Source organism: Marinobacter salinus (assembly GCF_001854125.1).
Taxonomy (GTDB): domain Bacteria; phylum Pseudomonadota; class Gammaproteobacteria; order Pseudomonadales; family Oleiphilaceae; genus Marinobacter; species Marinobacter salinus.
In genome coordinates this window covers 1,839,834-1,897,504 of sequence record NZ_CP017715.1, presented here as the reverse complement: position 1 = coordinate 1,897,504, position 57,671 = coordinate 1,839,834, and the positions used below count along the sequence as shown (strand labels likewise).

Here is a 57,671-nt window from a genome sequence, read left to right as displayed (position 1 = left end):
GTGTGTAGAGCCGGTATTAACGATCTCCGAAGCGGCGGAGCATCCTCAGTTAAAGGCGCGGGATATGGTGATCGAGGTTGATCGGGGGGATGGCAAACTCCAGATGCAAATTGGAAGGCCTGTGAAATTTTCAGCCTGAGGTTTACTCGAGACATAAAGTACAGTCAAAAAAGAAAACCCAGCAAATGCTGGGTTTTCTTCGAGGGCATATTAAATATTAAGGGTTCTCAGGCGATGGAGCCTCGGCTTTCACAAAGTTAGCGTTGTTAAACTGGATCGAGGTCCCGTCATTCATGAAAAACGAGATAATGTTGGTCGCCATATCAGCAAATACAGCCTCCTGAGCTGCGGTTTCCGGTTTGATGATGGTGGTATGTGTACCAGCCTCAAATCGCACCGCGTTTACGTTAGCAGTGAGCCCGCCTGTCGCGGAAATCGTATCCGCTTCTAGATTCATGAACAGCGGTTCGGTGCCTGCCAATGGTGCTGGCAATGCATCTCCTAGAGGACGGGTGTATGTGCCTGCGTAAGCTACATCTGCGGCCACCGGAATCGTCTGATCTTGGGTGGATCGATCAGATCCGTCACCATAGATTTCATTCAAGTAGACTTTGCTTCCGCTATTTACGATTGACTCTCCGAAGTTATGAGGTTCGGCACTGTCTAAAGTGGCTTGAGCAACATTCAGGAAAAGCTCCAAATTGCTTGTGCCTTGGGTAAGTCCCGCTTGACCAAGCCCAGCAAGCACTGTTGCGCCGATCGAGGGCGAATTCTCAAGCAGTTTTGCAATGCCTGCACCAGGAGTAACCAGAGCTGCAGCGTTGAAGGGAACGATATTCTCGTTGCCAATCGTTGCTGCTTGGGCGGTGTCGTTCACTAAGGATACCAGCGATGTTCCAAGAATGCCGCCCAGTGAATGGCCAACGAAATAAACCTGCGAGCCGCCAGTGCCATCGGGCTGAACATTAACGTCTCTTTGAGCATCACCTCTTGTAGTCGGATCACCGTCGAGATCGGAATTGTCCAGGTCGATGTCATTGAGGTTGACAAGGCTGGCGTTCAGGTTCAACAGATCGACAACACCTTGTCGGTTGTTATCCCTTGCGGCTGGCAAATTGGATAAATTCAGGAAGAACTGGGCGGAATAACCCAGCGCTTCCTCTGGATCTGTGCTGTAAACCATCCGGGTTGGAGAGCCGCTCGCGTCCTGACCCCAGCCAAAGTGGCGCTCGTTCATCGGAAGTGGACTGTCGACGAACGAACCATCGACCAGTGTCTTGTCGACGCTTAGCGCTATGGAAGGGTCTGGGTCGCCAGTTGCAAGCGTGGGTGCGATACCATGAAGGGGCAGGTCGATTGCAACGGTTACGAAGCAAAAGTTACCCAACTGGTTGGCAAGAGCCAAGCTGTGTGAACGGTTACCAAAGATTCCGTGTTGGTAGACAACAACGTCCCAGGGCTTTGCCATTCCACAGGTTGCGCCACCGCCGCCTGGAATCACATTGCTGGGGTCCGGTACAGATACCAGCATCGGTACATTGACTGGGGTCGCGTTCTCGGTCGCAAACGGGAAACGGAAGGTAACCTTATCAGACGGGGGCGTTTCGCCACTTGGATCAATAGCGCCACCGACGATGGTCGAAGCGGACCAAGGTAGATTGAGATTGCTCGGATCAGTATCCGTCGGAGTTTTCAGATAATACGGAAGTTCCAGACTAGTCTGAAAAACAGATCCAGCCTCAGGGAGCCCGAGTCCAGCGGATGGTACACGGGTAGCTTCGATAAATTGGGTGCCAATTTCGCGTGGCTCAGGATTGCTGAAATCCGTTCCTGCCAAGGCCGTTTCAGTGCCCGCAGCACTAGCGCGCAGGTTCGCATCGCCAATACTTGCTACGGCGCCATCCGCTACCGCATCAAGCGTTCCCCACTGAGTACTCGGATCCAGCGTTTCAAAAGTGTCAGCGTTTGCCGCGAGGTATTCTGCAATTGCGTTCTGGCGAGTAGTTTTAATAGCACTCTTGTAAAAGAACTGTGCGGGGGAAGTAGCTGCTTCAAGTACGTCTGTTGTGCCTCCGGTTGTGAATGTCAGAGACAGTGCTACGTTTTCCGCGCTCAGGGGCGGCATTGAGGCGGCTTCCCGGCTCGTATTGGTAAGAGCACTGAAGTAACCCGCTGCCAATGCTTCCCAGCCTTGAATAGCGCCGCGAACTGGCTCCAGGGAGGAGGTGCCAAGGGGCTCGTCAGGGTTGCTGATATTTTGGTAAGAGGGTGAGCCTACCAAGCTCTGGCCGAGTGAATCTTTGACCTCATCTGTGACGACAACAAGGTACTTCTTTTTCGGGTCAAGCGGGCGCAGCGGCGTGATGCGCAGGACATTGTCCACTCCACCATCAAGTGAGACCACTTCGGCTCGAAATTCATTATTGAAATCAAATACAGCGGCGGCTGTGTCAGGACCAGGTGCAGCCTGCAAAGCAGCGAATGCGAGACCAAGATCAAAGGTAGGGGTTTCGCCCGGGAAGGATTCGCGATCGAGTACTTCTGTAATATCTCCGCTTTCGGCCAACTCAGCGATCAGGTCGGTGTAGTAGGAAGAGCTGTTGAGCAGTGCGTCACCGCCCGGAAAGTTTAGAGAGAGCAGGAAGACGTTTTGGTTCGGGTTCGGAGCCGGGGTTCCTGCACCTGCGTCAATTATAGGTTGCGCAACCACCGTTTCAGGATTGATAGAGCCAGACAACTTGATATCAAACTGAGCGGTCGTTGATGAACCGTCCATGTAGTCGAGTGCGTTGGTAATCGGGTTGTCTGTAGAGCCACTGAGTGTTCCGTCTGCGTTGGCACCTTGCTCGAATTGAAGGTCGCTAGGAACAGGCAGTTCACTGGTTACAGGATTGAAAATTGGCCAGGTTTTACCAGTGAAATCAGGGTTGGAAATCTTATAGTCCGGATTAGCATTCGCCCCCGTATCGCCACTGTCAAAGCAGCCTGTAAGTCCAAGGGAAGACGCCACGGCAAGACTTATTAGAGTTTTCTTGAACATGGGTGGAACCTTTTCCTGTTGTTGTGTCGTTATGTTCGGCAGCTGACGGGGCCGGTCTGATCCGGTAAGCCCGTTGTCAGTGGCCTGTTCTGCTTGAAACTGTTGTCTGAAATTGTAGCCAGCGCTGTGAGCCAATTTCTATATCTATGACTATAGCGACAGTATGGCACGTGTTGATCAGCCGAAAGTGTGATTCTGGTCCTTTGAATCCTCCCCGCACGGTTGGAGTTTGGCCTTTCTGAAAAATAGTTGGGACTTAACGGTTTGTCGAGGGCGCCGGCGGTCTTCGGCTGATCAGGCAGTGTATGGGTTCGCCATCTGTCGGGTCCCTTGCGTTCGCGTTTTTCTGGTAAACTCTTGCCTCCCGATTTTCCGATAACACGACACAACGATATCAAGCTGATGAGGCGCCTATGACCACCGTAATCCGCCAGGACGACCTGATTGAAAGCGTAGCGGACGCGCTGCAGTTTATTTCCTATTATCACCCGAAGGACTTTATCCAGGGCGTGTATGAGGCTTACCAGAAGGAAGAGTCCCAGGCGGCCAAGGATGCCATGGCCCAAATCCTGATTAATTCCCGCATGTGCGCGCAGGGCCACCGCCCACTGTGCCAGGATACGGGCATTGTGACCGTATTCGTTAATATCGGCATGAACGTTCAGTGGGATTGCGAGATGGCACTGGATGATGTGATCAACGAAGGTGTACGTCGCGCTTATACCCAGCCGGATAACGTGCTCCGCGCATCCATTCTGGCGGATCCGGACGGTAAGCGTCAGAACACCGGAGACAACACTCCAGCCATCATTCACTACAAAATGGTGCCGGGCGATACGGTTGAGATTCACGTAGCCGCCAAGGGTGGCGGTTCGGAAGCCAAATCCAAATTCGCCATGCTGAACCCGTCCGATTCCGTGGTGGACTGGGTATTGAAAATGGTTCCGCAGATGGGCGCCGGCTGGTGCCCGCCCGGCATGCTGGGTATCGGTATCGGCGGCACCGCCGAGAAAGCAATGGAAATGGCGAAAGAGTCATTGCTGGATCCGATCGATATCCACGATCTTCAAGCGCGCGGTGCCTCCAATCGTGCCGAGGAGTTGCGCCTTGAACTGTTCGATAAGGTGAACGATCTCGGCATCGGTGCCCAGGGCCTGGGTGGCCTAACGACGGTTCTGGATGTGAAGGTCAAGGATTACCCGACCCACGCCGCCAACAAGCCGGTTGCCATCATTCCGAACTGTGCCGCCACCCGTCACGCGCACTTTACTCTGGATGGCACTGGTCCCTCACTGCAAACCCCGCCGAGCCTGGACGACTGGCCGGAAATTACCTGGGAAGTGGGTGAGAATGTTCGCCGCGTGAACCTGGATACCATCACGCCGGAAGACGTGAAGGACTGGCAGCCGGGTGAGACGGTTCTGTTATCCGGCAAAATGCTGACTGGACGGGACGCCGCCCACAAGAAGATGGTCGACATGATCGACAAGGGCGAAGAGTTGCCGGTGGACCTGAAGGGCCGGTTTATTTACTACGTGGGGCCGGTGGATCCGGTGCGTGAGGAAGTGGTTGGCCCTGCAGGCCCGACGACAGCTACCCGCATGGACAAGTTTACCCACACCATGCTGGAGAAAACCGGTTTGACCGGCATGATCGGTAAAGCCGAGCGTGGCCAGGTCGCGATTGATGCCATCAAGGAGTTTGGCGCGGTTTACCTGATGGCAGTTGGCGGTTCCGCCTATCTGGTATCCAAGGCCATCAAACACGCCGAAGTGGTTGCGTTCCCGGAGCTTGGGATGGAAGCCATTTACGAGTTTGAGGTAGAAGATATGCCTGTGACGGTAGCGGTGGACTCACGTGGTTCTTCCGTGCACCAGACGGGGCCGGCCGAGTGGCACGATAAGATTATTGCTGCCAAGGCGGTCTGATTCGCTAGCCATAACGAAGATAAAAAAGGGTGAAGCCGAGGCTTCACCCTTTTTTATGCGTGCCCGGTCAGGAAGAACAACTGATGTTCAGGTGCTTGCCCCAGTCCGGGGGCAGCGCGGCGTATTGCTCGTGTTCGGGCTGTTCATCGAACGGTCTTTGCAGAACTTTCAGCAGGGCTTTCATTGGCTGGTAATCGCCGTTCTGGGCCTCCTGAATCACCTGTTGGGCCAGGTAGTTCCGCAGAATGTACTTGGGGTTTACCCCTCGCATGGCGTATTCCCGCTCATCATGAGCGCGCGTTTCCTTCTGCAAACGTTCTTCATACCGTTCCAGCCACTCATCCGCGACGCTGCGGTCTACGAACAGGTCTCTGACCGGAGCATGGCCATGGGCATAGAGGTTCGAGAGTGCCCGGAAGAAAGCGGTGTAGTCCACATGGTGTTCATGGAGCATGCTGAAGGTGTCCATGATCAGGCTGAGATCCGACTCTTCCTCCTGTAACAGGCCGAGTTTATCCCGCATGTTCTGAAGGAACCGCGCGTTGTAGGTAATCTCATATCGGCGCAGGCCCCGGCGCACAGAATCTTCTTCCACGATGGGCATCAGGGCATTGGCCAGATACTGGCAGTTCGTGAATCCTATATGTGGCTGCCGGTTGTAGGCATAACGGCCACCCTGATCCGTGTGGTTGCAGATATAGCCAGCGTCGAAATCGTCCAGGAACGCATAGGGGCCGTAGTCAAAGGTATCCCCGATGATGGACATGTTGTCACTGTTCATCACGCCGTGGCAGAAACCCACCGCCTGCCAGTCTGCGATCAGTCGGGCGGTTCGCTCCACCACTTCCTCAAACCAGCGGACATGGCGCTCGTCGTCCGGTAAGCCAATGAGGTGCGGGAAGTGGAGGGAAATGACATGCTCCAGCAGTGTCTTTACCGTTTCAGGCCCCTCATGGTGCGCGGCAAATTCGAAGTGACCAAAGCGTATATGGCTCTGAGCGACGCGTACCAGGGCGGCGGCCGTTTCGATAGATTCGCGGCGTATCGGGTCTTTGGCACTGACCATAAACAGTGCCCGGGTGGTTGGAATACCCAGGCCATTCATCGCTTCGCTGCAAAGGTATTCGCGAATGGTTGAGCGCAGAACCGCCCGGCCATCACCAAACCGGGAGTAAGGCGTCATACCCGCGCCCTTGAGGTGCCAGTCCCAGCGTCGGCCGTCCGGTGCAATGGTTTCCCAGAGTAGCAGGCCACGGCCATCTCCCAGTTCCGGGTTGTAGGCGCCAAACTGGTGGCCCGTGTACTTCATGGCCACGGGGTCCATTCCTTCCAGGAGCTCGGCGCCAGCACCCACTTGCGTCCAGTCGTCCTCTTTCTGGGTATGAAACCCCATCTGTTCCGCGAGCTCGTGGTTGAAACACACCATTCTGGCGCCTCTCAATGGCGTAGGCTGAACGCGGGTATAAAAGGAGTCCGGGAGTTCCAGGTAGCGATGCTCAACATGAAAACTCTTGCTACTCATAAAATGCCTATACTCCCATTTGGTACGAATACTGCTGTTATTAATCTACAACCACTTATACGAGCCGGAAAACCAACGTGTCAGACAGCGAGCTTAACAGAACCATCAAGGCCCTGATCGCGCAGGAAGGGCTCCCCGAAACGTACGCCCGCACGGTGGAACAGACCATTCTTCCGCTCGTGGACCATATTCTGGAACTTTATCAAAGGGAAGAGCGGCCTGTTGTCGTGGGTATTCACGGCGCTCAGGGCACTGGAAAATCGACGTTGACTCTGTTTCTTCGCGAGATTCTCGGGAAACACCGGAACTGTCCGGCTGCCAGCCTTTCCCTTGATGACATCTACCTTACCAGAGGGGAGCGCCGGGAACTTGCAGCCCGCGTCCACCCCCTGTTTGTGACCAGGGGTGTGCCTGGAACACACGACGTCGAACTGGGCTTGCAGATCATCAGGAAGCTCCAGGCAGCGCCGCCAGATGGATTTACGCCGATCCCTGCCTTTGACAAGTCCATTGATGACAGGGTTCCTGCCGATGCCTGGCCCGTGTTTAACGGTCGGGCAGAGGTGATTCTTTTTGAGGGCTGGTGCCTGGGTGCCCATCCAGAGCCTGATGCTGCGCTGGAACGTCCCATCAATCGACTTGAAGCAGAGGAAGATGCCTCTGGAACTTGGCGACACTATGTCAATGAGTGCCTTAAGGGCGATTACCATCGGCTATTCGACCAACTTGATAACCTGGTGATGCTCAAGGCACCTTCCATGGAGAGCGTTCTCGAATGGCGCACTCTTCAGGAGCATAAATTAGCGGCGAAGCTTTCTGGCGCACCAGATCAGGGCGTCACGAAAAGAGGCGCACAAAATCTGCGCATAATGGGCGATGACGAGGTCGCTCGCTTCATTATGCACTACGAACGCGTGACACGGTTTTGCCTGAAGGAAATGCCGCGCAGGGCAGATGTCCTCATTGAGGTAGGAGAGGATCACTCCCTTGGCAAGCCCAGATTCCGAGCCCATTGACGGAGACAACCCATGACAAAACCCCGGTTGCTGATCTTTTCTGACCTGGACGGTACCTTACTCAATCATGAAAACTATCGATGGGATGCCGCACGCCCTGCTTTGCAAAGGCTGGAGGCCGCCAGCATTCCACTGATTCTCAACTCCAGCAAAACGGCTCCAGAGGTCCGCAGTCTGCGTCGGGAGCTGGGAAATACCGACCCATTCATTGTTGAAAATGGTGCGGCTGTGGTGATTCCTGCAAAAACCTTTGGCAATGATGACGAACAGGTGGTGAATTTTGGGGCGCCCCGGGTTGAAGTATTGAAGGTTTTGGCGGTTCAGAGAGAAGCGGGTGCCCGGTTTCGGGGCTTTGAGGACATGTCAGTCCCAGAGTTGGCCGATGCCACGGGCCTGGATGCAGAGTCTGCCAAACGTGCGAAGGAGCGCCTTGGTACGGAACCGTTGATCTGGGAGGGTTCTGACGATGAACTGGCTGCGTTCAGGTCTGCGCTGGCAGCAGAAAACCTGCGCCTGGTCCAGGGAGGTAGATTCTTTCACGCCATGGGGATTTTTGATAAATCCGATGGGGCCCGCTTTTTGCTGGATAAATACCGGGAGCAGCACGGAGGGGAGGAGGTGATCGCCATCGCGCTTGGAGATAGCCCGAATGATCAGCAGATGCTCGAATCGGCGGACATCCCCGTTGTCATTCGTGGTGTTAACAGCGATGAGGTGCAGTTGCCATCGGCCAAACATGCTATGCGTTCCATCAAACCCGGCCCGGAGGGCTGGAATGAGTGTGTCCTTAACCTCCTGTTTGAGTACGGGTATTAGAGAGGAGAGCCGCCATGGGCGACTTTTACCAGAACGGAATTATCACAACCCTGCATAATCTGGTTCGCCGGCCGGTTGAAGATATAGAAGAAGAGCTGATGAGCTTTCGCAAGGCCCGGCCCATGTCCCTGGTTCTGCCTTCACTCTATTCCGAGCTGGAGGGGCCGGCTTTAAAGAATATCGTGCACGAACTGACCAAAGTGCCGTATCTGGAGCAGATTGTTATCGGTCTGGACAGGGCAGATGAAGCGCAATATCGCCACGCCCTTGAGTACTTTTCTGAGCTTCCCCAGAACTTCAAAGTTCTCTGGAACGATGGTCCACGACTTCGCGCGATTGATATGAAACTTCGGGAGCAGAATCTGGCTCCCACGGAAATGGGCAAGGGCCGGAATGTCTGGTACTGCTTCGGCTATGTGCTGGCCTCCGGAGTCAGTAAATCGGTGGCCCTGCACGATTGTGACATTCTCACGTATTCCAGGGATCTGGTCGCGCGCCTGATTTATCCGGTCGCCAATCCCGGATTTAACTACATGTTCTGCAAGGGCTACTACGCCCGAGTTGCGGATAATAAAATGAATGGCCGGGTCAGCCGACTGCTGGTGACTCCGCTCATCCGTGCGCTGAAGAAAGTATGCGGCCCCAACGATTTTCTGGATTACCTCGACAGTTACCGTTATCCGCTGGCGGGCGAGTTCTCTTTCCGTACAGACGTTATCAATGACCTGCGCATACCGAGTGACTGGGGACTGGAAATCGGCGTACTTTCCGAGATGAAGCGGAACTACGCCACTAACCGTCTGTGCCAGGTGGATATTGCTGACGTCTACGATCATAAACATCAGGAGTTATCACCGGAAGATGCCAGTCGTGGCCTGTCTAAAATGAGCATGGACATTTCCAAGGCTCTTTTCCGGAAGCTGGCCACCAATGGCGAAATCTTCTCCAGCGAGAAGTTCCGGACCATCAAGGCAACGTATTTCCGGATCGCCCTGGATTTTGTCGAAACCTACCAGAACGACGCCATTGTCAATGGCCTGACTTTCGATCGTCACAAGGAGGAGAAGGCGGTCGAGCTGTTCGCCCAGAATGTCATGGGAGCCGGGGCTTATTTCCTCGATAACCCGATGGACACGCCGTTTATCCCAAGCTGGAACCGGGTAACCAGTGCTCTTCCGGACATCAAGGAACAACTTCAGGAGGCTGTGGAGCTGGACAACGAGGAGTTCCGCCCATGACCCAGCCTTTGAAAGCCAAGCTGGTCTCGATGTTGGAGGTGGTTTATCCAGCACTGGACTGCGCATTTTTGGCTGATGAGCTCCTTGCCACCATAGGTGTGCCCCCCGATCACCCACCCCCACCGGCCCATCAGAACAACTGGGATGAGTCGGATGTGTTGCTGATTACCTATGCTGATACGGTTCGAAAGGCCGATCAAAAACCACTGGTGACGCTGCACAGGTTTCTGAAAGACTGTCTCTCTGACAGTCTTTCATCCGTCCATATCCTGCCGTTTTTTCCCTACAGTTCGGATGACGGCTTTTCGGTAATGGATTATCTTGCGGTCAACGAATCCCACGGTAGCTGGGAAGACATTGAAGCGATTTCGGGTGACTTCAAATTGATGTCCGACCTGGTGATCAACCATATGTCTGCCCGCAGCCGCTGGTTTGAAAATTTCCGGAAACGCGTGGATCCAGGTAAGGACTATTTTTTTGAGGGAAATCCGAAGGATGACCTCAGTGCCGTGGTTCGTCCCCGCACGTCTCCATTGTTGAATCCGGTCCAGACTGACGACGGTGAACGTTACGTGTGGTGCACCTTCAGCGAGGATCAGGTTGACCTGAACTTTGCCAATCCAAAGGTGTTGACCGAGTTTGTGGCCATCATTCGCCATTATCTTGAGCGCGGTGTCATCATTTTCCGGTTCGACGCAGTGGCGTTTCTCTGGAAGGAGCCGGGTACGCCCTGCATTCATCTGCAACAGACCCATGAGCTGATCAAGATCCTGAGGTTACTGATTGAACACCACAGTCCTTCGGCTGTAGTGATTACAGAGACCAATGTGCCCAATCGCGAGAACCTCACTTATTTTGGCAACGCCAACGAAGCCCATGTGATCTATAACTTCTCGCTGCCGCCTCTGTTGATCAATACATTGGTAACGGGTGACTGCAAGCACTTGAAAACCTGGCTAATGAGTATGCCGCCGGCTCAGATGGGCACTACCTACCTGAACTTTATTGCGTCGCATGATGGCATTGGCATGCGCCCAACTGACGGATTGCTGACAGATGATGAAAAGCAACGGCTGATCAATACCATGGACTCATTCGGAGGCAAGGTCTCCTATCGCCGCACGCCGGATGGCCGGGACCAGCCCTACGAAATCAATATCGCTCTTTATGACGCACTGAAAGGCACCGCAGAAGCCGGTGCGGACCATTGGCAGTTACAGCGGTTTATCTGTGCCCACACCGTGATGCTCGCTCTGGAAGGCATTCCCGCCTTTTACATACACAGCCTGCTGGCAACCGAGAACGACACTGAGCGAGTGGAACACACCGGGCGGCTGCGATCGATCAATCGCAGCCAGTGGCAGCTGGACGACCTGGAGGGTGAGCTCGCCAACCCTTTGAGTCATCACAGCAAGGCCTATAATGAACTCAAGCGCTTGATTGCCATTCGCCGGAAACAGCCGGCGTTTCACCCCAATGCCACTCAGTTCACATTGCACCTTGGCTTGCAGCTTTTCGCGTTCTGGCGCCAGAGTATGCGGCGGGACCAATCGGTGTTTTGTATCCACAATATCAGTGACGAAGTGCAGCAGGTCGCTCTCAGTGATATCAACCTGATTGGAACGGATCACTGGCTCGATTTGATCTCGGGTATGGAAATTGACGATCTTTCCGGCTGCATTACATTGAAACCCTATCAGAGTATCTGGTTGTCCAATCGGGAGTAGGGCAGAATGCGCCCATGTCCGAAAAGACCTCTTCAAGAAAGCCCCGGATCCTGCTGCTTTCCGCCTATGACGCCGGAAGCCACCGTCGTTGGCGTGAGCAGTTGGTGGCCAGTCAGCCCGGGTTTGAATGGCATGTGCTCAGCCTTCCGCCACGGTTTTTTCGCTGGCGGATTCGTGGCAATGCGTTGACCTGGCTGACAGAACCCCGCTTACAGGAAAGCTGGGATCTGTTGTTGGTAACTTCCATGGTGGACCTTGCGTCCATCCGGGGCTTCCATCCGCACCTGGCCAACACGCCATCGCTTCTGTACATGCATGAAAACCAGTTTGCCTACCCGGAATCTGAAGAGCAGCACGCCAGTATTGACCCACAGATTGTCAATCTCTACAGCGCCATCGCGGCCCACCAGGTGTTGTTTAACAGTGACTGGAATCGACGAAGCTTTCTGGAGGGCGTGGGGCAATTGTTCAGGAAACTGCCTGATGGCTTGCCGGGCGGCGTACTCGACGAGTTAACAGATAAGTCCCGGGTTTTGCCGGTTCCCATCGAGGACAGCCTGTTTGTGGAACGCATCAGGCCTTTGCAGCGGCAATGCCCGCACTTGTTGTGGAACCACCGGTGGGAATACGACAAAGGTCCGGACAGACTTGCCCTTTTTCTGGATGAGCTGGTGAACCGGGGCCAGGACTTCCGCTTGAGTGTTGTCGGTGAGCAGTTCCGGCATCGTCCGGGGGTGTTTGACACTATTCGCGAGCGCCACGGCAACCGGATTGTCAACTGGGGCTTTCTCGCCAGCCGTTCTGATTACGATCAGTTGCTGACGGAGGCCGATGTCGTCATCTCAACGGCTCTTCATGATTTTCAGGGCTTGTCCATGCTGGAGGCCATGGCATCTGGGTGCCTGGCTTTGGCGCCCGATCGCCTGGCCTATCCCGAGTATGTACCGTCGTCCCAGTTATACCGCAGCGACCCCGGCCATCCGGAGGCTGAGGCCAGAGCCGCAGCTGATTGTCTGATCAGGTTAATGCAGAATTCAGCGCGCTCTCAGGCCCCCTCCGGTTGGGGGTTGTCCAGGCTGTCAAACGCCTATGAAAGTATCATCATTACAACCCTGGAAAAACATGGGGTATCCTGAGTGGATATTTAAAATACCGGGATCTCAGACATGATGAAAGCCATTAAAGTCACTGGTGACTCCCTGAGCTGGGAGTCATGCGAGCCTTTCGAGGAACTGCCTGCAGACCACGTTGTAATCGATGTTGTCTGGACGGCTATCAACCGGGCGGATTTGATGCAGCGGGCGGGAGTCTATCCACCACCTCCCGGTGCCTCAGACACTCTGGGCCTTGAGGTGAGTGGTCGTATCTCTGCAACAGGTGAAGATGTGACTGGCTTTGAGCCGGGAGACGAGGTGTGCGCGCTTCTTACCGGCGGCGGCTATGCAACCAGGGTTATCGTCCCTGCGGTGCAGGTCTTGCCCATCCCGAAAGGTTATTCGCTTAAAAAAGCCGCGGCTATCCCGGAAGTGTTTGCCACCGCATGGTTAAATCTGTACCAGGAAGCAGGCTTGAAACCGGGAGAGCGCATGCTTCTTCATGCGGCCGCCAGTGGTTTGGGGACGGCCGTTATCCAGCTTGCGACGGCATTCGGCAATCCTGTTTTCGCTACGGCGGGGGATGAGAAAAAACTTGAGATCTGCCGCAATCTGGGCGCCAGTGGTGTCTGGAACCGGAAAGAAGGATCCTTTGTGGATGCCGTAAAGAGTTGGGGCGGTGTAGACATGGTGCTCGACCCTGTTGGCGGCGCTTACATCGCGGAGGACCAGAAAGTCCTGAATGTGGACGGCCGGATTGTTTTGATCGGCCTGATGGGTGGTCGTTCTGCGGAAGTGGATCTCGGGGTAATGTTGGTGAAGCGTCACAGGCTGATTGGCTCCACCCTTCGGTCCCGGACAGTGGAAGACAAGGGTCGCGTGATGCAGGCACTGCACCGGCATGTCTGGCCGCTGCTCAGTGCTGGCCAGATTGAACCCTTGATTGACAGCACATGGCCTATCGAGGAAGTCGAGGAGGCCATGGCTCACGTCGCGGAAAACAGAAATACCGGGAAGGTTCTGCTCAGAATTGCCGAGTAACCTTCCCGGTTTTCAATTGCCTGTGGCAGCAGTCAATCCGCGATATGGACAAGCTGCTTGCCAAAGTTCTTTCCTTTGAGCATACCCTTGAAAGCATCAATGGCGTTTTCAAGACCTTCCGCTACGGTCTCCCGGTACTTGATCTCACCGGAAGCAATGCGAGAGGTCAGGATGTCGGTAATCTCCTGATGCTTGTCCTGCCACTCGGTAACAAGGAAGAAACGGTGCTCCGGAACCGGATCCAGAGCCTTGAGCACATGGAACGGCGTTTCCACACTGGCCATATCCGTCGCGTTATAGGCAGACACATACCCGCAGATGGGCACCCGCGCTCCGTGGTTTAACAGAGGCGCGACAGCCCGGGTAACGGCACCGCCGACGTTCTCAAAGTAGATGTCAATTCCGTCCGGGCACGCTGCCTTGAGGTCTGCTTCCAGATTGCCGGCTTTGTAGTCCACGCAGGCGTCAAATCCCAGTTCATTAACGACAAAGTTGCATTTTTCCGGACCACCAGCGACGCCGACCACGCGGCAGCCTTCGATCTTGGCCGTCTGGCCGACGACCGTGCCCACCGGGCCCGATGCGGCAGAGACAACCACGGTTTCGCCAGCTTTTGGTTTACCGACATACATCAGGCCGCAATAGCCGGTGCGACCCGGCATACCGGCGACGCCGAGATATGTTTGCAGTGGTACGGAGTCTTTCTGATGAATCTTGTACACCATAGGAGCGTCACCGGGAAATGTGACGTATTCCTGCCAACCGGAATAGCAAGTAACGAGATCTCCTTCCTTCAGATTGTCAGACCTCGATTCAACGACTCGTGCCACGCTTTCACCAACAATCGGTTCATCAATGCCGATCGGATCCATATAACCTTTGGCATCGTTCATGCGCGGACGCATGTAAGGGTCCAGAGACAGCCAGAGTATCTGCGCGACGACCTCGCCCTCGTTGGGCGAGCGAACGGGGCGCTCCTCCATCACCAGGTCACCGTCCTGAATCTCCCCCTGCGGGCGTTGTTTGAGTACAACTGCACGATTTTTATATTCGGTCACAAACTCTCTCCGGTTGCGTAATGAAACCAGATTAGGGTGAAGGAGAAAGTTCTTGTGGTCAACCTCCCATTTGAAGCTGTCGCTGGATGCGTTGGGGTTACATCCAATGCAGTGCTCGTTATAATCGGTTTCGCTCAGGATGAGCCAGGACAACACTCACATCTTCAGGGACCGAAGACATGCCCCCAAGCAAGCGTACTGCAGTTCAACCCTATTTAGCCCCTGCTGGCCAGGAGCCGGGCACGATGAATAATCGCCTTTGCTCGCACCATGTATCGCTGGCCCGGTCGTATGCAAGCTCCGCAAACAGGCGCGGGATTTGATCGTGATCGATCATGGTCAGTGCCTGCGTGGATTCTTGCGGTTGCGGAGCTTCCGACTGGTGCCAGGGACCTACCCAGTGCGGCTTTTGCAATAGTACCCAGCTTGCAGTGTCGGCCTTAGTGACTTCGCTGGCGTATGCCCACCACCCGTAAAGGTGGTTTGAGGGTGCCGAGCCGGGGGCGGAGATTGGCTCATTTAGTGGGTAAAAGAGATATCCCGGCATGAACACTCGGGCTGTTATGGGACCGGCGATACCGTGTCTCTTAAGTAGTTCCAGGGTCTCCGGTTGGTGCGTCCGTCTGCTTTGATGGTTGATCAGCCTGTCGCTTTTCAGGTCCAGGCGGTCCCGGGCATTGGGTCCGTACCATAGAGCTTCATGGCTCCCGCGCGGGACACCGAGATAGTACTTAATGGCAATTTCGTGGTGCTCAATCCGGTCGTCTATCGGGTTATGGGCAATAAAATCCAGCTCTCCGAGCGTTCGTCCGTTTGATTGGATCTGTGCATTTTTGAGCAGGATATCCCAGCCAAGCAAATCTGAGAGGAGTACCTCGTAGAGCCTCTCGAAGTAAAATCCGAGTCTTCGCTGGGGGGGCTCCCTGAGCAGCCTTGGTGCGCTTTCTGGATTCCGGTCCCAGGCCTGGAGAGTGTCCAGGTAATCCGGGGGCAGGTAGCGACCGGGCTCGAACAGGCTTGAACTGCTAATAAGCTGGGGAGCCATGCACAGCCAGGCCAGATGCCTGACTGCCGGGCAGCTGAATGAGAGAATCTTTTTGGTTGGGGTGCTTGCATCCATTGGTGAAGAATACCGTAAACTATCGTTCAGGTAAGGGTGAGGAAGCACTCACAGGCAAACCACCAATTGATGAACAGGAGCCGTCATGCAATACCTCCACACGATGATTCGGGTCAGCAACCTGGACGAGACTCTGCACTTTTTCTGTGACTTGCTGGGGATGAAAGAGATAAGTCGTAAAAGCAGCGACAAGGGGCGGTTCACCCTGGTGTTTCTTGCAGCGGCTGAAGATGAAGACCGTGCCCGTCAGGACAAGGCCCCAATGATTGAGCTCACATACAACTGGGATCCTGAGGAGTACACGGGCGGGCGGAATTTTGGCCATCTGGCCTACCGTGTCGATGATATATACGGACTTTGTGACCACCTGAAGGCCAATGGTGTCACGATCAACCGTCCGCCGCGGGACGGCTACATGGCGTTTATCCGGACCCCGGATAATATCTCCATCGAGCTGTTGCAGAAAGGGGAGGCGCTACCACCCAAAGAGCCCTGGGCCAGCATGGAGAACACTGGCACCTGGTAAGTTCGGAGGCGTTGGGGCTTAGTCTCCCGCCGCTAAAACGGGATTGCGTCAGGAGGATGCGATCCGGAACTGAAAACAAGGAGAGTTGCATGGATGACTGGCAAGGATGCCTGGCCCCCGAGTGTCAGACTGCCCTGGTGCGGGCCGGGGAGAACGTTGATCGCCGTGGTGGAAGCGTTATTACCACTGAAGATTTCCTCCTTTCATTACTGGATACCTGCCCTTCGATTACCCGGTTTCTTCGCGTTCGGGGTGTCGATATGGATGAACTGGTCCGGACCATCCAATGTGAACAGCCAATCGTGACCGAGGTTGGAGGAGAAGGGCTGCTGTCTTCCCAACTGATTTACTGGCTCGCGGCCGCCCGTCAGGTCTGCGATGCACCCTGGCTGGACTGGCCAGTCTTGCTGGAGGTTTTGACTCACAAGGCTGAGCGCCTGCAGGGCAAGGCTTATGTTGCCGTGCTGGAGCTGGTCCCCGACTGGGCCGTGGGAGGCGATGAGGGCAATGGGGGCGAAGCGAAGAGCCATGCCCGCGCCCCGATTGTTATTACCGATGCGGATTGGCTTGAATTGGCTGAGGATGTCGCGGTTACAATGTCGGCTTTGGTGGATAGCTTTGTTTGGGTTCGCGGTGAACGTGGAATCGGGAAGTCTTCCTGGCTGCAATGTTTTCTGTCATCGCTGGATCTGGACGTTGTGGAACTGGATCTGCGTCGTGAGGCAGAGGTGATGACCAGCGAATGGCCTGCGGTCCCCTCTGATGAGGAACGCAGGCGATGGCCCGTTATGGTTCTGGATAACACATCACCGGCGGACCTTCTGGCTCTGATGCAAAGGCCAGGTAGTGTTTCAGCACAACTGGTCGGGGGGTGGGAAGGCGGCCTCCTCCTGCTCGGACCCGATAACAACACCGGTGAAGAACGCATCCTCGAACACTGGCTCGGCAGGTCGCTTGAAGTATTTGATATGCCAGGGTCAAGCCAGGTCCAGCGGAAGGCAATACTGGTCGCGCATCAGGCGGCCATTGAGAAGCAGTGGAATATCGAGTTGCCTCTGTCTGTCATTCATTACGCTGCGACTCGTCGGAGCCACTGCGTAAGCATGCCGGGTGGGATACTTCAGTGGGTTGAGAGGGCCGCGGCCAGGTTGGACTTGTTCGCCAGGTGCGGTTCCGCGGAGTCTCTTGCACTGGCAGGTCAGGCTGATACTGTTCGTCGGCAGAGCCTGGTTGCCATGGCGCGGAATGAGGATGTCGGCGCCCCAGGGAGCGGTCTGGACGACCTCCATTTACGGAAGGCCGCAGCGGAAGTGTTGTGGCATGAGCGAAAGTCGGCGGGTACATTGCGGCGCCTTTCGTCAGAGGATCTGCGATGGGAACTCGAACGTTGGGTTGCAGCGCGCCCCGGGCCAGTTCACTATGTGCTTCATTGTGATAATCAGGACGGAGATTCAGCGGGTGCAGGATCTGGAAATTTACATTCGTGACCTCCCGGCAGGCGCGGTTTCACGTTGGCTCGGGAGCCATCTGGACAATCTCGAGCTTGAGGACGGTGTGACATCGTCCTTCGTTAAGGGGGCTGGTGTTTATGAGGGTGAGCGGCTGAGAATATCCCTTTACCCAGGCGCTTTCGGAAAGCGCTTCACCTCAGTGGTTATTGAGGGGGCGAAATTACCCTGGAATACTGATCTGGACTGTGCTCGAAGTGCGTGGCGCTCGATGGATACGGAGATTCGCTGCAGCCCGGGCGACTGGAAGGAAGGGGAACCAGTGGAGGATGAGAAATGGTGGCGCCTTGACCACAGGGGCGAACAGCAGGTCGTATGGAATTGAAAAAGGCAGCCCGAGGGCTGCCTTTATGGTTATCTGCAGGTTTCAGTCGCTCAGGATAGACACGTTGTCTGCCTGCAGACCTTTATCCGCTTCAACAACATTGAAACGAACCAGCTGGCCCTGGCGCAGAACCCGACGACCGCGACCACGAATGGCGCGGAAATGAACAAAGACTTCATCACCGCTGTCGCGAACGATAAAGCCGAAGCCTTTCTTGACGTTAAACCACTTTACGGTGCCTTCTTCGTCACCTTCCGGGCTGTTCTCGTCATAGTCACCATCGTCATCATCCTGGTAGTTGTCGTCCTGAGCGCGGGCGGCACGGTTTGTTGTGCGCTTGGCCGCTTGCTGCTTGCCTGACAGGGCAACGGTCAGGAAGCCAACGAAACCGAAGATAATAAAGGCGATGATGTAAGCTGCAATGCCTCGATTGCTTCCGAGAGCCTCTACAAATTCACCTGATGCAATCAAACGAAGAGGTTCCGGGGTAAATGAGAGCAAAAGGGCCAGTACCAGTGGTGCGGGAATAGCGATCAGGATAGCAACAAGGATCGCTTTGGCTGGATTACGCATTGACTGAGATTTCTCCATTCTTTTAACGCTAACGATAAAAAACCGGATATCGGGTAAAATCGCACATCCGGTCGATGAAAACCGCGAGACTTCCTGAAAATGGAAGTGCCAGCGGGCAAAAGCGGCATGATACCAGATTATCCCGAGCGCTGACCAAATCAATGCAGTTGCGGAGTGCCGTCAGTCGCATTCTATAGCCACCCATGAACGGGAGTTTCTTTAGCCAAATGAGTCAGAAAGAGCTGGAAGCACGACTCGACGAACTGGAAACGCGTTTAGCGTTTCAGGATGACATCATAAATACCCTGAGCGAGCAGGTGGCGAAGCAGGAGCTTGAGCTTCGTGAACTTTGGGAGGCCAAGCAGCTCCTGCACAAGCAGCTGAAGGACGTGTCCCCTTCAAATATAAAGAGCGAGGAAGAGGAAACCCCTCCTCCCCACTATTGAAGTATGCTGGGTACTGAGGTCTAGGCGAGCAGTTCAACCAGGATCTGTTCGTAGATTTCGGAAAGCGTGTTCAGGTCCCCGGCTTTAACGCACTCATCCACTTTATGGATGGTGGCGTTAATCGGACCAAGCTCCAGAACCTGGGCGCCGGTCGGTGCAATGAAGCGTCCATCGGATGTGCCACCCGAGGTCGAAAGCTCTGTTTCCCTGCCAGTCACGGTGCGAATGGCATTCTGGCTGGCAGAAACCAGTGCGCCGCTGTCCGTCAGAAATGGCCGACCGCTGAGGTGCCATTGCAGATCGTATTTCAGATCGTGACGATCAAGAATGGCAACCACCCGCTCTTCAAGGCTTTCCGCAGTGTTTTCTGTGCAATAGCGGAAGTTGAAATGCACCAGGCATTCGCCGGGAATGATATTGCTCCCCGTACCCGCTTCCAGCTTGGTGATCTGGAACGTGGTCGGCGGAAAGAAGTCATTGCCGTTATCCCAGAACTCGTTGGCCAGGGAATCCAGAGCTGGCGCCACAGTATGAACCGGGTTCTCTGCCAGGTGCGGGTATGCCACGTGCCCCTGAACGCCATGTACAGTCAGGTAACCGTGGAGTGAACCACGGCGACCGTTCTTGATAACGTCGCCGACCTCGTGGGTGCTGGATGGCTCACCAATCAGGCACCAGTCGATCTTCTCATTTCTGGCTTCCAGCGTTTCAACAACCTTTACGGTACCGTGTTGGGCGGGACCTTCCTCATCGCTGGTGATAAGCAGGGCAATAGAGCCCCGGTGATCAGGGTACTTCGTGAGGAATCGTTCGCAGGCGGTCACAAAGGCGGCAAGGCTGCCTTTCATGTCGGCCGCACCGCGGCCGTAAAGATAGCCGTCCCTGATTACCGGCTCAAACGGCGGATGTGCCCAGTTTTTCTCCGGCCCGGTGGGTACAACGTCAGTGTGTCCGGCAAAGGCCAGAACCGGCCCCTCTGAACCCTTGCGGGCCCAGAGATTGTCAGTATCGCCAAAACGGAGACGTTCACCTGAAAAGCCGAGCGGAGTCAGTCGGGACATCATCAAGTCCTGACAGCCGGCATCGTCCGGCGTTACGGACTGCCGGCTGATCAGGTCAATAGCAAGTTCAAGTGTCTGGGAATCAGTTGTTTGCATGCAGCTCTTCGTTCAGCTCAATAGCGGACTTGTTGGTTTTGCACTCCACTGCGCCGGTCTGGCTGTTACGGCGGAACAGCAGGTCTGGCTGGTTGGCCAGGTCCCGGGCCTTGATGACTTCGACCAACTCATTGTTGTCATCCAGCAGGGCGACCTTGGTGCCGGCCGTAATGTATAGGCCCGCTTCCACTTTGCAGCGATCGCCCAGCGGAATGCCGATGCCAGCGTTGGCACCAATCAGGCAGTTTTCGCCAACGGCAATAATAATGTTGCCGCCTCCGGAAAGCGTGCCCATGGTGGAGCAGCCGCCACCCAGGTCGGAGCCCTTGCCAACCATAACGCCCGCTGAAATGCGGCCTTCGATCATGCTGGTGCCTTCGGTGCCGGCGTTGAAGTTGATAAAACCTTCATGCATTACCGTAGTGCCTTCGCCTACGTACGCGCCCAGGCGGACTCTCGCCGTATCCGCAATGCGAACGCCCTTGGGCACGACGTAGTCGGTCATCTGGGGGAATTTATCCACAGATTTCACTTCCAGGGTACGGCCTTCAATTCGGGCCTGAAGCTGTCGGTCCGACAGCTCGCCAAGATCGATAGCACCTTCGTTGGTCCAGGCGAGGTTTGGCAGCAGGCCAAAGATGCCATCCAGTTTCAAACCATGGGGTCTGGCCATGCGATGGGAAATCAGGTGCAGCTTCAGGTAAACCTCTGGCGTGCTGGAAGCGGTGTCGTCGGTTTCCAGAATCGTCACCACGACCGGACGAGCGCTTGTTGCCGCTTTCTCAGCGAGCACGGCCTGTTCCGTCTGGCCAACCTGGCGCAGAGCATTTGCAAGCTGGCTGAGTTGCTCGGCGGTGGCGCCCATGGCCTGGTTGCCGCCCTTGTAATCGAGAGCATTAAAAACCACTTCCATCAGGGCGTTATCGGGTGTCATGACCGGCTGCTGGTAAAACACTTCCAGCCATTCGCCCTGTTTGTTCTGGGTGCCGATACCGATACCGAATGCGAAACTCATCAGGTGTTTGCTCCTATAAATTCGTCAGATTCAAGCGTTGGAAAACTGTTTGGCCCATTCTTCGGCATTAAAGCCGACCGAGACGGAATCTTTATACTCAACGACCGGCCGTTTGATGATCGAAGGGTTCTCGATCATGATGTCATGGGCGGATTGGGCGCTAATGGTATCACGAACCTCGTCAGGAAGTTTGCGCCAGGTGGTGCCGCGGCGGTTGATCAGAGCCTCCCAGCCGACTGCCTTTTCCCAGCGATTCAGTAACGTGTCATCAAGACCCTCTTTCTTGAAGTCGTGAAACTCGTAGGAGATGCCTTGTTCGTCCAGCCACTTGCGGGCCTTTTTGACGGTGTCGCAGTTCTTGATGCCGTATATCTTCATGCTTTGCTTGCCTTTACAAACTCGACGATGCGCTTTGCTGCTTCGACACACTCCTCCAGAGGGGCGACCAGTGCCATGCGAACCCGGTTTTCTCCCGGGTTGTAGCCATCCACCGCTCGTGACAGGTAACGGCCGGGCAAGACGTGAACATTCTGTTGGGCAGACAACTCGCGCGCAAAGGTTTCATCATCCATGGGTGTCAAAGGCCAGAGGTAGAATCCCGCATCCGGGAAATCGACGTCCATGACTTCGCGAAGAATGGGGATCACTGCCTCGAATTTACTGCGATACGCCGCCCGGTTTTCCTTCACGTGGTCCTCATCCTGCCAGGCAGCGATGCTGGCCAGCTGATTATGGATGGGCATGGCGCAACCGTGATAGGTACGGTACTTCAGATAACCTTTGAGTATGCCGGAGTCGCCGGCCACAAAGCCCGAGCGCAATCCTGGCAGGTTGCTGCGCTTGGACAGGCTATGGAACACAATACAACGGCTGAAATCATGCCGGCCGATGGCCGCGCAGGCCTGCAACAGACCCTCGGGTGGATTGTTTTCGTCGGGGTATAGTTCCGAATAACATTCGTCCGAGGCGACGATGAAGTTGTGTTTGTCGGCCAGCGCAATGACCTTGACCAGAGTGTCGCGGGGGATCACTGAGCCGCTGGGGTTGCCGGGAGAGCACAGGAAAAGAATTTGGCAGTCCTTCCAGACGTTTTCCGGCACACGGTCAAAGTCCGGTATGAAGCTGTTTGATGCGTCGCAAGGCAGGTAAACCGGCGTGGCCCCCGCCAGCAGAGCGGCACCTTCGTAGACCTGATAGAAAGGATTCGGGCTGACGACAGTTGCGTTGTCGCTTGTAGCCACAACGGCCTGTACCAGCGAAAAAATGCCTTCCCGCGTCCCGTTAACAGGAACGATGTTGTCAGCAGGGCTCAGTGATCCCGGCTTGAGATGAAATCGCCGGGTCGCCCATTGGGCGATGACCTCGCGCAGCTCGTCGGTGCCTTTGGTGGTCGGGTAATTTGCAAGCTTGTCCAGATTGTCCGAGATAACCTGCTTCACAAACCCGGGTGACGGGTGCTTGGGTTCTCCGATGCCGAGGGAAATGGGCGTCAGATGCTCAGGTGTGGCAATGCCGGCTTTGAGTTTGGTCAGTTTCTCGAAAGGGTAGGGATGGAGCCTGTCCAGGTTCGGGTTCATTGAATATCGTCCAGCATTTTACAGAGGTCCCGCTGCAGTTCTTGGCACTGATTGGGGTCGCGAAGGGGCTCACCATGCTCGTCCGTGACAAAGAATACGTCCTCAACGCGTTCTCCCAGCGTGGCGATTTTTGCGTTGGCGAGGCGCACACGGTGCTCAAGAAGTACCTGGCCGATTCGTGCCAGAAGGCCGGCCCGGTCCGGCGTTATGACTTCCATGACCGTACGCTGGTTTACGGTGTCGTTAGAGAACGTTACCTCGGTTGGAAACGCGAAGTGCTTCAATTGTCGGGGCGTTCGACGATGAATGATGTCCGGATAGTCTTCAGGGTCATCCAGTTCCTCGATCAGGCGCTTGCGCACCCGTTCCTTGCGGGCCGGATCTGTACCCAGGGGCTGGCCCTGCTCGTCCAGAACCACGTAAGAGCTGATCGAGTAGGGGCCTGCGCTCGAGCTGATTCTCGCATCCACGATATTCAGGTTGAGCTGTTCCAGCACGGCGGTCGTGGCTGCGAACAGGGCTACCCGGTCTTTCATATAAATGATGATCTGAGAGTAGCCGTCAGTTGGCCCCCCACGGGTGTCGCGGATCAACACCAGTGGATCGGGATTGTCTCCATGGCGGATGATGGCTGCTGTTTGCCAGGCAATATCGACGGTCGAATCCTGCAGGAAATAGTCTTCATCCACCGTTTGCCAGATATTGTCGATCTGCTCATCGGTCATGTTCTGTGCGTGCAGGATCTCTCTTGCTTCTGACTGGGTTGCGCTCACCCATTCATGGCGGTTGACCGGTGTTTCGGTGCCGCGCCTGAGGGCTCGCTTGGCCTCAATGTAAAGTTGACGAAGCAGGGATGCTCGCCAGGTGTTCCAGAGCTTCGGATTGGTGGCGCTGATATCGCAAACCGTTAATACGTAGAGATAGTCTAGGTGTGCCTGGCTGGGAACGGCCTGGGCAAAGTCATGAATGATATCCGGATCTGAAATGTCTTTGCGCTGGGCGGTCATGGACATCAGCAGGTGATTCTCTACCAGCCATGAAATCAGTTTGGTGTCCCGCTCGCTGAGGTGGTGCCTCTCGCAGAAGGCTTCTGCATCGATAGCGCCCAGTTCGGAGTGATCGCCTCCACGCCCCTTGGCCACATCGTGATAGAGGCCGGCAATGAACAGGGTTTCGAGTTTTGGCAGCCGATGAATCAACCGCGACGCCAGGGGATATTCAGATCGCGCCTCAGCACCGGTAAGCCTGATCATGTTGCGGATAACCCGCATGGTGTGTGCGTCGACAGTATAAATATGGAAAAGATCGTGCTGCATCTGGCCGATGATCTGGCCGAATTCCGGCAGGTAGCGCCCCAGTACGTTGTACTTCTTCATGGCTGACAACGTCTGGTCCAGCGGATGGGGTGTCCGCAACAACTCCATGAAGAGAGTGGTTACTGCCAGATCGGAGCGGAACGCATCATCAATCAGGTGGCGATGTGCCCGCAGTGAACGGATGGTGGTCGCCCGGATCCCCTTGATTTCCGGATGTTGGGCCATCAACACAAAAATTTCCATGATGGCGTAGGGGGCGTAGGCGAAAACCTGGTTGTTGACGGCCTCTATGTAGAGGTTGCGCATCTGAAAGCGCTTGTTGAGTGGCTGTATGTCGTCTTTGGTTCCGGTGCCAAGAATCGCTTCGTCATAGTATTGGAGTATTACGTCCGTGAGCTCAGCCAGTGCGAGCACGGTTCGGTAATAGGACTGCATCATCAGCTCAACGCCGAGGCGCTTATCTTCATCCCGGTACCCGAGCATCTCGGCCAGTGCTCTCTGGTGATCGAACAAAAGCCTGTTTTCGTTGCGGTCTGCCAACAGCTGGAGACCATAGCGAAGCTGCCAGAGGAAGGTTTCGCCCTGGAACAGAATCTGGTGTTCTTCCTCCGTAAGAATGCTGAAGCTTGTCAGGTCGGCGATGTTCTGAAGACCGAAATGCCGCTTGGTAATCCAGCCGATAGTCTGGATATCCCTGAGGGCCCCCGGGGAACCTTTAACGTTGGGTTCGAGATTGTATTCGGTATCACCATATTTTTTATGGCGTTCTTTTTGCTCTTCCCGTTTAGCGATAAAATAGTCGCGGTCGCTGCTCACCGCATCAGAGTAGACCTGCTCGCTCAGTTCTTGCCTGAGTTCGTCCGGCCCCGCAATAGTGCGTGTCTCCAGCAGGTTGGTCAGGATGGTTATGTCTTCGCGTGCCGCTTTCTTGTTTTCATCAATGCTGCGTACGCTGTGGCCAATGTCGAGCCTCAGGTCCCAGAGAAGTGTCACGAAAGCACCGAGATCTTCCTGCCAGCTTTCCTTGATCCCATCTTTTGTCAGAATCAGGAGGTCTATGTCGGAGTGGGGGTGAAGTTCCCCCGACCGTAACCGCCGACCGCAATCAATGCGATGTCTGGCGAGCTGGAAAATGGATACCGGTTCCAGATCAGTCGCAGGACAGTATCAACGGTATCCGCTCTGGACTGGACCAGGGCACGAACATCGGCGCCCTGGCGAAAAGCTTCTGCGTCGGCATTGTACCTTTCCCTCAACAGCTCCCTGGCGGCAGAGACGGGAGAGGTGTCATTACTGATGCGGGATTCCAGCTCGCTGAGGTCCACTTATAAGGACTCTTCCGTTCGTTTAGTGAGGACCTCATGACCGTCAGCGGTCACCAGGATGGTGTGCTCCCACTGGGCGGACAGCTTGTGGTCCTTGGTAACCACGGTCCAGCCGTCCGGCAGTAGTTTGGTCTGGTACTTGCCCTGATTGATCATGGGCTCAATGGTAAAGGTCATACCTTCTTGCAGCTCGAGGCCGGTTCCGGGCTTGCCGTAGTGCATGACCTGGGGCTCTTCATGGAACACCTTGCCGATACCATGACCGCAATAATCCCGCACCACTGAGTAACGGTGTTTTTCGGCATGCTGTTGAATCACATGACCGATATCCCCCAGGCGCGTACCGGGTCTGACCAGTTCAATACCTTTATATAGGCATTCCTGGGTAATCTGGATGAGTCGTTCGGTTCCGGGTTTGGGTTTTCCGACGATCCACATTTTGCTGGTGTCGCCGTGGTATTCGTCTTTAATGACCGTCACATCAATATTGAGGATATCTCCGTCCTTCAGGATTTTCTTTTCTGACGGAATGCCATGGCAGATAACATGATTAACTGACGTGCAGACAGACTTCGGAAAGCCCTTGTAATTGAGGGGTGCCGGAATAGCCTTTTGTTCATTGACGATGTAATCGTGACAGATCCGGTCAATTTCTTCGGTGCTGACACCGGGTTTGATGTGCTCGCCAATCATTTCTAGGACTTCTGCGGCCAGACGGCCGGCTACGCGCATCTTTTCGATTTCTTCCGGAGTCTTGATCGATACCTGCATCGGGCTTCCCATTAATTTGTGTAGAACCGGCATTTTAAGGGGCTGAGTGACTTGGTACAAGGAAGGTCGCTCGCAAAATTAATGGCGTTTTCCGGCCGGTTTATGGTATAAACGCGCCCGCTGGAAACGAATCCAGCAAATTCACACACGTGTCGGCACGTTGTCCCAGGGTGCCTCCCTTCATGTAATCAGAGTGAGGGCAGGTTGGGTCAATCGGACGCGTGGAGGACTAACCCGAAGCTAAAAGGTAAATATCATGGCTCAGGTAAATATGCGTGACCTGCTAAAGGCAGGTGCTCACTTCGGTCACCAGACTCGCTACTGGAACCCGAAAATGTCGAAGTTCATCTTCGGCGCCCGTAACAAGATTCATATCATCAACCTTGAGCAGACTGTTCCTGCGATGAACAATGCGCTGAACTTCGTTCAGCAGCTGGCAGAGAGCAAGAACAAGATCCTGTTCGTTGGTACCAAGCGTGCCGCGGCCAAGATCGTCAAGGAAGAAGCAGAGCGCTCTGGCCAGCCGTTCGTTAACCATCGCTGGCTCGGTGGCATGCTTACCAACTACAAGACCATCCGTCAGTCTATCCGTCGCTACCGTGATCTGGATGCCCAGAGCAAAGACGGCACCTTCGACAAGCTGACCAAGAAAGAAGCTCTCGAGCGTACCCGTGAGATGGATAAGCTTGAGCGCTCCATTGGCGGTATCAAGGACATGGGTGGCTTGCCGGACGCGCTGTTCGTTATCGATGTTGATCACGAGCGTATCGCCATCAAGGAAGCCAACAAGCTGGGCATTCCTGTGATCGGTGTTGTTGATACCAACAGCGATCCTGACGGTGTTGACTACGTAATTCCGGGTAACGATGACGCCATTCGTGCGATTCAGATCTATGTGAAGGCAGTTGCCGACACCTGCATGGAAGCATCCCAGTCTGCGGGTTCAGGCGCTGACGAATTTGTTGAAGTCAGCGAAGGCGCTGAAGGTGCCGCTCCGGCCGCTGAGTAACTCTCAGCTTCACGTTTGAGATGTATGGTATGCCCCTTTTTTTGCGGGCATACCTTCCCACCGAATTCGGAACAGTTAAGAGGATTGAACATGGCTGCAATTACCGCTGCAATGGTCAAAGAACTGCGCGAGCGCACCGGCCTTGGCATGATGGAGTGCAAAAAAGCACTGGTTGAAGCCGAAGGCAGTGTTGACGCCGCAATTGAAGAGCTGCGCAAGTCTTCCGGCCTGAAAGCCGCCAAGAAGGCTGGCCGCACCGCCGCTGAAGGCGCGTCACTGATCAAGATTTCCGACGACAACACCGTTGCTTTCATTCTGGAGGTTAACTCCGAGACTGACTTCGTTGCCCGCGATGACAACTTCATGAACTTCGCCAACGATGTTCTGAACGTAGCCTTCGAGAAAGGTGAAACTGACGTTGCCAAGCTGATGGAAGGCGATCTGGAAGCCAAGCGCGAAGCGCTGGTTCAGAAGATCGGCGAGAACATCACAGTTCGTCGTGTCGTCAAGGTTGAAGGTCCGGTTGTTGGCGGTTATGTCCACAGCAACAACAAGATTGCTTCTGTTGTTGCCCTGACTGCCGGTGACCCGGAAGTTGCTCGCGATATCGCCATGCACGCCGCTGCCGTAAACCCGCGGGTTGGCAAGCCGGAAGACATGCCGGCTGAAGAACTCGAGAAAGAGAAAGAAGTCATCAAGGCCCAGCCGGATATGGAAGGCAAGCCTGCCGAAATCGTCGAGAAGATGATGGGCGGTCGGATCAAGAAGTTCCTCAAGGAAAACAGCCTTGTTGAACAGCCTTTCGTTAAGAACCCGGACCAGACCGTTGGTGAGCTGATCAAATCCGCCGGTGGCGAGCTGGTTGATTTCGTTCGCCTGGAAGTGGGTGAAGGCATCGAGAAAGAAGAAGTCGACTTTGCTGCTGAAGTTGCTGCTGCAGCTGGCACAGGCAAGGCCTGATCCTTCTTCGGTGCTGCAGGGTTGTATCTGCAGTACCACCTGAGTCTGCCACGTTAGCCGGGAACTCCCGGTTTTCGTGGCGGGCTTGTATCTGAGATACCCCTTTTTGAGGAGTATGTCAGATACAAGCCTGCGACGCGTATCACGCCGGATAGCAGCCAACAGACGAAAAGGGGATCACCATGCCGACATCATCGAAAACCCAGCCCAGATACAAGCGTGTTCTGCTCAAGCTCAGTGGCGAGGCCCTGATGGGGGAGCACGATTTCGGTATTGATCCCAAAGTTCTTGACCGCATGGCCCTGGAGATCGGAGCCCTGATCGGCATCGGTGTTCAGGTTGGCCTCGTTATTGGCGGCGGAAACCTGTTCCGTGGTGCTGCTCTGAATGCCGCCGGGATGGACCGGGTAACGGGTGATCACATGGGTATGCTGGCCACTGTCATGAACGGTCTGGCAATGCGGGACGCGCTGGAACGCTCGAACATCCGTACCAGGGTAATGTCCGCCATTCCCATGAGTGGTATTGTGGAACATTATGACCGCCGCCGTGCCGTCCGGGACCTGAAAGACGGTGACGTGGTGATTTTCTGCGCCGGAACCGGCAACCCCTTCTTTACGACTGATTCTGCAGCCTGTCTGCGCGGCATCGAGATTGAGGCTGACGCCGTCCTTAAGGCGACCAAGGTTGATGGCGTATACTCGGCTGATCCTTATCTGGATAGCACAGCTGAGAAATATGACCACCTGACTTACGATGAAGTGCTGGACAAGAAACTGGGCGTGATGGATCTGACGGCGATTTGCCTGGCCCGGGACCACGGCATGCCGCTGCGAGTCTTTGATATGAACCGTGCAGGCGCACTGACTCGCATCGTGACCGGTGAAAAAGAAGGTACACTGATCGAATAATGTAGTTTTCCAGCCGCTCTCCGAGGGGCCGGAACATGGAATGTACTGACGAACGAATTGAGGATGCTCAAGTGATTAACGACATCAAATCAGAAGCCGACAAGAAAATGCAAAAGAGCCTGGAGGCTCTGCACTCGGCCTTTAACAAAATTCGCACGGGTCGAGCTCACCCGTCCATTCTGGACAGCGTTACGGTCAATTACTATGGCCAGGAAACACCTCTCAAGCAGGTGGCCAGTGTGAACGTTGAGGATAACCGGACACTTGCGGTTTCTCCCTGGGAGAAAAACCTGGTTCCGACCATTGAGAAGGCCATCCTGGCCTCCGACCTGGGGCTGAACCCTGCAACCAGCGGCGACCTCATCCGTATACCTATGCCCATGCTGACTGAGGAAACCCGCAAAGAGATGGTCAAGCAGGCGAAGGCCGACGCTGAGCATGGCCGGGTTTCGATCCGTAATGCCCGTCGTGATGCCAACAGCATGATCAAGGAGCTGCTGAAGGATAAGGAAATCACCGAAGACGACGAGCGTAAAGGTGAGGAAGATATCCAGAAGCTGACAGACCATTACATTGCGGAAGTCGAAAAGATACTGAAAGCGAAAGAAGCGGATCTGATGGCGGTTTAATCGCCAGGATTCACTTGCATGCGAACGATACGGCCGGCCAAGAAGCGCGCCGGCCGGACAGGGGATTTCATGACGGGAACTGTATCCGCAGAGATTCCGGAGTCGGCTGATAACCGGCCCCGGCATGTGGCCATCATCATGGATGGTAACAACCGGTGGGCGAAGTCGCACCGGCTAACAGGAGTGGCGGGCCACAAGGCCGGAGTGGATGCGGTCAAGGCTGTGGTGGAAACATGCGCCCGGGAAGGCGTTGAGGTGCTGACTCTTTTCGCGTTTTCAAGCGAGAACTGGCGTCGCCCGAAGGACGAAGTGACGGCGCTGATGCGGCTGTTCTTGTTTGCGCTTGAGCGAGAAGTCCGCAAGCTGCACCGCAACGATATCCGGCTAAGGATCATCGGTGATCGCGCTGCCTTCAGTCCGGCGCTGCAGGAACATATGGAGCAGGCCGAAGAGCTCACTCGCCACAACACCCGTATGACATTGGTGATTGCCGCCAACTACGGCGGCCATTGGGATATCGCCCAGGCCACGCGCCAGGTAGCGGCGCAGGTTCGGGCTGGTCAGCTGGAGCCATCGGACATTACCGATGACCTTATCCAGCAGTACCTGAGCATTGGCGATCTTCCAATGCCTGACCTGATGATTCGTACTGCAGGGGAGCAACGCATCAGTAATTTCATGCTCTGGCACCTTGCTTACACTGAATTGTATTTCTCACCGGTTTTCTGGCCGGACTTCAAGGAAGATGAAATGCGCAAAGCACTTCAAGCTTATGCAGGGCGCCAGCGCCGTTTTGGCCAGACTGATGATCAGATTGCTGCCAAGGCCGCAAAACAATAATTAAACGATAGCGACGTTCATTGTGTTAAAAACCCGGATTATCACCGCGCTCATCCTGGCACCAATTGCCATTGGTGGGATTTTCTTTCTTCCGCCACTGGGTTTTGCCCTGTTTACCGCTGTAATAATTACACTGGGGGCATGGGAGTGGGCAAATATGTCCGGCATCCAAGGGCAAGGCGGCCGGGTGGCTTACGCCGCAATGACGGCCGCGATCCTGTTCGGGCTGCTCAACGTACCGGCTATGATTGTGCTGTGGCTGTCCCTGGTGTGGTGGGTTCTCTGCTTTCTCCTGGTTCGGGGATATCCGTCTGGCTCCTCCAGCTGGGGCAGCCTGCCAGTCCGGTCCGTCATGGGTTTGTTTGTTCTGGTGCCGGCCTGGGTGGGCTTGAATCATATGCGGGTGGGCGGCTTTCAGTTTGGTGACACCACTAATAACCTATGGGTCATCCTTTACGTCTTTTGTGTGGTGTGGGTTGCTGATATTGGTGCCTACTTCTCCGGCCGTGCCTTTGGTAAAGCCAAGCTGGCTCCCCGGGTAAGCCCGGGTAAGTCCTGGGCGGGCGTCTGGGGTGGCCTCGTTGCTGTCGGCGGTTTTGCCGTGATTGTCAGTGCCCTTGCCTCTGCCGGTGTGGTGGAAACCATACTCTTGGTGATTGCGAGCCTTATAACCGGCCTGGTATCTGTGTTGGGTGACCTTCTGGAAAGCATGCTCAAACGTTTCCGCGGTATCAAGGACAGTAGCCAGCTTTTGCCCGGCCATGGCGGGATTATGGATAGAATCGACAGCCTGACAGCTGCGATACCCGTTTTCGCACTGATTATCACCCAGCTTGGCTGGCTCACGACCGGGCACTGGTGACCATGGTAGCGCGACGCATAACGATTCTTGGCGCCACCGGGTCGATTGGCCTCAATACGCTTGATGTGATCCGGCGCCATCCGGATCGCTTTTCAGTTTACGCTTTGACTGCAGGGACCCGGGCGGAGGAGCTTGCGTCGCTGTGTCGGGAGTTCCGGCCTGACGTTGCCGTCATGGCCGATCCCGCTGCAGCGGAAAGACTTGCCGGATTGTTATCGGACCTTCCCGATATTCGCATTAAGAGTGGTCCTGAGGGGCTCTGTGAGGTTGCTTCTGCGTCAGACGCGGATACGGTGATGGCCTCCATTGTCGGAGCGGCCGGTTTACCCCCGACTTTGGCTGCTGTACGGGCTGGTAAGCGGGTTTTGCTGGCTAACAAAGAAGCTCTGGTGATGTCCGGAAAGTTGTTCATGGACGCAGTGGCGGCGTCCGGCGCCGAAGTGCTTCCCATCGATTCCGAGCACAACGCGATTTTCCAGTGCATGCCTGCCGACAAGATCCGGGATCCGGAAAGTGCGGGTATTACCCGTATTCTGTTGACCGCCTCGGGAGGTCCCTTTCGGGAGTCCAGTGCTGAGTCCTTGCGCTCGGTGTCTCCAGCACAGGCGTGTGCGCACCCCAACTGGTCCATGGGCCAGAAGATTTCTGTAGATTCCGCCACTTTAATGAACAAGGGGCTGGAACTGATCGAGGCCTGCTGGTTGTTTAATACGACGCCGGCGAGAGTGGAAGTGCATGTACACCCCGAGAGCATCATCCACTCCATGGTCGAATACGTGGATGGCTCCGTGTTGGCGCAGTTGGGTAGCCCTGACATGCGAACGCCCATTGCCAATGGCCTGGCGTGGCCCGAAAGAATTGATGCCGGTGTCGCGCCTCTGGACCTGTTTTCGATCGGGCGTTTTCACTTCGAGCCGCCCGACCTGGTGCGGTTCCCATGTCTCCGGCTGGCCGCGGAAGCATTTGAATCCGGAGGTACGGCGCCGGCCGTGCTGAATGCAGCCAATGAGGTGGCGGTAGCGGCCTTTCTCGCAGGTAACCTGTGTTTTTCGGACATCCCCGTTATCATAGAGCGGACACTGGCAGCTACTGCGGTGGTGTCTGCGGACAGTTTTGAGACGATTTTTGCCAAAGACACCGAAGCACGGGAACGTGCAATGGAACAGATCGCTCTGTTAACTGTCTGAAATTCGCAGCGATTTGCTGTCGTGCCCTAGCCAACAACCGGGAATGCTATGCAGATTATCGAATCCATTCTGGCGTTAGCGCTTACGCTGGGCATCCTTGTGACGCTTCATGAATACGGCCACTTCTGGGTCGCGCGCCGCTGTGGTGTAAAAGTCCTGCGGTTTTCAGTCGGCTTTGGCAAGCCTCTTTTTTCCTGGTATGACCGCCGTGGTACAGAATTCGCCGTTGCCGCCATCCCGCTGGGCGGGTATGTCAAAATGCTGGATGAGCGGGAGGGACCGGTTCCGGAGGAGCTCAAAGACCAGGCATTTACCTCCAAACCGCCATTGCAGCGAATCGCGATCGCGGCCGCCGGGCCGATTGCCAATTTTATCTTTGCGGTCTTTGCTTACTGGGTTCTGAGCGTTGTCGGTGTAACGTCGGTTGCGCCAATCGTCGGCGAGGTGTCGCCAGATACGGTTGCCGAACGGATGGGGTTGCGTGAGGGAATGGAGATCCACGCTGTAGACGGTCACCGGGTTACGTCCTGGCGAGACGTCAACATGCGGCTGCTGGAAAGGGCCGGTGAGCAGGGTGAAATCGCTATCGACGTCAGTGGAAATAGTGCCCGTGGCATCATCACTGGAGAGCTCGATGGCTGGCGTCTGAGTGACGACACCCCCAATCCGCTTAGTGAATTCGGAATAACTCCGTGGCGCCCGGAAGTGCCGGCCATTCTTGGTCAGATTTCCGATGCCGGGCGAGCTCAGCAGGCTGGGCTTGAAACCGGTGACCAGATACTGGCTGTTGACGGTGAACCGGTAGAAGGCTGGTTTGATCTTGTGGATCATATCCAGAGCGCGCCCGAACAGACTCTGGATATTGCGGTCAAGCGTGACGGTGTTGAACGGTCTGTCAAGGTTACGCCAGCGGCCAAGGCCCTTGAGGATGGCACGGTTATCGGCTTTGTGGGGGCGGGCGTTCAGTCTGTAGAGTGGCCGGATGACGTGCTCCGGGATATCAGTTACGGCCCGTTGGCCGCGATCCCGAATGCGCTTAGCGAAACCTGGTCAGATACCCGGCTGACGTTGGTTGCCATCAAGAAGATGGCAACCGGGCTACTCTCTCCGACGAATCTCAGCGGTCCGATTACGATTGCGCGCGTGGCTGAGGCCAGCGTGAGTTCCGGGTTCGAAGACTTTGTGCGCTTTCTGGCGTATCTCAGTATCAGTCTCGGCGTCCTCAACCTTCTGCCAGTCCCGGTTCTGGATGGCGGGCACATCGTTTACTATGCCATCGAGGCAATTCGGGGTAAGCCTCTTTCCGATGAGGCCCAGGCGCTCGGATTACGAATTGGTATGGCATTGATTCTCACATTAATGGTGTTTGCTCTTTACAACGACCTGATGCGGTTGTGAGAATTGCGAGCTCCTTACGCGCATTAACCAGGCGAAATATTTGAATGAGACGTTCTCTTCTAGGTGTAGCCGTTGGCCTCGCTGTTGCCGCAACCGGCATGAAGCCAGCTTTTGCGGATGAATTCACGGTTGCGGATATTGAGGTAGAAGGCCTGCAACGGGTATCTGCAGGCACCGTTTTTTCTGCCTTTCCCGTTAATATTGGCGAGCAGATTGACGAATCAGGGCTCGCTGATGCGATCAAGTCCCTGTTTCAGACTGGCCTCTTCACCGATATAGAAGCCAGTCGCGATGCCGGTGTTCTGATAGTGATGGTGCGCGAGCGCCCCTCAATCAGCTCTATCGAGATCGAGGGCAACAAAAACATTGAGACCGAGATGCTCATGGATGCGCTTGCGGGCGCCGGCCTTCAGGAAGGGCAGGTGTTCCGTCGGGCCACTTTGGAGCGTCTGGAGTTGGAGATTCTGCGGTCGTATATTGCCCAGGGGCGATACAACGCTCGGGTAAAGGCAACGGCCGACGAGCTGGCGCGAAACCGGGTTTCCATTCGCCTGGACATCAACGAAGGAACGGTTGCTGCCATCCAGCATATTAATATTGTAGGCAACGAGGATTTCGGTGACGAAGAGTTGCTGGATCTATTCGAATTGCGGACCAGCAGCTGGTGGAACTCCATCACCAACTCTGACAAGTATGCCCGTGAACGGCTGAGTGGCGATCTGGAGACCCTGCGTTCGTTTTATCTTGACCGTGGCTATCTGGATTTCAATGTGGAATCCAGTCAGGTATCCATCTCTCCGGACAAGCAACAGGTCTTTATTGCCATTGCCCTGAACGAAGGGCCCCAATATACGATCTCGGAGGTTAACCTTCGGGGTGAGCTGATTGTTGGCGAAGACGAGTTGCGTAAACTGATTCCCGTTGAAGAGGGAGATGTGTTCTCCCGTGCACGCATGACCGCGATTTCCGAGGCACTTTCATTCCGTCTGGGGCGGGAAGGTTATGCGTTTGCAAATGTTAATGCTGTCCCTGAACCGGGTGAAAACAACACGGCTGCCGTGACTTTCTTCGTGGAACCCGGCAAGCGAGCCTACGTCCGTCGAATCAATTTTGATGGCAACGTCTCTACCCGTGACGATGTGTTGCGCCAGGAAATGACCCAGATGGAAGGTGGCGTTGCCTCATCTGACCGTATCGAATTCTCCAAGACCCGTCTGGAGCGCCTCGGCTTCTTCAAGACGGTGAATGTGGATACGGTTCCGGTGCCGGGTACCGATGACCAGGTAGACGTAAATTACAGCGTGGAAGAGCAACCTACCGGCAGCCTCTCTGCGTCTGTGGGCTTCTCGCAGGATTCCGGGGTGATTCTCGGTGCCAATGTCTCGGAAAACAACTTCTTTGGCACAGGCAAACGGGTTTCGTTCGGTGTAAACGTGAGTGACTCGGTCAAAAGCGCTAATGTTTCCTATCTGAACCCGTATTACACGGTCGATGGCGTTAGCCGCGGGTTCAGTCTGTTTGCCCGGCAAACAGACTATGCAGAAGAAGATATCTCATCCTACCTGCTGGATGAGTATGGTGGACGTCTCACCTTCGGTTACCCGACCGATAATATTACCCGCCTGAATTTTGGTGTTGGCTATACCCTTTCGAACCTGAAGGAGGGCGTTTTTACCTCTCAGGAAGTTAGGGACTTTATCGATGAAGAAGGTGATTCCTTCGATAATTACTTCCTGTTTGGCAGCTGGCGCCGCAGCACGTTGAACCGGGGCGTATTGCCCACAGACGGCTACAGTCATTCGGTATCCCTGGATGTCGCGGTTCCGGGCAGTGATCTTACTTTCTACAAAGTCAGTCACAAGACGGATTTCTATTACCCTGTGACGGACTCCGGAAGCTGGGTCATGCGAGCTCGCACTGATATCGGTTATGGTGACGGCTACGGGGACAGGACAAGGATGCCCTTCTATGAGCACTTCTATGCCGGTGGCTATGGATCTGTACGTGGCTACGAGGCAAACTCTCTGGGACCGCTGGCAACCAATGCTGCCAACGATCTGTCAGAACCTGATCCGTTTGGTGGGAGCTTACTGACCGAAGGTAGTCTTGAGCTGATTTTCCCTACGCCCTTTGCCGGTGACACTCGCTCAATGCGCACGGCGTTCTTTTTTGATGCCGGTCAGGTTTTCGACCCCGAGCGGGGCTTCGATCCGGACCCCGCGGAGTTGCGCATGTCCGTCGGTGTCGGTTTCCAGTGGATAACCGCTGTCGGTCCCCTGGCGTTCAGCTTGGCGAAGCCGCTTAATGACAAAGACGGAGACGATACCCAGGTGTTCCAGTTCTCACTTGGCCAGACTTTCTAGTGAGTGGCTTCAGAATAAAAAATAATGGATGAAATACAGGAGAAACCCGATGTCCCGAATTCCAATGATTATTGCAGCCGCCATGATGGTGCTTTCGTTCTCCGCCATGGCAGAAACCCGAATTGGTGTTGTGGATTTGCGACAGGCATTATTTTCTTCAAACGATGCCAAAAGCTTCAGTGAGACCCTGCAGAAAGACTTTGCAGGAGACGAAGCGAAGGTCCGGGACGCACAGGAAGAGGCTCGCAAACTTAAAGAGCGTCTGGAAAAAGACGGTGCCATGATGAACGAAAGCGAGCGCAATAAGCTGGCTGGCGAATTCCAGGAAAAAGTCAAAGAGTTCAATTTCCTCAAGCAGCGACTGGACAGTACTGTTGCCCAGCGTAAGCAAGCGTTTCTGGAACAGGCACGCCCGGGTGTGGATGCGGCAGTCAAAGAGCTGCTGGAGGAAAACGATCTTGATCTGATCCTTCCGAGTGAGGCTGTCGTTTATGTGAAGCCTGAGATGAACCTGACGACTCAGCTTCTCGAAAAACTGAACCGTTAATGAGTCAGGGTGCTCCGGCCCCGGAAAGCTTTTGGAGAGCGCAATGACAGAAAGGTCCTATCGGCTCGATGAGATCGCCAAAGCGCTGGGAGCCGAGCTGCGGGGAGACCCCGAAACCCGGGTGTCCGGCCTTGCAACTCTGCAAGCAGCCGGGGAAGGGCAGATCAGCTTTCTGGCAAACCCGTCGTATGCGAAATACCTGGCGGACACGGCTGCGTCGGCGGTGATTGTCTCTCCGGGTGCCGCCGGAGATTGTCCCACCAATTCCCTGTTACTGGATAATCCATACTTGGGTTACGCCCAGCTCAGCCACTGGTTTGACCCAGCCCCGGTTGCTCAGCCGGGCAACCACCCGTCTGCTGTTATTGATCCCGCGGCAAAGGTTGCTGCGGACGCGTGTATCGGTCCCAATGTGGTGATTGAAGCCGGCGTTGAGATAGGCAGTAAAGTAGTTGTTGGTGCTGGATCTGTCATTGGTGCCCGGACTCGCATAGGCGAGGGGACTGTTATTCGGCCCAGGGTAACCCTGGCCCATGATGTGGTCCTGGGGCAGCGTTGTCATATCCTCAGTGGCGCGGTTATTGGTTCGGATGGTTTCGGGTTTGCCAACGAGAAAGGCGTTTGGCACCGGATTGCCCAACTGGGGCGAGTGATATTGGGTAACGATGTAGAGGTAGGTGCTAACACCACGATTGATCGGGGTGCACTCGATGACACGGTGATCGGGAATGGCGTAAAACTCGATAACCTTATTCAGATTGCCCACAACGTTCAGATCGGTGATCACAGCGCCATGGCTGCGATGGTCGGGATAGCCGGCAGTACCCGAATTGGCAGGCATTGTGTGTTCGGCGGCGCCTCGGGTGTAGCCGGGCACCTGGAGATCGGGGATCAGGTTCACCTGACCGGCATGACGCTGGTCACCGGTGATATCCGGGATCCGGGGGTTTACTCCTCCGGTACCAGTGCGGATACCAACCGGCAATGGCGCAAGAATGCTGTGCGTTTCCGTCAGCTGGATGCCTTGGCTCGGCGGGTTAAAGAGTTGGAAAAGAAATTAGAGGGCTGAGGCCGATCAAGATGATGTATATCGACGAAATTCTGGAATATTTGCCGCACCGTTACCCGTTTTTACTGGTGGATCGGGTAACGGAAGTTGAGAAAGGGAAGTTGATCAAGGGCTACAAGAATATTTCGTTTAACGAGCAGTTCTTTCAAGGTCACTTCCCTGGAAATCCGATTATGCCGGGCGTGCTGATCATAGAGGCGATGGCCCAGCTCTCAGGTATTCTTGGTTTTGTGACCGTGGAACGGAAACCATCAGATGGCGTGGTACAATATCTGGCTGGATCCAGTAAAGCACGTTTTAAGCGTCCCGTGCTGCCGGGAGATCGTCTTAGTATGGAGTCGGAGCTGATCTCCAGCAAACGCGGGATCTGGAAATTTGATTGTCGGGCACTGGTCGACGGTGAAGTCGTGTGTGTGGCAGAGATATTGACCGCTGAGAGAGAAGTTTGATGGCGACAAATGACTGGTCGGGTGTCCATCCTCAAGCGATTGTAGACCCATCAGCCAAATTGGCGGACAACGTAACCGTTGGTCCTTGGAGCTACATCGGCCCTGGTGTTGAAGTTGGCGAGGGGACTGAAATCCTCTCCCATGTGGTCGTTAAGGGGCCGACCGTAATCGGTCGTAACAACCGGATTTTCCAGTTCTCCAGTATCGGAGAGGAATGCCAGGACAAGAAATACGCTGGTGAACCGACAACGTTGATTATCGGTGATGATAACGTTATCCGTGAAAACTGTACCATTCATCGCGGTACGGTTCAGGACCGGGGAGAAACCCGCATTGGCAATGGCAACCTGCTCATGGCGTATGTGCACGTCGCTCATGACTGTCTGGTTGGCGACAATACCATTCTTGCCAACTGTGCGACGCTTGCAGGCCATGTGAATGTGGGAGACTTCGCCATCCTGGGTGGCGGGACCATGGTTCATCAGTTCTGTAACATTGGCCCTCACAGCATGGCCGCGGGAGGCAGCATCGTGCTGAAAGACATTCCTGCCTATGTCATGGCCAGTGGCCAATCAGCCGAGCCTCACGGCATGAATGTGGAGGGTCTCAAGCGTCGAGGCTTCAGCAAGGACGTTCTTCTTTGTCTTCGCCGCGCCTACAAGATCATCTATCGCCAGGGACTGACGACGGAACAGGCTGTCGACGCGCTGGATACGGCTTTCTCCGACGTTGTGGAAGTAAAGCCCCTCATTGACTCCCTGCGAGGAGCTCACCGCGGCATTATCCGCTAAAGCGGCGGGAGCCTCTCGGTGCAGCATTGTTCTTCAGCGGCGGTTGTCAGCAATCGCAAAGTGACCTTCGGTATCGTAGCAGGTGAAGCATCGGGAGATATTCTCGGCGCCGGCCTTATCCGTTCGCTCAGAGCCCGCTATCCAAATGCGCGCTTTGTGGGCATCGGTGGCGACGAGATGATTGCAGAAGGCTTCCACTCCCTGGTGCCGATGGAGCGCCTGTCCGTGATGGGGCTGGTGGAGGTGCTGGGCCGTATCCGGGAGCTGTTCAGCATCCGGGCGCGTTTATTGGATTACTTTTTTACCACGCCACCGGACTTGGTCATTGGCATTGATTCGCCCGACTTTACCCTCGCCATAGAGCGTCGCTGCCGTGACGCCGGTATTCCCTCGGTTCACTATGTCAGCCCTTCTGTCTGGGCCTGGCGACAGAAACGGATTTTCAAGATTGCCAAGTCGGTTGATTTGATGCTGACATTGTTTCCGTTTGAAGCGCGCTTCTACGAGGAGCACCAGGTGCCGGTAGCCTTTGTCGGCCATCCTCTTGCAGACCGAATTCCGATGATTCCCGAAACCGGCAAGGCACGACATGAGCTGGGTCTTGATGGCAGTGCACCCTTATTGGCGATATTGCCTGGAAGCCGGGCTGGTGAAGTGGAACGACTGGGCACCCTTTTTCTGGAAGCAGCCCGCTGGATTCAGGAAAAGCGTCCGGATCTGCAGCTGGTTATCCCCTGTGTGAACCGTGAACGGGAGAAGCAGGTGCGGGACCTGGTCGATGCCCTGAAAGTTAAGCTGCCAGTTACCATCGTACGTGGCAGATCCCGCGACGTGATGGCGGCTTCGGATGTTGTTCTCATGGCCTCAGGTACCGCGACGCTGGAGGCCATGCTGTTGAAAAAGCCTATGGTGGTTGGCTATCGGCTGAGTAATTTCAGTTACGCCTTGTTGTCCCGACTGGTCAAAGTCCCCCATGTAGCACTGCCTAACCTGTTGGCCAAAGATGCCCTGGTTCCCGAATTGTTGCAGGATGACGCAACTCCAGAGTCTCTTGGCTCCGCCGTGCTGGAAAGGCTGGAAAACCGGGAAGAGCGGGAGAAGCTGGTGCGGGCGTTCACCGGATTGCATCACACCCTCAGGCAAAATGCTGATGAAAAAGCGGCCACCGCGATCTCTGGGTTGTTGGAGGAGAGAATAAACCATGGCGCGCGTTGACCTGCCTCCTTTCGAGTGTGCGTATCAGGGCCGTCTTCTGGCGGGTGTTGATGAGGTTGGTCGTGGCCCCTTAATCGGCGCGGTTGTTACCGCTGCCGTCATACTCGATCCGGATAGGCCCATAGCCGGGTTGGCCGATTCAAAGAAACTCACCGAGAAAAAACGCAATGTACTCTACGAGCATATTCGGGAGCATGCTGTTGCGTGGTCTATTGGGCGTTGCGAGGCTCATGAGATCGACCAGTTGAACATCTATCAGGCCACCATGGTCGCAATGGAACGTGCCGTAGCGGGATTGAAACCAGCGCCGGAGTATGTCCTGGTTGACGGTAATCGTTGCCCGAAATGGGCTTGGCGCTCCGAGCCTGTGGTGAAAGGGGATAGCCGTGTAGAGGCAATCAGCGCGGCTTCCATCCTGGCCAAAGTGACCCGTGACAGGGAAATGGAAGCGTTGGAGCAAGTTTACCCGGGCTATGGTTTGTCGAAACACAAAGGGTATCCGACACCTGTACATCTGGAGGCGCTCTTCCGTCTGGGGGCTACGCCAGAGCACAGGAAATCATTTCGACCCGTGCAGGAAGCCATCGAACAGATCGGCCTTTGCTCGCAACCGGCCTCGGCTCCCGTAGAGGACTTGCGATATCCAACGGATCTGTTCGAAAATAGCGATTGACAGCGCGCTCGTCAATCCTTAGTATACGCGCACGTTGATCGGGGGTTGCCCCGGTAAACAACCAGTTTTGATGCGGGGTGGAGCAGTCTGGTAGCTCGTCGGGCTCATAACCCGAAGGTCGTAGGTTCGAATCCTGCCCCCGCTACCATATTAGAAGAAGGCAGATCAGTGAGTAGCTGGTCTGCCTTTTTTGCGTTTGGAATGGCAGAAAATCCCTTTTTCCCGATCGCCAATTTTATCAAGAGCCACTTTCGTAGCTTGTGCTTCTCATTCAGCATAAAAGTGCCCCGATATCAGTATCTTTGCGTACTTCATTACCAGTTCCTGACGAAAAATTGACAATTTTGTAACTGGAGAATCGACAAGCTTCACATTCATACTCGGCACCGTTTTATACAATTTCACAAAGTCGTCGGAAAAATGGTGCAGGATTTACATGAAGCGCGTCATAAAAATGTCGAAGGCATGGATTGCCGCGTTTATAGTTGGGGTATTGCTCACAGGATGTGGAGGCGGTTCCTCGGAGACGTCCAGTGCTGGCTCGTCAGGTGCAGGGTCACCCAATGACGTCCGGACCGCGGTATTGAGCTGGAGCGCACCGCTTACTCGTGTAAACGGTGACAGTATCCCGATGGGAGAGCTGGACAAGTATGTCATCCGTTATGGCCAGGATTCGGGCAACCTGTCGGAGCAAGTTGTCGTAACCAATGCTCAGGCAGAGGCCGAAATGTCTTATGAGATCGGCGGGCTGGACAATGGCACCTGGTACTTCACGATTCAGGTTCAGGATACCAACGGTTTGATCAGTGAGCCGTCACAGGTTGTCAGTAAATCGATCCAGTCATAAAGCCTTCTCCCCACAGATGCCTGAAGCGATGCAGTCTCAGGCGATGGGATCCGAAACCGGTAGCTTCAGGGTGAACACAGAACCTTCACCCGGTGTTGAAGCCACTGTTATTTCTCCCCTGTGCTTTTCCACCACAATCTTCACAAACGACAAGCCCAGCCCCGTACCGTGTATGCCGGCCAGTTCACTGCTTTTCTGGCGCCGGTAACGGTCGAACAGGTGGGGCAGCTCCTCGGGGGCGATTCCGCTCCCCTCATCCGCGATGGTAAGGCAGGCCTGGTGCCCTGCCGGAAAGACCTGGATGCTTATCGCAGACCCCGCTGGGCTGTACTGGACCGCATTGGTGAGCAGGTTGATTACCGCCCGCTCGAGCAGCTCTGCATTGCCACGAAGCCATAGGTCCTCGGTACCCTGAAGCTGAAGGTGAATGCCTTTCTCTGCTGCCTGCTCACTGACGCTGTCTCGGGCATTCTCGACAATGGCGAGAAATTCACATTCGTAGAACCGTGTTTCAGTGAGCTGTTCAGCTCGGGCAAGCTGAACAAATTCTTCAGCGAGGTGATAGCTGCGCCGGGCCAGTCGACCTAGCTGGTCTAGCTGGGCTTTTTCGATGTGGCTGGGATCTCGTTTCAGCTGTTCGATCAGGGCGAGCTGAGATACCAGAGGCGAGCGAACATCGTGGGAAATGAAGTCAATGGCTTCGCGGTGCTGGCGCTGCTGTTCCCGCAGCTCTGAAATATCGGAAATGTTGGCGATGATGCCGTGCTGGTTGCTCTCTGGGAGAGCGAATGGTGCGAAGTGAATGAGGAAGTCCATGTTCCGGACGCGCAGGTCAACAGTGCGGCTCTGCAGCAGTGTAAGGGTGTCGGAAACGGTTTCGTGCCAGGGGGGCGTCTCCCTCGGGTCGTGGCCCTCCAGGAGGCGCGCAAGCGGCAGGCCGCCGAGGCTTGGCATGGGTTCCTGAAACCATTCCTCAATGTGACCGTTGGCGAAACGGATGACGCCCAGCTCATCGGTGACGATGATGCCATCGGGCATACGCTCAAAGCTGCGACGAATGAATTGCTGCATGTGATTCATGCGTTCCGTCGCTATCCGCACTCTCTCAATTCGGGCCGATATATTTTCGCTCGGTTTTTGTACCCGGTGACGCGTCTCAGGGCCTTCCAGGTCGAGCCTGTTAAGATAGCGCTGAATAGCCTCGCGGCTGAGGTCATTGGGCAGGGTAAGGCCAAGGGTGTAAGAGGCATTGCCTCGAACAAGGCGGATCCAGCTTTGATTGCTGCTGTGTCGCCATTGGCCGGGTGAGAGGTTTTCAGGGGTGTCGCTGGCGTTCATGTCCTTTACCGATAGGAGATCGGCCCCCTGCTCAAGAATCCATCCCTGGGGCTGAAATAACGCCTGGAAGTGTTCGAGCAACTGAGTCGGATGTCTGCGGGACGGTTCCGGGAGAGTTACCTGTGGGCTCCTTGCCAGTTCGTCAAGTTGCCTGTTGAGGAAGCGGTTGGTCATTGCAAGGCGGAGGCCGCTCGATAATGGTAATGCCAGGAGGGGGACGGCCAGGGCGTTGGCAACCGGTACCCAGAGCCTCATTGCAAAAAGAGCCATAAGATAAATGCCAAGCAAGACTGTCACCGCGGCAAGGCATGCTGCGAGGGTCCTGGCGGGACGCATTCGGGGCAGTGCGAGTGACATACAGATAATGGTAAACAGAATGAGCGCCGACGCGGTCCACTTCGGTGCCTGGCTGATCAGGAGCGCCTGGCTGTCAGCCGAAAAGACGTTTGCGTGGAATTCTACACCCGACATGGGGCGGCTCAGGCCCGAGAAAGGGGTTGGCAGAATATCTCCGAAGCCCGCAGCTGTCGCGCCGACAAACACGGTTTTGTCCTTGAACAGCTCCGGCGCAGGGGGCTGGTTCAGTATCTGTACGTAGGAGTATGTGGGCAATGAGCCTGCCCCTCCTGAAAGAGGCACGATCCGATAGTCGTCGCGGACATTTACGAACGTGGGGGCTTCCGGCGTCTTCAGAGTTCGCGGTTCTTCGCCGTTGGCTGCCAGTGAAAGACTGGGCCAGAGTTGTGTGCCAAGGCCGTTAAAAAGATACAGACCCCGTGCAACACCATCGTCGTCCAGTTCAACATGGGCATGGCCCAGGGCATAGGCTGCAGCCGCTAGTGGTGCCGAGGGGAGTTGCTCGCTCAAGAGGTAGTTGGACGTCGGCGGCGACAGGTAAATGGGCAGGATGACATTACCATGGGCTCTCATTGCATCCGCCAGCTCGGCGTCGTCCGCAGAGGGTTCAGAGAACAGAATATCGAAGACGATCGTTTTAGCGCCCGCGTCCCTGAGCTTTGAGGTCAGCTCGGCGTGGATATTCCGGCGCCAGGGCCATCGGCCAAGTCGATCAAGACTGAGCTCATCAATTGCGATCACTACAACGTCGTCAGAGCGGGGAGGCGGGTTGGTGGTCAGGGCCTCGTCAAGCAGCCAGAGATCCAGCTGGCGTGGAAAGGCGGAAGCCTGGATAAGTAAAAGGAGCGCCAGCAGTGCCAGGCCCATGGTCCAGGGAGTCGTTTTTATTGGCAGCCAATCCCGGTTCATGAGTCCTGCTGTGCGACGTTCGATCAATGGGTTATTCCAGGTACAACTCCCTCCCGGGTCCCCACCGACTTGTCAGCGGGCCTTCAGAAAGAGCTTTGAGGCGCACAAAATACCGCCTTCCGGGAATAAGACGCAAGGCCGCGGTTGTATCCGCGAGGGTTGCTTCTTTGATAATGTTGTTGAATCCGGGTTCCTCGGAAAGCTGAAGCCGGTACTCCTTGGCGGTATCCACCTTCCCCCAGAATACCCGAACCTGGCTGTCCACATAGTTCACACTGATGATCCGGACCGGTGGCAGGCTGCCGTTAACCAGCAGTGTTCTTGGTTTACTGCTGGCGACCGAGGTTCCGCCGGCCTCGGTGACCACACGCCAATAATACTGACCGGGGCTCAGAGGCTTGGAGGGAAGGGCTGAGGTTTCTGGTGCCCATTCGCTGGTAGCGATCAATTCCCGGAAGCTGTCATCTCCGGCAATTTCAAGTCTGGCAACTTCGTTATTGCCATTGAGGCTCCACTGGAATTCCGGCATGTCATCATTGGCTGTGCCGCCGTTCACCGGCGACACCAGGTCGGCCGCCTGGGCCTGCAGGTCAATCTCCACTGGCATAATGGCAGGCATGCCCGCGATGCCATAGCGATTCAGGGCAGCCAGATGTATCTCGTAGTCACCGTTGTCCAGCAGGCTGATATCGAAATTGTCGCCTTTTACCTGCCGGCTCTCGACCCAGCGACCGCTTTTCGCCTCGAAGATGTCCAGTTGATGCCGAGGGGCGGCGCTTGGTGTCCAGGTGAGCTCTGTCGGAAGCCGGTTCAGCGTTGGCGGCAAGGGATTTACTTCGGGTGCCGGAGGCAGGCGGCGGATATTCAGTCCACTGTTGCTTTGGGTAGACACGCTCGCGCTGTAGCCGGCAGGGATCCTCCGGGTTTTTCCGGGTGCACCGAAGTCCACAACACCGTCGGTAACCTGAAGGTTGGTGCCTTCTGGGGAGGTTTGTATGGCAAACGCGGTGCCACGTACGGCTGCGACCGCTGAAGGTGTGGAAATCTCGAATCGGGCTCCACCTTCAATAACGGGCTTTACCCGGGTGTGTACTTCACCTTTGTTCAGGCGCAGACGGGTGTCTACCATGCCCGACTTTCCGTACTGAGTAAGGCGGTTGAATACCATGTGTGAGCTGGGTGAAAGCCTTACCTTGGAGCCATCGGCCAGTTCAATGGTGGCGGTACCGGAGCTGGACAGAACTTCATCACCAACACGAATCAGGGTGTCACGGGTCAATGGCAGCTTGCGACCGTCGGCGCCGGAAATGAAATGGACGGCTCCGGAAATCGAGGTAACCCTGGCGGGATCGGGCTGTCGTTTGAGCCAGGCAAGGGGGATGCGAATGCGGTCTCCCTCAGACACGAGTGTGCGAGTTTCAATACCGTTATGCTGCAACACCCGGCCGCTTGTGAAGCCCGGTGCCAGCAGGTCTTGCATCACCCCGGAAAAGCTCTCACCCGGACGCAAGGTGTAGACCCATTCGGGTACCGAATTCCACGCTGAGTCCGATACAGGTGTTGCCGATCCCTGAGTGACCGACAGTTCGCCATGGGCAGAGAGCGCCAGTGCCAGAAGCACAGGCGAACAAAGCGCCCGAAAAATGCGGTGCAACAACCCCGTTTTACCCATTTACTGCCCGATCGGTCTCAATGGTGCCCTCTACATGGTCCGGTTCTTCGGCCTTCATGGCTTCCAGTCGGTAGCCGCGCTGATAAATGGTTTTAATCCGGAAACCATTTTCCGGGTTCAGCCCGAGTCGGCGACGAAGCCGGCTCATGTGTGTGTCAACGGTGCGGGTATTGATGTCCCGGGCAAGCCCCCATACCCGTTCAAGGAGCATTTCGCGAGTCAGTAGCCGGCCCTGGTTCTGGAACAGGAAAAGCGTCAGGTCGAAATCCTTGTCGGTCAGTGTCAGTTCCTCGGAATGAAGGCTGATGGTGCGCTGCTGAGTGTTGATTTCAAAAGGGCCGTACCTGAGTACTTCTTTTTCGTTGTCCGGATTGCTGCGCCGTGCAAGAGCGTTAATTCGAGCCACAAGCTCGGCTTCCCGGGCGGGCTTGGCCAGGTAATCATCGGCACCGGCATCCAGGGCACGGACTATGTCGGCTTCGCTGTCCCGCTGGGTCAGGAAAACCACCGGAATACCCCAGTTGATCTGTTCTCGCACTGTTTGCAGAACATCAATGCCGGTCATATCCGGAATCTGCCAGTCAAGGATCAGCAGGTCGTAACTGCGATGCAGAACCGCGCTAAGAAAAGACTGGCCAGAGGGGAAGCTGTCGCAGTGGTGGCCGCGCTCGGATAAAACCGATTGAACGTGCTGAGCCTGTTCATGTTCGTCTTCTAGCAGAGCGATCCGCATGAGGCTTCTCCCGGAGTTTGTTGCTTCTGTGGTGGCGTCGATAGCCTGTTGATCAGGCCGACTCACCAGCTATACCAAGTAATTATCCCAAAATGCGAGTGCGCATTCAGTGTCGTTATGTAGATTTGCGTAAACGGATAGCAGGTTTTCCGTCATCGTCATCCAGTGTTTGTCGGCAGGCGGGAAAATTACTGCAGCCCCAGAACCATCCCTTTTTACTTTTTCGCCGCACCAGTGGCGAAAAACAATGGGGGCATGGTACCGGTTTCTGCCCCGTTCCGTCTCGTGGCGCGGAGTCTTCTATGGGCCGGGTGCCTTTGCAGTTCGGGTACCGTGTGCAGGCAAAAAAACGTCCGAATTTGCCTTCCCGTTCGGTCATCGGGGCGCGACATTTCGGGCAGTGCACCTGATCCGTTAACGGTTCACCCACTCTGTCACTGGAGGGTGCATTCCGGGGGCTGTGAATAAAGCCCCGGATTTCCTCTTTCAGGGTTTCCAGAAATTTTCGGGGGTCGCCTTCGCCGCGCCGGATGCTTTCCAGAGTGGCTTCCCATACGGCTGTCCTGTCGGGCTTGCTGACCGATTCCGGAAGGGCGCCAATGAGGGCCTTGCCCTTGTCGGTGGCTCGTATATGGCGGCTGTCGCGATACAGGTAATCGCGCTTGAACAGCGTGTCAATAATCGCAGCTCTGGTCGCTTCCGTGCCCAGGCCGTCGGTTTCCCTGAGGGTTTTGCGAAGTTCGGTGTCGGTTACAAAACGGGCAATATTCGTCATTGCCGACAACAGCGTGGCGTCGGTGAAGTGCTGTGGGGGCTGAGTTTTCCGCTCAGCAATAGTGTTGTCTTCGCAGAATACCGGCTCGCCCTGGCTCAGCCGGGGCAGGGGTGCCTTCTCCGGTGTCGATCGGTTTTCCCGTAGCTTGAGCTCGAGGGATTTCCAGCCTGGTTCAAGAATGGCGGTTTCAGTTGCGCGAAACCTGTGCTCCGCGACTCTCACTGTCAGTCGGCCTTCCCGGTGAATGGCGTCCGCGGCAAACTGCATTAGATAATAACGGCTGATCAGCCCGTAAATCTTTTCCTCGGCATCACTGAGCTTGCCGCTGGGTGACAGGCGGCTGGTGGGGATGATGGCGTGGTGTGCGTCCACCTGTTTGTCGTTCCAGGCCGCGGTCCGGCGATTAAGGTCGGATTTTCCGCAGGCCTCTGCCAGGTCTGGGGCGACCTTGCCTATGGCGTGGATTACGTGCTCGCGCTGGTTGTAATGGCCTTCCGGCAAATACCTGCAATCCGACCTGGGGTAGGTGATGAGCTGATGGCGTTCGTACAGGTTTTGGGCGGTGTCGAGTACATCCTTGGCACCCATCCGGAACAGGCGCCCCGCTTCAATCTGCAGGGCTGAGAGTGAGAGCGGCAATGGCGGTGTTTCCGGGCGATCCCGGAATCGGGATTCGGTTATCTTGCCAGGACGCCCCTGGACGTCAGATGTGATTCTCTCCGCCGTGGCTCGGTCCAGTAGCCGGTTTTCCTCATCCAGGTAGTCCTGAATCTGCTCGTCAGGCACCCAGCGTGCGGTGAAGGGCTGCTGGTCAGCTTCTTCTTCCTGAGCCCGGAACGTCGCTTCAATCCGGTAATACGGCTTTGGCTCGAAATGTTCAATCGTCTTGTCGCGCTCCACCACGAGCCCGAGAACCGGTGTTTGTACCCGGCCGACCGAGTAAACGCCTTGCTCGCCCTGTTGCTGATAGCTCAGGGTGTAAAAGCGGGTCAGGTTGATGCCGTAAAGCCAGTCGGCACGTTGACGGGCCAGGGCTGAGTGGGAAAGCCGGCGGAACTCGCTGTTATCTTTCGGGCTTCCGATGGCTTTTGCCACTGCGGTCGGCGTCAAGTCGTTAATCAGTACCCGGTGGACCGGCGATTTTGCGCCAAAATAGCGTATGACCTCATCTACGAGCAGCTGGCCTTCGCGGTCCGGGTCGCCGGCATGGGTAATGGTATCGGCCTTGCGAATCAGGGAATCAAGCACCTTGAGCTGCTGGCGCACGCTATCCTTGGGCATGACCTCCCACTTCTCCGGAAACATGGGGAGGTCTTCCTGGCGCCACTTTTTCCAGGCGGGGTTGTAGCGGGCTGGCTCGGCCGGCTCCAGAAGATGACCGATGCACCAGCTGACCGTGGCGGCATCGTCTCCCTGGCCGCAGCGAATCCAGCCCGGACCCTTTTGGTGTGGTCCGGGCAGAGCTGCGGCGATCGCGCGGCCAAGGCTTGGTTTTTCAGCGATGTAAAGGTGCATGGTTGTCAGTGCGATTGGAACGGTGTGGGAATGTGGCTGTTTGGCTCTTTGGTGTCAAGGTTCGGGTGGCCGGCGTTTTGTGTAGTAGACTGGGGATAAAGAAAGACTGTGGAGAGTCATTGAGTTATGAAGATCCAGAACGCCATTGAAACGAAACTGGGTGATGCTTTTGACGCCCGAATCCTCCGGGTGGAGAACGAAAGCCACAAACACAGTGTGCCCCCGAATTCAGAAACCCATTTCAAGGTAACCCTGGTTTCCCCCGATTTCGAAGGGCAGATGAAGGTAAAACGGCACCAGTCCATATACAAAGTGCTGACGGAAGAGCTGGCCGGCGAGGTACACGCTCTTGCGTTGCATCTGTATTCGCCGGAAGAGTGGGAGGCTACCGGCCAGTCAGTGCCTGATTCGCCCAATTGCATGGGTGGCTCGAAAACGGATCCCGCAATGGCGGCGCGTCTCAGTCGGGGGGAAGGCTCATGAGTCAGTTTTTCCAGATTCACCCGGAAACGCCCCAGAAGCGCCTGATCAATCAGGCTGTGGATATATTGCGCAAGGGTGGAGTGATTGTTTATCCAACGGACTCTGCGTACGCCATTGGCTGTCATCTGGGCGACAAGCAGGCGGCAGACCGGATAAAGCGAATCCGCCGCCTCGACGACAAGCACAACTTTACGCTGGTATGCCGGGACCTCTCGGATATCGGCGTTTATGCCAAGGTGGACAACACTCAGTATCGGCTCTTGAAGACGTTCACCCCAGGACCCTATACCTTTATCCTCGATGCCACCAGCGAGGTGCCACGCCGACTGCTGCATCCCAAGCGGCGGTCCGTGGGTGTTCGGGTACCGGACAACGCCATTGTGCAAGCGTTGCTGGGGGAGTTGGGTGAGCCGATCATGAGCAGCACGCTGATCTTGCCCGGAGAATCCGAGCCGATGACGGATCCTTATGAAATCCGGGATACCTTGGAACACGAGATGGATCTGATCATTGATGGTGGTTTCTGTGGGATGGAAGCAACCACCGTGGTCGACTTCACCGGTGAAGCACCGGTAGTGACGCGGGTGGGGAAAGGGGATCCCGCGCCTTTCGAAGTGTGATTTCTAGGCCCGTGCGTTCAGGTTGAACGCATAACCCCCGGTGTTTCCTGCCGCTTCGATGTGCTCGGTGCCAGCGGAGCGGCGCAGAGTGTCGTAGCGGTGGACCAGATCCTGTAGACCGTTGAACTGCTGATTCTCGCTGATCAATGTATCAAGCAATGGGTTGTTTACCCCATATGCCTGGTTCAGTTTCAGCGCGTTGTCCATGAAATGCAGTGCGGGCTCGTTTGCGCTCAACCTGCCGAGCGCGTCCTTGAAATTTTTGTTGTTGTTGAGATCGCTTTCCACCCGAGCTCTGGTCTCCTCGGCAATCTTGCCTTCTACCTGAAGAGTGCCGGCTGCGCTTTTACTGACATTGACCGAAGTTGCCGGGTGCAGGTTATATTCGGCAAGCTTGTGCCGCAGTGTTTCACGAACGAAGGCAAGATCCTGCCCCACTGTTTGCTTGTATTCCGTCATGGCCAGCTTTCTGGCTTTCATGCTGGCGGGATCAGCGCCTGCTTCCCCTGAGGGAGTAAACCGGTCATCTCCGGGGGCGCCAATGGCCTCCGGCTTCGAACCCTCTGCCTTGGCATGACTGCCATCGTCGGGGCTTGCCGGTGACGGGCGATTTTCCATTGCCTGCTGAAATTGGGTGCTGGCCCGGATCAGAGACGTCAGTATGGACATGGCTGGGTTTCCTCCATCGGCTTTCGGTATCGTTTGCCGAAATATCATTGTCTGGATTAAGGCAAAGCATTTTTCGGGCCAGCTGGGAATAACTCTTCGTTTGCTTGGGAATTCGGTAGTAAATGTCTCGGATCTGATTTGAATCAGTAAAAACTTGACGCACTTCTATAAGATTTGGTGACGATTAGTCGTCGAAGCTGATTGCAAAACATTTCCGCACTGCCGCTTGGTGGTCGTCTCTTTTTTGCCGGGTTGCCATGAAAAAACAATACTCCATTCGCTTTTTGTTACTCGCTGCGTTGGCTGCGGCTTTCTCTCTGGTTCTGGTTTTCACGGTACTCTACAGTGCCGATTCCCAGCGTGACCACATGGAGGAATACAGCCAAAAATACGTTGATGGCCTGGCCAAGTCCTATTTCGACGGGCTGAACACCATGATGGTCACGGGCACCATTGGTAACCGTGACATGCTGCGCGATAAAGTCATGGCTCCGAACGATGTTCTGGATGTCCGCGTCATCCGGAGTGATCACCTGAACCGGATGTTTGGCAGTGGCACAGCAACGGAACAGACCCGCGAGCCTGAAGATAAAAGAGCTCTTTCCGGAGAGCGGGTGGAGCTGTATTCCAGCAATGAGGAAGGCCGGGTGTTCACATTGATCAAGCCGGTTATCGCCAGAGAAGATTATCAGGGGGTGAATTGCCTTGGGTGTCACCAGGCGAAGGAAGGGGATGTCCTTGGCGCGATTCGTGTCGATTACTCTCTCGCAGACAGTGACGCCCGCTTGCACCGTGAGCTTCTGACCAGTGGTGGAATCCAGGTAGTGATTTTCGCCGCCGTCTTTTTCCTGACGGCATTCGCTCTGGGGCGGCTCGTTTTTTCCAGATTGCGCCGGCTACACGATCGCATGGATGAAATTTCCCGAAATTCCGACCTCACCATTGAGTTGGATGTTTCCCGCAATGATGAAATCGGCTCAGTTTCTCGTGCCTTCAACCGTATGATGACCAAGATTCGGGAAAGCATGAATACGGTGATGGATAATGCCGGGCAGGTGGAGCAGGCAGCTCGAAACATCGCCGGGAAGGCAGAAACAACGGAAAGGGAAGTGCTGGCTCAGCGTGACAACACCGACCAGGTGGCCAGTGCGACGACGGAGATGGCGGCTTCGTCCGTTCAGGTGCGTGAAAATGCGATCAATACAACCCGAAAATCCGCAGATACTGCCGAATCGGCGAGTAACGGTGAACAATTGGCGCGGGAGGCGGTGAACGGTATTGAGGCCCTCAATACCGAAGTGCAGAACGGTGCGCAGCGTATCGGGCAATTGGATCAGCGCACGGGTCAAATGACAGATATGCTTGAAGTGATTTCCACGATTGCGGACCAGACCAATCTGCTGGCTTTGAATGCCGCTATCGAGGCGGCTCGTGCGGGCGAGCAGGGGCGGGGGTTCTCCGTGGTTGCTGATGAGGTGCGAGCGCTGGCGTCACGGACTCAGGATTCCACCGAAGACATTCGCAAAACCATTAATGGCCTGAAAAACGAAGTGGTTGATTGTGTTGCCACCATGCGCCATGCCTCGGGCATGGCGGAGTCCCAGGTAGAGGCGATCCTCAAGGTGGAGTCAGAACTTCAGAACATCGCTGCGGCCGTGCGGGAGATTACGGATCTGAATCAGGAGATGGAAAGTGCTGCCAACGAACAGAGCGAAGTATCTGAATCCATCAACCTTAATGTGATTGAAATAAGCCGCTCCGCCGAGCAAACCTCCCGGGATGCCCAGCAGACTGCCCATATTGCCGGAGATTTGCTGACCATGGCAGAAACCCTGAGAGCAACCATCGAGCAGTTCCGGGTTTCGAGACATTGATTGGGTATTTCTTGGGGGCGCTGCCACCGGTCCACTGAGGGAGGCGGTGGCTGGCTTGCCAGGTAGCGGCAGTGTTGCCGTTTTAGTTAGTTTCAGGTCGGTAGGTCACGATAAAGGCGCCGCGAAGGTCTCCTTCCGAAAAGCCGGTGGCCTGGTCTTGGGGGTAAAGCTCATTGAGCTTTGCCTGCACACCAGGGTCAATGGACTTACCATGGCACCCGAGACAAAGTTTTTGTGTTGGTATGGCGCGCATATACTCAAAGCCATTACCGGTGTCGGTGTTTCCGATACGCCAGATTTCAACCGGCTTTCCATTCTTGACCGGATGCTCCTGCATAGCTTTCAGTTGCATCTCCTGCCAGTCGGTTGGCGTGTTGTCGGGATTGCGAACACGTAAACTGGTACGACTGATTTGCCAACCGTCGTTGCTGTTTTGGGCGGCGATTTCCGGTGCCACGGTATTGCAGACAGCAATGCCATTGGCTAGGCCGCCCTCCTTGATTGCGCTCTGCAGAGCCTGCTTCAGGGAACTGCCAAAGGCCTGTACTTTGGATCGTGCCTCGGCGACCAATTGATCGGGTGTCTGGTCAGTCTGCTGAGCCTGTGTGAACGTCGGCAATAGCGCAACAAGCATTGCTGTTGTCAGGATGTTTCTCATGGTCATTTCCCTCCGGGCCAAGTGTGCTCCATTGGGAATAAGTATATAACGTGTTTCCTTGGCGGATGAAAGATAATGGGGCCGCGACGAAGTGTCGCATTCAGGCTCAGGCCGAAGCCGTTGGCTGGGTAGGAAGACGGATCGAGATGTCGGCTTTAAGCCCGCCAGTGGGACTCTTGGAAAAAACCGCCAGGCCACCGTAGCGCTGAACGATATCACAAACGATTGCCAGGCCCAGACCGTGTCCGGGTGTTTGCTCGTCGAGTCTCATTCCTCGTTTGCCCAGTTGATCTGTCGCGTCTTCGGCCACGCCGGGGCCATCATCGCAAACGATGATCTCCATATGTTCACAGCTTTCTTTCAACGATAATTCGACGCACCGAGAGGACCACTTGCCAGCATTGTCCAAAAGGTTGCCGAGTATTTCGTTCAGGTCATGCTCTTCAATGGGCCAGCGGCGCTCCTCGGTTAATTCCGTTGATAACTCGAAAGATTTCTCAGGGTACAATCGGCCCAGCATCCATAAAAGATCTCTGGCTTGCTTCACCGGGTAGGCGCTTTTGCCAACCTGAGGCCCCGCAAATCGGCTGCGTCGCATTTCTGCTTCCAGTTGCTGGTCTATATCGCCAAGGCGATTGGCCATTTCGTTTCTCAGGTCTGCGTCCAGCGGTCGGTCAGCATCCTCGAGGATTTGCCGAACGGCAGCTATTGGGGTCTTGATGCTGTGAGAGAGGTTGGCTAGTGCATCCCTGGAGCGCTCCAGTCGTTGATCGAGTGAATCCAGTAACTGGTTAAGTTGGAGTACCAGCGGCTGGAACTCATCTGGAGTCTTGACATCAATACGTGACACTTCGCCACCCTGAAGCCGTTTGAGCGCTGCCTGGAGCGAAACCACCGGTCGCATTGAGAGGGTGATGCCGATCCAGATGACACCAACGAGAAGAAGAATCAGTAATATTGAAAGGATTGCCGTCCAGGCGTGCAGCTCTGACTGGCTGTTCTGGAGTGCGTCTAGGTCCTCAGCCACGATGACGACAATTGGCTGGCCGTCCACTTGAAAGGTTTCGCGATACGCAAGGATGTTCGAAGGCGCCCCTTTTTGCACTTCACTGGCTGTCCTGCGTATGGTCCCTTGCTCTTCCGATTGAACAAGCGGCTGCATCAGATGCTGCCAGGACTGGGGGGAAATGATGGTTTTTCCGCCGGCGTGGATGGCAAAAGCATGATGAAACACATCCTGAAAATAATCACCGGTTTGAAGTGTATCGATTTGTCCACCCTGTTGATGAATCTGATGCTGCAGAAAGGCAACTTCATCTTTCAGCCGGCTTTCGACAAACTCACGGGACATGCGGTCGAGTAACGAGCCATGCACCAGCCATGCCAGTGCCATTAGGCCCATGCCCGCGGGGACAAGCATCTGCAAAAGCGTTTTGCGGACAGATTTTGACTGGCTAGGTCGTCTCATTGAACAGATACCCCTGGCCGCGCCGCGTCGCAATCGTGTCTGGGCCGACCAGCTTTCGTAGCCTACGAATATAGGCCTCGATAATGTTCTCGCTTGGGCTTTCACTGAGGTTATACAGCTGCTCCATCAGCTGCTCTTTTGAGAAAACATGGCCGGGCCGGCTCATAAGACAGCGAAGCAACCGGAACTCTGTGCCTGTCAGGGAGTGCTCCGTTCCATCGGCGAGCTTCAGGCTCTGACGATTCTCATCCAGCTCGAAAGGGCCGGCCTTGAGCGACGACTGAACCCGGCCTTCGCTTCTCCGAACAATGGCATACAGGCGAGCAATTAACTCTTCGGCTTGAAATGGCTTGGAGAGGTAATCGTCGGCGCCGGCTTTCAGGCCGTTCACCTTGTCCTGCCAATCCCCCCTGGCAGTCAGGATCAGAACCGGAAATCGGGCGTTACTTGCCCGCCACTTTCGCAGGACATCGAGCCCATTCCCGTCTGGCAGACCCAGATCAAGTACACCCACCCGGTAGTCCTCCTGCGCACCCAGAATGACGGCCTCTCTCGCGGTATGGGTAGTGTCCACACTAAATCCCGCTTTCTCGAGTTGGCTTGCAAGTCCTTCGGCTAAAAGATGATCGTCCTCTACCAAAAGTAATCTCATGGCGTATTTCCTTTGCGGGCATTTGGCTCAAAAGGGTGCGGGCAGTGTCTCTGACAAACCTGAATCCAGCCTGAACAATAATTTATCCCATATTTTCAGAAAGAATTCAGGTTGATGCGAGAAGGTAGGTCGGTTTTTGAATCCATGCCCAGCGCTATTGGGTTAATCGATTTAAGCGCAGTAAGCGTCGAATCATAGGAGATTAAAGAATGAATGTATCCAAGTTGCTTGTCTCTGCACTGGCTCTGTCGGCAGCCTCAACGGCTTTTGCGGCCGGAAACCACGGCAGCGGCCATCAGGGTGCTTCAAGTGGTGAGCCCGGCAAGGCTTCTGAAGCTAACCGTACCATCACTGTTCAAATGCACGATAACTATTATGAGCCAGAAGCCATTGATGTAAAGCCAGGAGAGACAGTCCGCTTCGTTGTTGAGAATAAAGGCAATCTGGTGCACGAATTCAATATTGGCACACCCGCTATGCACGAGGCTCACCAGGGCGAAATGATGATGATGGTCGAGCACGGCGTTATCCAGGGCGGCCAGCTCAACCACGACATGATGAACATGGACATGGGTAATGGTCACTCTATGAAGCACGATGATCCGAACAGTGTTTTGCTGGAGCCGGGCAAGAGCAAGGAGGTGGTTTGGAAGTTTGCCGAAAACAACAGTATCGAATTTGCCTGTAACGTTCCCGGGCATTACCAGGCCGGCATGTATGGCGATGTAAATTTTAACTGATGTGTTTAGCGACCAGTCCTGGGATGCCCGCGGTGGCGCCAGGGACTGGCGCTTCGGGCACTCTGAACGCACTTCTAGTAATCCGGAGACATTGACCATGAAGATACGCCTTCTGGTAGGCGCATTAGCCTTGCTTTTGCCATTTGCAGGCTTGGCGGGTGAGTACGACCTTACGGTCGACCGAGTGAAGATCGATACGGGGGAATTCGTTAAAAAGGGAATCGGTTACAACGGTAAATCGCCGGGGCCGGTGCTGCGCTTTAAAGAGGGTGAAGAGGTCTCTATCAATGTAACCAATAACCTGGATGAAATGACCTCCATTCATTGGCACGGCCTGATCCTTCCGTTCAGCCAGGACGGTGTGCCGGGCATCAGCTTTCCCGGCATCCAGCCAGGCGAAACGTTCACCTATAAATTTCCAGTTGTTCAGGCCGGAACCTACTGGTTTCACAGCCACTCCGGTTTCCAGGAGCCGGACGGGGCTTACGGCGCGATTGTCATTGAGCCCGATGGGCGTGAACCGTTCCGCTACAACCGGGAATATGTGATTCAGCTGACCGACAAACATCCGCATTCCGGTAATCGCATCATGCGTAACCTGAAGATGATGCCGGATTACTACAACCGGGAGCAGCAGACGGTTGGCGAGTTTTTCTCCGATGTCTCTCAAAACGGCTTCATGAATACGGTCAACGATCGCATGGCCTGGGGCGACATGCGCATGATGAAGGCGGATGTCGAGGACTTACAGGGCTTCACTGCGCTCATTAACGGAAAAGGGCCAGAGCAGAACTGGACCGGGATCTTCAAGCCCGGAGAGCGTATTCGTCTGCGTTTTATCAACTCCTCAGCGATGACCTATTTCGATATTCGGATACCGGGGTTGGACATGACGGTTGTGCAGGCTGATGGCAATAATGTGCAGCCGGTCAATGTGGATGAGTTCCGTATTGGTGTGGCGGAAACGTACGATGTGATTGTGCGGCCCAAAGACGAACAGGCTTATACGATTTTTGCCGAATCCATGGGGCGTTCAGGGTATGCAAGAGCAACGCTGGCGCCGGAAGAGGGGATGTCAGGCTCTATTCCCGAACTGCGTGAGCCAGCCCGCCTGACCATGGCGGATATGGGCGGCATGCATGGTATGGATCATGGAAACATGGGCCAGGACGATATGAATGGCACGGAAGGCATGCCTGAAATGGACCCTTCGTCGATGGGGGGGATGGATCATTCCAGTATGGCGGGTATGGACCATGGCGCCATGGCGATGTCCAGCGGCGGCCCAAGCGATCCTTTCTATGCCCAGGGCAGTGGCT

Annotated in this window: 51 protein-coding genes, 1 tRNA gene and 1 pseudogene (2 of these 53 cut by a window edge); 34 read left to right on the top strand and 19 right to left on the bottom strand. The window is 55.4% G+C overall.

All coding sequences use genetic code 11. The annotated features are described in order from the left end of the window. A protein-coding gene (locus BKP64_RS08705) for a CaiB/BaiF CoA transferase family protein (RefSeq protein WP_070968611.1) crosses the window boundary here: on the top strand, positions 1-139 show its 3' end. 923 nt of this gene lie to the left of the window's left edge; the window shows 139 of its 1,062 coding nt (coding positions 924-1,062); the start codon falls outside the window, past its left edge; it ends in the stop codon at positions 137-139. A 78-nt stretch (positions 140-217) separates the two neighbouring features. Here BKP64_RS08705 and BKP64_RS08700 read toward each other — a convergent pair whose 3' ends face one another. Further along, positions 218-3,040: a hypothetical protein gene (locus BKP64_RS08700; protein ID WP_070968608.1), complete on the bottom strand. Its 2,823-nt coding sequence runs from the start codon at positions 3,038-3,040 to the stop codon at positions 218-220. Between the two features lie 413 nt (positions 3,041-3,453). Here BKP64_RS08700 and BKP64_RS08695 point away from each other — a divergent pair, with 413 nt between their 5' ends. Next, positions 3,454-4,968 (top strand): fumarate hydratase, encoded by a 1,515-nt coding sequence (locus BKP64_RS08695; RefSeq protein ID WP_070968605.1) that lies wholly within the window; start codon positions 3,454-3,456, stop codon positions 4,966-4,968. Between the two features lie 67 nt (positions 4,969-5,035). On the opposite strand, the gene BKP64_RS08690 is transcribed toward BKP64_RS08695, so the two are convergent. Beyond that, positions 5,036-6,490 (bottom strand): protein adenylyltransferase SelO, encoded by a 1,455-nt coding sequence (locus tag BKP64_RS08690; protein ID WP_070968602.1) that lies wholly within the window; start codon positions 6,488-6,490, stop codon positions 5,036-5,038. Between the two features lie 77 nt (positions 6,491-6,567). On the opposite strand from BKP64_RS08690, the gene BKP64_RS08685 reads away from it, so the two are divergent. From BKP64_RS08685 to BKP64_RS08660, 6 genes are read left to right on the top strand one after another with little or no spacing between them, the layout of a single operon-like run. Then, positions 6,568-7,506 carry a hypothetical protein gene (locus BKP64_RS08685; RefSeq protein WP_070968598.1) on the top strand — a complete coding sequence of 313 codons (939 nt, stop codon included), beginning with the start codon at positions 6,568-6,570 and terminating at the stop codon, positions 7,504-7,506. Positions 7,507-7,518: 12 nt separating this feature from the next. Then, on the top strand, positions 7,519-8,322 hold the full coding sequence (locus tag BKP64_RS08680) for an HAD-IIB family hydrolase (RefSeq protein ID WP_070968593.1): 804 nt from the start codon (positions 7,519-7,521) through the stop codon (positions 8,320-8,322). 14 nt (positions 8,323-8,336) lie between these two features. After that, on the top strand, positions 8,337-9,560 hold the full coding sequence (locus tag BKP64_RS08675; protein WP_070968591.1) for a glycosyltransferase family protein: 1,224 nt from the start codon (positions 8,337-8,339) through the stop codon (positions 9,558-9,560). After that, positions 9,557-11,287 (top strand): sugar phosphorylase, encoded by a 1,731-nt coding sequence (locus BKP64_RS08670; RefSeq protein WP_070968588.1) that lies wholly within the window; start codon positions 9,557-9,559, stop codon positions 11,285-11,287. Before BKP64_RS08675 ends, BKP64_RS08670 begins: the two co-directional genes overlap by 4 nt. Before the next feature lie 14 nt (positions 11,288-11,301). Then, complete coding sequence (locus BKP64_RS08665; RefSeq protein WP_070968585.1) at positions 11,302-12,423, top strand: tRNA-queuosine alpha-mannosyltransferase domain-containing protein; 1,122 nt, start codon at positions 11,302-11,304, stop codon at positions 12,421-12,423. 30 nt (positions 12,424-12,453) lie between these two features. Continuing rightward, positions 12,454-13,422 carry an NAD(P)H-quinone oxidoreductase gene (locus BKP64_RS08660; protein WP_083329186.1) on the top strand — a complete coding sequence of 323 codons (969 nt, stop codon included), beginning with the start codon at positions 12,454-12,456 and terminating at the stop codon, positions 13,420-13,422. Positions 13,423-13,454: 32 nt separating this feature from the next. On the opposite strand, the gene BKP64_RS08655 is transcribed toward BKP64_RS08660, so the two are convergent. Both BKP64_RS08655 and BKP64_RS08650 read right to left on the bottom strand, forming a co-directional pair. After that, positions 13,455-14,480 (bottom strand): NADP-dependent oxidoreductase, encoded by a 1,026-nt coding sequence (locus tag BKP64_RS08655; RefSeq protein ID WP_070973617.1) that lies wholly within the window; start codon positions 14,478-14,480, stop codon positions 13,455-13,457. A gap of 211 nt (positions 14,481-14,691) precedes the next feature. Next, positions 14,692-15,600, bottom strand: coding sequence for a DUF1853 family protein (locus tag BKP64_RS08650; RefSeq protein ID WP_070968583.1), 909 nt, complete (start codon positions 15,598-15,600; stop codon positions 14,692-14,694). 85 nt (positions 15,601-15,685) lie between these two features. Between BKP64_RS08650 and BKP64_RS08645 the strand changes: the two genes are divergently transcribed. The 3 genes from BKP64_RS08645 to BKP64_RS08635 all read left to right on the top strand — a co-directional run bounded on the left by BKP64_RS08645 (position 15,686) and on the right by BKP64_RS08635 (position 17,959). Continuing rightward, positions 15,686-16,126: a VOC family protein gene (locus BKP64_RS08645; RefSeq protein WP_070968582.1), complete on the top strand. Its 441-nt coding sequence runs from the start codon at positions 15,686-15,688 to the stop codon at positions 16,124-16,126. 89 nt (positions 16,127-16,215) lie between these two features. After that, positions 16,216-17,613: a hypothetical protein gene (locus BKP64_RS08640; RefSeq protein ID WP_070968579.1), complete on the top strand. Its 1,398-nt coding sequence runs from the start codon at positions 16,216-16,218 to the stop codon at positions 17,611-17,613. Continuing rightward, a complete protein-coding gene (locus BKP64_RS08635) occupies positions 17,585-17,959 on the top strand; it encodes a hypothetical protein (protein ID WP_070968576.1) in 375 nt (124 codons plus the stop codon). The genes BKP64_RS08640 and BKP64_RS08635 overlap by 29 nt, the downstream gene beginning before the upstream one ends. A 42-nt stretch (positions 17,960-18,001) precedes the next feature. On the opposite strand, the gene BKP64_RS19690 is transcribed toward BKP64_RS08635, so the two are convergent. Continuing rightward, a complete protein-coding gene (locus tag BKP64_RS19690) occupies positions 18,002-18,532 on the bottom strand; it encodes a cold-shock protein (protein WP_070968574.1) in 531 nt (176 codons plus the stop codon). A gap of 227 nt (positions 18,533-18,759) precedes the next feature. Here BKP64_RS19690 and BKP64_RS08625 point away from each other — a divergent pair, with 227 nt between their 5' ends. Continuing rightward, positions 18,760-18,978, top strand: coding sequence for a SlyX family protein (locus BKP64_RS08625; protein WP_070968571.1), 219 nt, complete (start codon positions 18,760-18,762; stop codon positions 18,976-18,978). Between the two features lie 20 nt (positions 18,979-18,998). Here BKP64_RS08625 and dapE read toward each other — a convergent pair whose 3' ends face one another. From dapE to map, 6 genes and pseudogenes are all read right to left on the bottom strand, one after another. After that, positions 18,999-20,135 carry a succinyl-diaminopimelate desuccinylase gene (dapE, locus tag BKP64_RS08620; protein WP_070968569.1) on the bottom strand — a complete coding sequence of 379 codons (1,137 nt, stop codon included), beginning with the start codon at positions 20,133-20,135 and terminating at the stop codon, positions 18,999-19,001. Next, the gene (gene dapD / locus BKP64_RS08615) at positions 20,122-21,150 is read right to left on the bottom strand and encodes a 2,3,4,5-tetrahydropyridine-2,6-dicarboxylate N-succinyltransferase (RefSeq protein WP_070968566.1); all 1,029 of its coding nucleotides are present in this window, start codon (positions 21,148-21,150) and stop codon (positions 20,122-20,124) included. The genes dapE and dapD overlap by 14 nt, the downstream gene beginning before the upstream one ends. 30 nt (positions 21,151-21,180) lie before the next feature. Next, a complete protein-coding gene (locus BKP64_RS08610) occupies positions 21,181-21,528 on the bottom strand; it encodes an ArsC family reductase (protein ID WP_070968563.1) in 348 nt (115 codons plus the stop codon). Continuing rightward, a complete protein-coding gene (gene dapC / locus BKP64_RS08605) occupies positions 21,525-22,727 on the bottom strand; it encodes a succinyldiaminopimelate transaminase (RefSeq protein ID WP_070968560.1) in 1,203 nt (400 codons plus the stop codon). The genes BKP64_RS08610 and dapC overlap by 4 nt, the downstream gene beginning before the upstream one ends. Beyond that, positions 22,724-25,368 (bottom strand): annotated as a pseudogene (locus tag BKP64_RS08600) ([protein-PII] uridylyltransferase). The gene dapC and the pseudogene BKP64_RS08600 overlap by 4 nt, the downstream one beginning before the upstream one ends. Beyond that, complete coding sequence (gene map, locus BKP64_RS08595) at positions 25,369-26,139, bottom strand: type I methionyl aminopeptidase (RefSeq protein ID WP_070968556.1); 771 nt, start codon at positions 26,137-26,139, stop codon at positions 25,369-25,371. A 256-nt stretch (positions 26,140-26,395) separates the two neighbouring features. Here map and rpsB point away from each other — a divergent pair, with 256 nt between their 5' ends. From rpsB to BKP64_RS19510, 17 genes are all read left to right on the top strand, one after another. After that, positions 26,396-27,148, top strand: a complete 753-nt coding sequence (gene rpsB / locus BKP64_RS08590) for a 30S ribosomal protein S2 (RefSeq protein WP_070968553.1) — start codon at positions 26,396-26,398, stop codon at positions 27,146-27,148. A gap of 90 nt (positions 27,149-27,238) precedes the next feature. Continuing rightward, positions 27,239-28,108 carry a translation elongation factor Ts gene (gene tsf, locus BKP64_RS08585; protein WP_070968550.1) on the top strand — a complete coding sequence of 290 codons (870 nt, stop codon included), beginning with the start codon at positions 27,239-27,241 and terminating at the stop codon, positions 28,106-28,108. Between the two features lie 182 nt (positions 28,109-28,290). Then, positions 28,291-29,019 (top strand): UMP kinase, encoded by a 729-nt coding sequence (pyrH, locus tag BKP64_RS08580; RefSeq protein WP_070968547.1) that lies wholly within the window; start codon positions 28,291-28,293, stop codon positions 29,017-29,019. Between the two features lie 71 nt (positions 29,020-29,090). After that, positions 29,091-29,648 carry a ribosome recycling factor gene (gene frr / locus BKP64_RS08575; RefSeq protein ID WP_070973616.1) on the top strand — a complete coding sequence of 186 codons (558 nt, stop codon included), beginning with the start codon at positions 29,091-29,093 and terminating at the stop codon, positions 29,646-29,648. 69 nt (positions 29,649-29,717) lie between these two features. Further along, the gene (gene uppS, locus BKP64_RS08570; RefSeq protein WP_070973615.1) at positions 29,718-30,488 is read left to right on the top strand and encodes a polyprenyl diphosphate synthase; all 771 of its coding nucleotides are present in this window, start codon (positions 29,718-29,720) and stop codon (positions 30,486-30,488) included. Positions 30,489-30,510: 22 nt separating this feature from the next. Further along, on the top strand, positions 30,511-31,350 hold the full coding sequence (locus BKP64_RS08565) for a phosphatidate cytidylyltransferase (RefSeq protein WP_070968545.1): 840 nt from the start codon (positions 30,511-30,513) through the stop codon (positions 31,348-31,350). Positions 31,351-31,352: 2 nt separating this feature from the next. Next, positions 31,353-32,537 carry a 1-deoxy-D-xylulose-5-phosphate reductoisomerase gene (gene ispC, locus BKP64_RS08560; RefSeq protein WP_070968542.1) on the top strand — a complete coding sequence of 395 codons (1,185 nt, stop codon included), beginning with the start codon at positions 31,353-31,355 and terminating at the stop codon, positions 32,535-32,537. A 48-nt stretch (positions 32,538-32,585) separates the two neighbouring features. Then, a complete protein-coding gene (gene rseP / locus BKP64_RS08555) occupies positions 32,586-33,935 on the top strand; it encodes an RIP metalloprotease RseP (protein ID WP_070968539.1) in 1,350 nt (449 codons plus the stop codon). A 44-nt stretch (positions 33,936-33,979) separates the two neighbouring features. After that, a complete protein-coding gene (gene bamA, locus BKP64_RS08550) occupies positions 33,980-36,298 on the top strand; it encodes an outer membrane protein assembly factor BamA (RefSeq protein WP_070968537.1) in 2,319 nt (772 codons plus the stop codon). A gap of 49 nt (positions 36,299-36,347) precedes the next feature. Next, the gene (locus tag BKP64_RS08545; protein ID WP_070968533.1) at positions 36,348-36,845 is read left to right on the top strand and encodes an OmpH/Skp family outer membrane protein; all 498 of its coding nucleotides are present in this window, start codon (positions 36,348-36,350) and stop codon (positions 36,843-36,845) included. Positions 36,846-36,888: 43 nt separating this feature from the next. Continuing rightward, on the top strand, positions 36,889-37,914 hold the full coding sequence (gene lpxD / locus BKP64_RS08540) for a UDP-3-O-(3-hydroxymyristoyl)glucosamine N-acyltransferase (protein ID WP_070968530.1): 1,026 nt from the start codon (positions 36,889-36,891) through the stop codon (positions 37,912-37,914). A gap of 11 nt (positions 37,915-37,925) precedes the next feature. Next, the gene (gene fabZ, locus BKP64_RS08535; protein WP_070968529.1) at positions 37,926-38,363 is read left to right on the top strand and encodes a 3-hydroxyacyl-ACP dehydratase FabZ; all 438 of its coding nucleotides are present in this window, start codon (positions 37,926-37,928) and stop codon (positions 38,361-38,363) included. Then, complete coding sequence (gene lpxA / locus BKP64_RS08530; RefSeq protein WP_070968527.1) at positions 38,363-39,154, top strand: acyl-ACP--UDP-N-acetylglucosamine O-acyltransferase; 792 nt, start codon at positions 38,363-38,365, stop codon at positions 39,152-39,154. Before fabZ ends, lpxA begins: the two co-directional genes overlap by 1 nt. An 18-nt stretch (positions 39,155-39,172) precedes the next feature. After that, positions 39,173-40,369, top strand: a complete 1,197-nt coding sequence (gene lpxB, locus BKP64_RS08525) for a lipid-A-disaccharide synthase (protein ID WP_070968525.1) — start codon at positions 39,173-39,175, stop codon at positions 40,367-40,369. Beyond that, positions 40,356-41,042 carry a ribonuclease HII gene (gene rnhB / locus BKP64_RS08520; protein WP_070968523.1) on the top strand — a complete coding sequence of 229 codons (687 nt, stop codon included), beginning with the start codon at positions 40,356-40,358 and terminating at the stop codon, positions 41,040-41,042. The genes lpxB and rnhB overlap by 14 nt, the downstream gene beginning before the upstream one ends. Positions 41,043-41,113: 71 nt before the next feature. Continuing rightward, positions 41,114-41,190 (top strand) — tRNA-Met (locus BKP64_RS08515). 288 nt (positions 41,191-41,478) lie between these two features. Then, positions 41,479-41,889 (top strand): fibronectin type III domain-containing protein, encoded by a 411-nt coding sequence (locus BKP64_RS19510; RefSeq protein WP_227515545.1) that lies wholly within the window; start codon positions 41,479-41,481, stop codon positions 41,887-41,889. 36 nt (positions 41,890-41,925) lie between these two features. Here BKP64_RS19510 and BKP64_RS08505 read toward each other — a convergent pair whose 3' ends face one another. From BKP64_RS08505 to BKP64_RS08490, 4 genes are all read right to left on the bottom strand, one after another. Then, complete coding sequence (locus BKP64_RS08505) at positions 41,926-44,493, bottom strand: CHASE2 domain-containing protein (protein WP_070968520.1); 2,568 nt, start codon at positions 44,491-44,493, stop codon at positions 41,926-41,928. Positions 44,494-44,524: 31 nt separating this feature from the next. Beyond that, positions 44,525-46,165, bottom strand: coding sequence for a FecR family protein (locus tag BKP64_RS08500; RefSeq protein WP_070968518.1), 1,641 nt, complete (start codon positions 46,163-46,165; stop codon positions 44,525-44,527). Beyond that, positions 46,158-46,898 carry a response regulator transcription factor gene (locus BKP64_RS08495; RefSeq protein WP_070968515.1) on the bottom strand — a complete coding sequence of 247 codons (741 nt, stop codon included), beginning with the start codon at positions 46,896-46,898 and terminating at the stop codon, positions 46,158-46,160. The genes BKP64_RS08500 and BKP64_RS08495 overlap by 8 nt, the downstream gene beginning before the upstream one ends. 115 nt (positions 46,899-47,013) lie before the next feature. Then, positions 47,014-49,188: a DNA topoisomerase III gene (locus tag BKP64_RS08490; protein WP_070968512.1), complete on the bottom strand. Its 2,175-nt coding sequence runs from the start codon at positions 49,186-49,188 to the stop codon at positions 47,014-47,016. Positions 49,189-49,314: 126 nt separating this feature from the next. Here BKP64_RS08490 and BKP64_RS08485 point away from each other — a divergent pair, with 126 nt between their 5' ends. Together BKP64_RS08485 and BKP64_RS08480 are read left to right on the top strand one after the other, a co-directional pair. Then, a complete protein-coding gene (locus BKP64_RS08485) occupies positions 49,315-49,671 on the top strand; it encodes a BolA family protein (RefSeq protein WP_070968509.1) in 357 nt (118 codons plus the stop codon). After that, positions 49,668-50,291 carry an L-threonylcarbamoyladenylate synthase gene (locus BKP64_RS08480; RefSeq protein WP_070968507.1) on the top strand — a complete coding sequence of 208 codons (624 nt, stop codon included), beginning with the start codon at positions 49,668-49,670 and terminating at the stop codon, positions 50,289-50,291. Before BKP64_RS08485 ends, BKP64_RS08480 begins: the two co-directional genes overlap by 4 nt. Before the next feature lie 3 nt (positions 50,292-50,294). On the opposite strand, the gene BKP64_RS08475 is transcribed toward BKP64_RS08480, so the two are convergent. Beyond that, positions 50,295-50,960, bottom strand: coding sequence for a hypothetical protein (locus tag BKP64_RS08475; protein ID WP_070968504.1), 666 nt, complete (start codon positions 50,958-50,960; stop codon positions 50,295-50,297). A 257-nt stretch (positions 50,961-51,217) separates the two neighbouring features. Here BKP64_RS08475 and BKP64_RS08470 point away from each other — a divergent pair, with 257 nt between their 5' ends. Further along, positions 51,218-52,834, top strand: coding sequence for a methyl-accepting chemotaxis protein (locus BKP64_RS08470; RefSeq protein ID WP_070968501.1), 1,617 nt, complete (start codon positions 51,218-51,220; stop codon positions 52,832-52,834). 82 nt (positions 52,835-52,916) lie between these two features. Here BKP64_RS08470 and BKP64_RS08465 read toward each other — a convergent pair whose 3' ends face one another. The 3 genes from BKP64_RS08465 to BKP64_RS08455 all read right to left on the bottom strand — a co-directional run bounded on the left by BKP64_RS08465 (position 52,917) and on the right by BKP64_RS08455 (position 55,612). Then, a complete protein-coding gene (locus BKP64_RS08465; protein WP_083329185.1) occupies positions 52,917-53,498 on the bottom strand; it encodes a Tll0287-like domain-containing protein in 582 nt (193 codons plus the stop codon). A 100-nt stretch (positions 53,499-53,598) separates the two neighbouring features. Continuing rightward, positions 53,599-54,960 (bottom strand): sensor histidine kinase, encoded by a 1,362-nt coding sequence (locus BKP64_RS08460; protein WP_070968498.1) that lies wholly within the window; start codon positions 54,958-54,960, stop codon positions 53,599-53,601. Continuing rightward, positions 54,947-55,612: a response regulator transcription factor gene (locus BKP64_RS08455; protein WP_070968496.1), complete on the bottom strand. Its 666-nt coding sequence runs from the start codon at positions 55,610-55,612 to the stop codon at positions 54,947-54,949. The genes BKP64_RS08460 and BKP64_RS08455 overlap by 14 nt, the downstream gene beginning before the upstream one ends. A gap of 209 nt (positions 55,613-55,821) precedes the next feature. Between BKP64_RS08455 and BKP64_RS08450 the strand changes: the two genes are divergently transcribed. Then, positions 55,822-56,352 carry a cupredoxin domain-containing protein gene (locus BKP64_RS08450; protein WP_070968494.1) on the top strand — a complete coding sequence of 177 codons (531 nt, stop codon included), beginning with the start codon at positions 55,822-55,824 and terminating at the stop codon, positions 56,350-56,352. A 97-nt stretch (positions 56,353-56,449) separates the two neighbouring features. Then, a protein-coding gene (locus tag BKP64_RS08445) for a copper resistance system multicopper oxidase (protein ID WP_070968491.1) crosses the window boundary here: on the top strand, positions 56,450-57,671 show its 5' portion. Its footprint extends 500 nt past the window's final position; only the first 1,222 of its 1,722 coding nucleotides appear in the window; its start codon is at positions 56,450-56,452; the stop codon falls past the right edge of the window.

Coding starts and splice junctions, on each gene's coding strand:
- BKP64_RS08700 (WP_070968608.1), bottom strand. CDS start 3,040: ATGTTCAAGAAAACTCTAATAAGTCTTGCCGTGGCGTCTTCCCTTGGA.
- BKP64_RS08695 (WP_070968605.1), top strand. CDS start 3,454: ATGACCACCGTAATCCGCCAGGACGACCTGATTGAAAGCGTAGCGGAC.
- BKP64_RS08690 (WP_070968602.1), bottom strand. CDS start 6,490: ATGAGTAGCAAGAGTTTTCATGTTGAGCATCGCTACCTGGAACTCCCG.
- BKP64_RS08680 (WP_070968593.1), top strand. CDS start 7,519: ATGACAAAACCCCGGTTGCTGATCTTTTCTGACCTGGACGGTACCTTA.
- BKP64_RS08675 (WP_070968591.1), top strand. CDS start 8,337: ATGGGCGACTTTTACCAGAACGGAATTATCACAACCCTGCATAATCTG.
- BKP64_RS08670 (WP_070968588.1), top strand. CDS start 9,557: ATGACCCAGCCTTTGAAAGCCAAGCTGGTCTCGATGTTGGAGGTGGTT.
- BKP64_RS08665 (WP_070968585.1), top strand. CDS start 11,302: ATGTCCGAAAAGACCTCTTCAAGAAAGCCCCGGATCCTGCTGCTTTCC.
- BKP64_RS08660 (WP_083329186.1), top strand. CDS start 12,454: ATGATGAAAGCCATTAAAGTCACTGGTGACTCCCTGAGCTGGGAGTCA.
- BKP64_RS08650 (WP_070968583.1), bottom strand. CDS start 15,600: ATGGATGCAAGCACCCCAACCAAAAAGATTCTCTCATTCAGCTGCCCG.
- BKP64_RS08645 (WP_070968582.1), top strand. CDS start 15,686: ATGCAATACCTCCACACGATGATTCGGGTCAGCAACCTGGACGAGACT.
- BKP64_RS08640 (WP_070968579.1), top strand. CDS start 16,216: ATGGATGACTGGCAAGGATGCCTGGCCCCCGAGTGTCAGACTGCCCTG.
- BKP64_RS19690 (WP_070968574.1), bottom strand. CDS start 18,532: ATGCGTAATCCAGCCAAAGCGATCCTTGTTGCTATCCTGATCGCTATT.
- BKP64_RS08625 (WP_070968571.1), top strand. CDS start 18,760: ATGAGTCAGAAAGAGCTGGAAGCACGACTCGACGAACTGGAAACGCGT.
- dapE (WP_070968569.1), bottom strand. CDS start 20,135: ATGCAAACAACTGATTCCCAGACACTTGAACTTGCTATTGACCTGATC.
- dapD (WP_070968566.1), bottom strand. CDS start 21,150: ATGAGTTTCGCATTCGGTATCGGTATCGGCACCCAGAACAAACAGGGC.
- BKP64_RS08610 (WP_070968563.1), bottom strand. CDS start 21,528: ATGAAGATATACGGCATCAAGAACTGCGACACCGTCAAAAAGGCCCGC.
- dapC (WP_070968560.1), bottom strand. CDS start 22,727: ATGAACCCGAACCTGGACAGGCTCCATCCCTACCCTTTCGAGAAACTG.
- map (WP_070968556.1), bottom strand. CDS start 26,139: ATGCAGGTATCGATCAAGACTCCGGAAGAAATCGAAAAGATGCGCGTA.
- rpsB (WP_070968553.1), top strand. CDS start 26,396: ATGGCTCAGGTAAATATGCGTGACCTGCTAAAGGCAGGTGCTCACTTC.
- tsf (WP_070968550.1), top strand. CDS start 27,239: ATGGCTGCAATTACCGCTGCAATGGTCAAAGAACTGCGCGAGCGCACC.
- pyrH (WP_070968547.1), top strand. CDS start 28,291: ATGCCGACATCATCGAAAACCCAGCCCAGATACAAGCGTGTTCTGCTC.
- uppS (WP_070973615.1), top strand. CDS start 29,718: ATGACGGGAACTGTATCCGCAGAGATTCCGGAGTCGGCTGATAACCGG.
- ispC (WP_070968542.1), top strand. CDS start 31,353: ATGGTAGCGCGACGCATAACGATTCTTGGCGCCACCGGGTCGATTGGC.
- rseP (WP_070968539.1), top strand. CDS start 32,586: ATGCAGATTATCGAATCCATTCTGGCGTTAGCGCTTACGCTGGGCATC.
- bamA (WP_070968537.1), top strand. CDS start 33,980: ATGAGACGTTCTCTTCTAGGTGTAGCCGTTGGCCTCGCTGTTGCCGCA.
- BKP64_RS08545 (WP_070968533.1), top strand. CDS start 36,348: ATGTCCCGAATTCCAATGATTATTGCAGCCGCCATGATGGTGCTTTCG.
- lpxD (WP_070968530.1), top strand. CDS start 36,889: ATGACAGAAAGGTCCTATCGGCTCGATGAGATCGCCAAAGCGCTGGGA.
- fabZ (WP_070968529.1), top strand. CDS start 37,926: ATGATGTATATCGACGAAATTCTGGAATATTTGCCGCACCGTTACCCG.
- lpxA (WP_070968527.1), top strand. CDS start 38,363: ATGGCGACAAATGACTGGTCGGGTGTCCATCCTCAAGCGATTGTAGAC.
- rnhB (WP_070968523.1), top strand. CDS start 40,356: ATGGCGCGCGTTGACCTGCCTCCTTTCGAGTGTGCGTATCAGGGCCGT.
- BKP64_RS19510 (WP_227515545.1), top strand. CDS start 41,479: ATGAAGCGCGTCATAAAAATGTCGAAGGCATGGATTGCCGCGTTTATA.
- BKP64_RS08505 (WP_070968520.1), bottom strand. CDS start 44,493: ATGAACCGGGATTGGCTGCCAATAAAAACGACTCCCTGGACCATGGGC.
- BKP64_RS08500 (WP_070968518.1), bottom strand. CDS start 46,165: ATGGGTAAAACGGGGTTGTTGCACCGCATTTTTCGGGCGCTTTGTTCG.
- BKP64_RS08495 (WP_070968515.1), bottom strand. CDS start 46,898: ATGCGGATCGCTCTGCTAGAAGACGAACATGAACAGGCTCAGCACGTT.
- BKP64_RS08490 (WP_070968512.1), bottom strand. CDS start 49,188: ATGCACCTTTACATCGCTGAAAAACCAAGCCTTGGCCGCGCGATCGCC.
- BKP64_RS08485 (WP_070968509.1), top strand. CDS start 49,315: ATGAAGATCCAGAACGCCATTGAAACGAAACTGGGTGATGCTTTTGAC.
- BKP64_RS08480 (WP_070968507.1), top strand. CDS start 49,668: ATGAGTCAGTTTTTCCAGATTCACCCGGAAACGCCCCAGAAGCGCCTG.
- BKP64_RS08475 (WP_070968504.1), bottom strand. CDS start 50,960: ATGTCCATACTGACGTCTCTGATCCGGGCCAGCACCCAATTTCAGCAG.
- BKP64_RS08470 (WP_070968501.1), top strand. CDS start 51,218: ATGAAAAAACAATACTCCATTCGCTTTTTGTTACTCGCTGCGTTGGCT.
- BKP64_RS08465 (WP_083329185.1), bottom strand. CDS start 53,498: ATGACCATGAGAAACATCCTGACAACAGCAATGCTTGTTGCGCTATTG.
- BKP64_RS08460 (WP_070968498.1), bottom strand. CDS start 54,960: ATGAGACGACCTAGCCAGTCAAAATCTGTCCGCAAAACGCTTTTGCAG.
- BKP64_RS08455 (WP_070968496.1), bottom strand. CDS start 55,612: ATGAGATTACTTTTGGTAGAGGACGATCATCTTTTAGCCGAAGGACTT.
- BKP64_RS08450 (WP_070968494.1), top strand. CDS start 55,822: ATGAATGTATCCAAGTTGCTTGTCTCTGCACTGGCTCTGTCGGCAGCC.